Source organism: Acidimicrobiia bacterium, assembly GCA_040878325.1.
Lineage (GTDB): Bacteria > Actinomycetota > Acidimicrobiia > Spongiisociales > UBA11373 > JAUYIV01.
Genome location: JBBDMM010000012.1, coordinates 123153 through 180823 on the forward strand (window position 1 = coordinate 123153; position 57671 = coordinate 180823).

General features: G+C 67.0%; 49 protein-coding genes, 1 tRNA gene and 2 pseudogenes (1 of these 52 only partly in view). 13 read left to right on the top strand and 39 right to left on the bottom strand.

Going from position 1 to position 57671, the window contains the following annotated elements; all coding sequences use genetic code 11:
• Positions 1-147: 147 nt before the first annotated feature.
• The 8 genes and pseudogenes from uvrA to WD184_07455 all read right to left on the bottom strand — a co-directional run bounded on the left by uvrA (position 148) and on the right by WD184_07455 (position 12528).
• On the bottom strand, positions 148-2973 hold the full coding sequence (gene uvrA, locus WD184_07420; GenBank protein MEX0826559.1) for an excinuclease ABC subunit UvrA: 2826 nt from the start codon (positions 2971-2973) through the stop codon (positions 148-150).
• A 156-nt stretch (positions 2974-3129) separates the two neighbouring features.
• Positions 3130-3309, bottom strand: a pseudogene (locus WD184_07425) (twin-arginine translocase TatA/TatE family subunit).
• Positions 3310-3479: 170 nt separating this feature from the next.
• Positions 3480-5492 carry an excinuclease ABC subunit UvrB gene (gene uvrB, locus WD184_07430; protein ID MEX0826560.1) on the bottom strand — a complete coding sequence of 671 codons (2013 nt, stop codon included), beginning with the start codon at positions 5490-5492 and terminating at the stop codon, positions 3480-3482.
• A 32-nt stretch (positions 5493-5524) separates the two neighbouring features.
• Positions 5525-6097 (bottom strand): dephospho-CoA kinase, encoded by a 573-nt coding sequence (gene coaE / locus WD184_07435; GenBank protein ID MEX0826561.1) that lies wholly within the window; start codon positions 6095-6097, stop codon positions 5525-5527.
• Between the two features lie 17 nt (positions 6098-6114).
• Positions 6115-7851 (bottom strand): AAA family ATPase, encoded by a 1737-nt coding sequence (locus WD184_07440; protein ID MEX0826562.1) that lies wholly within the window; start codon positions 7849-7851, stop codon positions 6115-6117.
• Positions 7852-8165: 314 nt separating this feature from the next.
• Positions 8166-9239 (bottom strand): annotated as a pseudogene (rpsA, locus tag WD184_07445) (30S ribosomal protein S1).
• Positions 9240-9533: 294 nt separating this feature from the next.
• Positions 9534-12152 (bottom strand): DNA polymerase I, encoded by a 2619-nt coding sequence (gene polA, locus WD184_07450; GenBank protein ID MEX0826563.1) that lies wholly within the window; start codon positions 12150-12152, stop codon positions 9534-9536.
• 106 nt (positions 12153-12258) lie between these two features.
• The gene (locus tag WD184_07455) at positions 12259-12528 is read right to left on the bottom strand and encodes a hypothetical protein (protein ID MEX0826564.1); all 270 of its coding nucleotides are present in this window, start codon (positions 12526-12528) and stop codon (positions 12259-12261) included.
• A 55-nt stretch (positions 12529-12583) separates the two neighbouring features.
• Between WD184_07455 and WD184_07460 the strand changes: the two genes are divergently transcribed.
• A tRNA-Leu gene (locus tag WD184_07460) sits at positions 12584-12666 on the top strand.
• Between the two features lie 73 nt (positions 12667-12739).
• On the opposite strand, the gene WD184_07465 is transcribed toward WD184_07460, so the two are convergent.
• From WD184_07465 to WD184_07485, 5 genes are all read right to left on the bottom strand, one after another.
• Positions 12740-14443, bottom strand: coding sequence for an NAD+ synthase (locus tag WD184_07465; protein ID MEX0826565.1), 1704 nt, complete (start codon positions 14441-14443; stop codon positions 12740-12742).
• Positions 14444-14566: 123 nt separating this feature from the next.
• Positions 14567-15934 (bottom strand): HAMP domain-containing sensor histidine kinase, encoded by a 1368-nt coding sequence (locus WD184_07470; protein MEX0826566.1) that lies wholly within the window; start codon positions 15932-15934, stop codon positions 14567-14569.
• Positions 15935-16031: 97 nt separating this feature from the next.
• Entirely contained in the window at positions 16032-16712 is a 681-nt protein-coding gene (locus WD184_07475) for a response regulator transcription factor (GenBank protein MEX0826567.1), read from the bottom strand.
• A 45-nt stretch (positions 16713-16757) separates the two neighbouring features.
• Entirely contained in the window at positions 16758-17747 is a 990-nt protein-coding gene (locus WD184_07480; protein MEX0826568.1) for a glycine cleavage T C-terminal barrel domain-containing protein, read from the bottom strand.
• 43 nt (positions 17748-17790) lie between these two features.
• Positions 17791-18537 (bottom strand): cytochrome c biogenesis protein CcdA, encoded by a 747-nt coding sequence (locus WD184_07485; protein MEX0826569.1) that lies wholly within the window; start codon positions 18535-18537, stop codon positions 17791-17793.
• 66 nt (positions 18538-18603) lie between these two features.
• Here WD184_07485 and WD184_07490 point away from each other — a divergent pair, with 66 nt between their 5' ends.
• Both WD184_07490 and WD184_07495 read left to right on the top strand, forming a co-directional pair.
• Positions 18604-18930, top strand: coding sequence for a tRNA-binding protein (locus tag WD184_07490; GenBank protein MEX0826570.1), 327 nt, complete (start codon positions 18604-18606; stop codon positions 18928-18930).
• A 2-nt stretch (positions 18931-18932) separates the two neighbouring features.
• Positions 18933-20189, top strand: coding sequence for an MFS transporter (locus tag WD184_07495; GenBank protein MEX0826571.1), 1257 nt, complete (start codon positions 18933-18935; stop codon positions 20187-20189).
• On the opposite strand, the gene WD184_07500 is transcribed toward WD184_07495, so the two are convergent.
• Both WD184_07500 and nth read right to left on the bottom strand, forming a co-directional pair.
• Complete coding sequence (locus WD184_07500) at positions 20128-21450, bottom strand: MATE family efflux transporter (protein ID MEX0826572.1); 1323 nt, start codon at positions 21448-21450, stop codon at positions 20128-20130. The two genes, WD184_07495 and WD184_07500, sit on opposite strands and share 62 nt — an antisense overlap.
• Positions 21447-22121 (bottom strand): endonuclease III, encoded by a 675-nt coding sequence (gene nth / locus WD184_07505; GenBank protein ID MEX0826573.1) that lies wholly within the window; start codon positions 22119-22121, stop codon positions 21447-21449. The genes WD184_07500 and nth overlap by 4 nt, the downstream gene beginning before the upstream one ends.
• Before the next feature lie 106 nt (positions 22122-22227).
• Here nth and WD184_07510 point away from each other — a divergent pair, with 106 nt between their 5' ends.
• The 3 genes from WD184_07510 to WD184_07520 are packed head-to-tail and all read left to right on the top strand — an operon-like array spanning position 22228 to position 24299.
• On the top strand, positions 22228-22992 hold the full coding sequence (locus tag WD184_07510; GenBank protein ID MEX0826574.1) for a hypothetical protein: 765 nt from the start codon (positions 22228-22230) through the stop codon (positions 22990-22992).
• Between the two features lie 42 nt (positions 22993-23034).
• Positions 23035-23412: a hypothetical protein gene (locus WD184_07515; protein MEX0826575.1), complete on the top strand. Its 378-nt coding sequence runs from the start codon at positions 23035-23037 to the stop codon at positions 23410-23412.
• Positions 23413-23435: 23 nt separating this feature from the next.
• The gene (locus WD184_07520; protein ID MEX0826576.1) at positions 23436-24299 is read left to right on the top strand and encodes a DMT family transporter; all 864 of its coding nucleotides are present in this window, start codon (positions 23436-23438) and stop codon (positions 24297-24299) included.
• A gap of 6 nt (positions 24300-24305) precedes the next feature.
• On the opposite strand, the gene WD184_07525 is transcribed toward WD184_07520, so the two are convergent.
• Positions 24306-24611 carry a hypothetical protein gene (locus tag WD184_07525; protein MEX0826577.1) on the bottom strand — a complete coding sequence of 102 codons (306 nt, stop codon included), beginning with the start codon at positions 24609-24611 and terminating at the stop codon, positions 24306-24308.
• 114 nt (positions 24612-24725) lie between these two features.
• On the opposite strand from WD184_07525, the gene WD184_07530 reads away from it, so the two are divergent.
• The 4 genes from WD184_07530 (at position 24726) to WD184_07545 (ending at position 28612) form a co-directional block, all read left to right on the top strand.
• Positions 24726-26402: an FAD-dependent thymidylate synthase gene (locus WD184_07530; GenBank protein MEX0826578.1), complete on the top strand. Its 1677-nt coding sequence runs from the start codon at positions 24726-24728 to the stop codon at positions 26400-26402.
• Positions 26403-26459: 57 nt separating this feature from the next.
• Entirely contained in the window at positions 26460-26681 is a 222-nt protein-coding gene (locus tag WD184_07535) for a hypothetical protein (GenBank protein ID MEX0826579.1), read from the top strand.
• Between the two features lie 63 nt (positions 26682-26744).
• Entirely contained in the window at positions 26745-27593 is an 849-nt protein-coding gene (locus WD184_07540; GenBank protein ID MEX0826580.1) for an ArsA-related P-loop ATPase, read from the top strand.
• Positions 27590-28612, top strand: a complete 1023-nt coding sequence (locus tag WD184_07545) for an ArsA-related P-loop ATPase (protein MEX0826581.1) — start codon at positions 27590-27592, stop codon at positions 28610-28612. Before WD184_07540 ends, WD184_07545 begins: the two co-directional genes overlap by 4 nt.
• 8 nt (positions 28613-28620) lie before the next feature.
• On the opposite strand, the gene dnaE is transcribed toward WD184_07545, so the two are convergent.
• Positions 28621-32133, bottom strand: coding sequence for a DNA polymerase III subunit alpha (dnaE, locus tag WD184_07550; GenBank protein ID MEX0826582.1), 3513 nt, complete (start codon positions 32131-32133; stop codon positions 28621-28623).
• 235 nt (positions 32134-32368) lie between these two features.
• On the opposite strand from dnaE, the gene WD184_07555 reads away from it, so the two are divergent.
• A complete protein-coding gene (locus WD184_07555; protein ID MEX0826583.1) occupies positions 32369-33271 on the top strand; it encodes a DUF2090 domain-containing protein in 903 nt (300 codons plus the stop codon).
• 1 nt (position 33272) lies between these two features.
• Positions 33273-34289, top strand: a complete 1017-nt coding sequence (locus WD184_07560) for an ATP-dependent 6-phosphofructokinase (protein ID MEX0826584.1) — start codon at positions 33273-33275, stop codon at positions 34287-34289.
• Between the two features lie 128 nt (positions 34290-34417).
• On the opposite strand, the gene WD184_07565 is transcribed toward WD184_07560, so the two are convergent.
• The 4 genes from WD184_07565 to WD184_07580 form a co-directional block, all read right to left on the bottom strand.
• Positions 34418-35296, bottom strand: coding sequence for an RluA family pseudouridine synthase (locus WD184_07565; GenBank protein MEX0826585.1), 879 nt, complete (start codon positions 35294-35296; stop codon positions 34418-34420).
• Positions 35293-35772, bottom strand: a complete 480-nt coding sequence (gene lspA, locus WD184_07570) for a signal peptidase II (protein MEX0826586.1) — start codon at positions 35770-35772, stop codon at positions 35293-35295. Before lspA ends, WD184_07565 begins: the two co-directional genes overlap by 4 nt.
• Positions 35742-36116, bottom strand: a complete 375-nt coding sequence (locus tag WD184_07575; GenBank protein MEX0826587.1) for a TraR/DksA family transcriptional regulator — start codon at positions 36114-36116, stop codon at positions 35742-35744. The genes lspA and WD184_07575 overlap by 31 nt, the downstream gene beginning before the upstream one ends.
• A gap of 105 nt (positions 36117-36221) precedes the next feature.
• Positions 36222-36503, bottom strand: coding sequence for a DUF167 domain-containing protein (locus WD184_07580; GenBank protein MEX0826588.1), 282 nt, complete (start codon positions 36501-36503; stop codon positions 36222-36224).
• Positions 36504-36866: 363 nt separating this feature from the next.
• Here WD184_07580 and ileS point away from each other — a divergent pair, with 363 nt between their 5' ends.
• Positions 36867-40337 carry an isoleucine--tRNA ligase gene (gene ileS, locus WD184_07585; GenBank protein MEX0826589.1) on the top strand — a complete coding sequence of 1157 codons (3471 nt, stop codon included), beginning with the start codon at positions 36867-36869 and terminating at the stop codon, positions 40335-40337.
• 78 nt (positions 40338-40415) lie between these two features.
• On the opposite strand, the gene WD184_07590 is transcribed toward ileS, so the two are convergent.
• The 18 genes from WD184_07590 to mraZ form a co-directional block, all read right to left on the bottom strand.
• Positions 40416-40667 (bottom strand): YggT family protein, encoded by a 252-nt coding sequence (locus tag WD184_07590; GenBank protein ID MEX0826590.1) that lies wholly within the window; start codon positions 40665-40667, stop codon positions 40416-40418.
• Between the two features lie 3 nt (positions 40668-40670).
• Entirely contained in the window at positions 40671-41411 is a 741-nt protein-coding gene (locus tag WD184_07595; GenBank protein ID MEX0826591.1) for a cell division protein SepF, read from the bottom strand.
• Between the two features lie 2 nt (positions 41412-41413).
• The gene (locus WD184_07600; GenBank protein MEX0826592.1) at positions 41414-42091 is read right to left on the bottom strand and encodes a YggS family pyridoxal phosphate-dependent enzyme; all 678 of its coding nucleotides are present in this window, start codon (positions 42089-42091) and stop codon (positions 41414-41416) included.
• Positions 42076-42702, bottom strand: a complete 627-nt coding sequence (locus tag WD184_07605; GenBank protein MEX0826593.1) for a polyphenol oxidase family protein — start codon at positions 42700-42702, stop codon at positions 42076-42078. The genes WD184_07600 and WD184_07605 overlap by 16 nt, the downstream gene beginning before the upstream one ends.
• The gene (ftsZ, locus tag WD184_07610; GenBank protein ID MEX0826594.1) at positions 42699-43802 is read right to left on the bottom strand and encodes a cell division protein FtsZ; all 1104 of its coding nucleotides are present in this window, start codon (positions 43800-43802) and stop codon (positions 42699-42701) included. The genes WD184_07605 and ftsZ overlap by 4 nt, the downstream gene beginning before the upstream one ends.
• Positions 43803-43916: 114 nt before the next feature.
• Positions 43917-44663: an FtsQ-type POTRA domain-containing protein gene (locus WD184_07615; protein ID MEX0826595.1), complete on the bottom strand. Its 747-nt coding sequence runs from the start codon at positions 44661-44663 to the stop codon at positions 43917-43919.
• On the bottom strand, positions 44660-45565 hold the full coding sequence (gene murB / locus WD184_07620; GenBank protein MEX0826596.1) for a UDP-N-acetylmuramate dehydrogenase: 906 nt from the start codon (positions 45563-45565) through the stop codon (positions 44660-44662). The genes WD184_07615 and murB overlap by 4 nt, the downstream gene beginning before the upstream one ends.
• Positions 45562-46929, bottom strand: coding sequence for a UDP-N-acetylmuramate--L-alanine ligase (gene murC, locus WD184_07625; protein MEX0826597.1), 1368 nt, complete (start codon positions 46927-46929; stop codon positions 45562-45564). Before murC ends, murB begins: the two co-directional genes overlap by 4 nt.
• Positions 46922-47995, bottom strand: a complete 1074-nt coding sequence (locus WD184_07630) for a glycosyltransferase (protein ID MEX0826598.1) — start codon at positions 47993-47995, stop codon at positions 46922-46924. Before WD184_07630 ends, murC begins: the two co-directional genes overlap by 8 nt.
• Positions 47992-49161 carry a putative lipid II flippase FtsW gene (ftsW, locus tag WD184_07635; protein MEX0826599.1) on the bottom strand — a complete coding sequence of 390 codons (1170 nt, stop codon included), beginning with the start codon at positions 49159-49161 and terminating at the stop codon, positions 47992-47994. The genes WD184_07630 and ftsW overlap by 4 nt, the downstream gene beginning before the upstream one ends.
• Position 49162: 1 nt before the next feature.
• A complete protein-coding gene (gene murD, locus WD184_07640; protein ID MEX0826600.1) occupies positions 49163-50443 on the bottom strand; it encodes a UDP-N-acetylmuramoyl-L-alanine--D-glutamate ligase in 1281 nt (426 codons plus the stop codon).
• Positions 50440-51486 carry a phospho-N-acetylmuramoyl-pentapeptide-transferase gene (mraY, locus tag WD184_07645; GenBank protein ID MEX0826601.1) on the bottom strand — a complete coding sequence of 349 codons (1047 nt, stop codon included), beginning with the start codon at positions 51484-51486 and terminating at the stop codon, positions 50440-50442. Before mraY ends, murD begins: the two co-directional genes overlap by 4 nt.
• Complete coding sequence (gene murF / locus WD184_07650; GenBank protein MEX0826602.1) at positions 51483-52820, bottom strand: UDP-N-acetylmuramoyl-tripeptide--D-alanyl-D-alanine ligase; 1338 nt, start codon at positions 52818-52820, stop codon at positions 51483-51485. The genes mraY and murF overlap by 4 nt, the downstream gene beginning before the upstream one ends.
• Positions 52817-54298, bottom strand: a complete 1482-nt coding sequence (locus WD184_07655) for a UDP-N-acetylmuramoyl-L-alanyl-D-glutamate--2,6-diaminopimelate ligase (GenBank protein ID MEX0826603.1) — start codon at positions 54296-54298, stop codon at positions 52817-52819. Before WD184_07655 ends, murF begins: the two co-directional genes overlap by 4 nt.
• Positions 54291-55988: a penicillin-binding protein 2 gene (locus tag WD184_07660; protein ID MEX0826604.1), complete on the bottom strand. Its 1698-nt coding sequence runs from the start codon at positions 55986-55988 to the stop codon at positions 54291-54293. Before WD184_07660 ends, WD184_07655 begins: the two co-directional genes overlap by 8 nt.
• 88 nt (positions 55989-56076) lie before the next feature.
• Complete coding sequence (locus WD184_07665; protein MEX0826605.1) at positions 56077-56496, bottom strand: hypothetical protein; 420 nt, start codon at positions 56494-56496, stop codon at positions 56077-56079.
• Positions 56496-57401, bottom strand: coding sequence for a 16S rRNA (cytosine(1402)-N(4))-methyltransferase RsmH (gene rsmH / locus WD184_07670; protein ID MEX0826606.1), 906 nt, complete (start codon positions 57399-57401; stop codon positions 56496-56498). The genes WD184_07665 and rsmH overlap by 1 nt, the downstream gene beginning before the upstream one ends.
• A gap of 100 nt (positions 57402-57501) precedes the next feature.
• Positions 57502-57671 carry the final stretch of a division/cell wall cluster transcriptional repressor MraZ gene (mraZ, locus tag WD184_07675; protein MEX0826607.1) on the bottom strand. It continues 262 nt past the right edge of the window, so the window shows 170 of its 432 coding nt (coding positions 263-432); its start codon lies off the right edge, out of view; the stop codon is at positions 57502-57504.

Consider the following 57671-nt stretch of genomic DNA (forward strand, 5'->3'; position numbering starts at 1 on the left):
GACCGCCGCCATCGCATTCGGGGTCACGACCGGAGCACCTCCCGCAAGAACCTGCGGCCGCAGACCGCCGCCATCGCTTTCGGGGTCACGACCGGAGCACCTCCCGCAAGAACCTGCACTCGCAGACCGCCGCCATCGCTTTCGGGGTCACGACCGGAGCACCTCACGCAAGAACTTGCCCGTGTACGACTCGGACACCGCCGCCACCGCCTCCGGAGACCCTTCGGCGACGATGCGGCCGCCTTCTTCGCCGCCCTCCGGGCCGAGATCGATGATCCAGTCGGCCGACTTGACCACGTCGAGGTTGTGCTCGATCACCAGGACCGTATTCCCGCCATCGACCAGGCGCTGCAGCACCATCAACAACTTGCGGACATCCTCGAAGTGCAGGCCGGTTGTGGGCTCGTCGAGGATGTAAAAGGTCCTCCCGGTGGAGCGCTTGCCCAGTTCGCTGGCGAGCTTGACGCGCTGCGCTTCTCCCCCCGAAAGCGTCGGGGCAGGCTGCCCGAGGCGGATGTAGCCGAGGCCGACATCGAAGAAGGTCTGCAGCACGCGGGAGATACGGGGTTGATTCTCGAAGAAGTCGAGTGCCTCGCTGACGGACATCTCGAGCACATCGGAGATCGAGTGACCCTTCCAGAGGATCTCGAGCGTCTCCCGGTTATATCGCTTCCCCTTGCATTGCTCGCACGGGATATAGACGTCGGGCAGGAAGTGCATCTCTATCTTGATGGTGCCGTCGCCCTTGCAGGCCTCACAGCGCCCCCCGGACACGTTGAACGAGAACCGTCCCGGCTTGTAGCCGCGGGCGCGCGCCTCGGGCACCGATGAGTACAGCTCCCGAATCCGATCGAACACCTTCGTGTACGTCGCCGGGTTCGAACGAGGCGTGCGGCCGATCGGCGACTGATCGATGTCGATCGCCTTGTCGATCTTGTCGAGTCCTTCGACCCGCCGGTGGCGACCGGGGATGTCGCGAGCCCGGTATAGCTCGAAGTGCAGCGCCTTGGCGAGGATCTCCTCCACGAGCGTCGACTTGCCGCTGCCGGAGACTCCGGTGACCGCGATGAACATTCCGAGCGGAAACTCGACATCGAGGTCCTTGAGGTTGTTCTCGGTCGCTCCGATCACCTTGATCGACTCACCTGATGGCTCGCGGCGTGCCGCCGGCGTGACCACGGACCTCCGCCCGGCCAGGTAGTCGCCGGTGATCGAGGTCTCTTCGGCGAGGATCGCGTCAAGGGTTCCTTCGGCAACGATCCGACCACCGTGCTCGCCAGCACCAGGGCCGATGTCCACGATGTGGTCGGCGACCCTGATGGTCTCCTCGTCGTGCTCGACGACGATGACCGTGTTCCCCAGATCGCGCAGTCGGATCAGCGTCTCGATCAGTCGCTGGTTGTCGCGTTGATGGAGGCCGATCGACGGCTCGTCGAGGATGTACAGGACCCCCACCAGACCCGAGCCGATCTGGGTCGCCAGCCGGATGCGCTGCGCCTCACCGCCGGCGAGAGTGGCGGCCCCGCGGGCGAGGGTCAGGTAGTCGAGGCCGACGTCGAGGAGGAAGCGCAGACGGGCGCCGATCTCTTTCAGGATGGCTTCGGCGATCGACTGGTCTCGATCGTCGAGTTTCAAGGCATCGATCGCGGCAAACGCATCCCGCAAGGAGAGCGTCGAGAGCTGATGGAGGTTCATACCCCCCACGGTGACCGCGAGCGAGACGGGATTGAGGCGAGACCCCTCGCAGCCGTCGCACGGGACAAGGCGCATGAACTGTTCGTACATCTCGCGCGCCGACTCGGAGTCGGCCCCTTCGTGGCGCCTGGTCAGCCACGGGATGAGACCCTCGTAGGCCGTCTGGTAGCGGCGCTGGCGGCCGAACCGATTGACGTACGACACGGTCACCGGCGTGTCGCCCGTCCCGTTGAGGACCACATCGAGGGCCTTCTTGCTGAGTTTCCTGAACGGGGTGTCCATCGAGAAGTTGTGAGTCGCCGCGACTCCTTCGAGGACCCGCTGGTAATAGGAGGCGCGATGGCGGCCCATCCACGGGTTGATGGCGCCTCCGGCCAGCGATCGCTCGTCGTCGGGAACCGCCAACTGCCAGTCGACCTGGAACCTGGTGCCGAGCCCGTTGCATGCCGGGCAAGCGCCGTAGGGGCTGTTGAACGAGAAGTTGCGCGGCTGGAGCTCGTCGAAGGAGATGCCGCAGTGGTCGCAGGCGAGGTGCTGGCTGAAGGTGAGCACCGGACCGTCGGTCACGTCGACCACGGCGATGCCTTCGGCGAGGCGGAGGGCCGTTTCGAGCGAATCGGTGAGGCGCCGCTGGATGCCCTCCTTCTGAACGAGGCGGTCGACCACGACTTCGATCGTGTGCTGGAAGTAACGATCGAGTTTGATGTCCTCGGTGAGGTCGCGCACCTCGCCATCGATGCGCGCCCGGCTGAACCCCTCGTGGCTCAGTTCCTTGAGGAGGGACTCGTACTCCCCTTTTCGTCCCCGCACCACCGGGGCGAGCACCTGAAACTTGGTGCCCTCCTCGAGCTCGAGGATCTGATCGACGATCTGTTGCGGGGTCTGCCTGGCGACTTCACGCCCGCACTGGGGGCAATGCGGCACTCCGATGCGGGCGAAGAGGAGCCGGAGGTAGTCGTGGATCTCGGTCACGGTGCCGACGGTGGAACGCGGGTTACGGCTCGACGTCTTCTGATCGATCGAGATCGCCGGCGAGAGCCCCTCGATGAACTCGACGTTCGGCTTCTCCATCTGACCGAGGAACTGGCGGGCGTACGCCGACAGGCTCTCCACGTACCGGCGCTGGCCCTCGGCGTAGATGGTGTCGAACGCCAACGACGACTTGCCCGATCCCGACAGACCGGTGAAGACGATCAGCCGCCCGCGCGGGAGCTCGAGCGAGATGTTCTTCAGGTTGTGCTCGCGGGCTCCCCTGATGACGATCGAATCGGAAGACATGCCCATCCTGAAACGCCGGAAAAGAGATGATACCCGGGCCTCACGACGAGAATCTCAGGCATGGCATTCGAGGAGAGTCAAGAGTCGAGAATCAAGAGTCAAGACAGGAGGGTCTTGGTTCTTGGCTCTTGATTCTTGGTTCTTGGCTCAGTCCTTCGGCGGATCCGCCGCTTCCTGTGCCGTGTCTTCCTGCTCGCCCTCGCGGAGACCATCCTTGAGTTCCTTGGCTGAGCGTCCCAACGACCTGGCCAGTTCCGGGAGTTTCTTGGCACCGAACAGGAGCAAGAGCACGGCAAGGACCAGGATGATCTCGCCGGCACCGATCTGGCGGAACATGAGGCTCCCTCAGGTTGCGGACTCAAGGACAGTGTAGGGAGGGCCAGAGAATCAAGAATCAAGATTCAAGAATCAAGAAGGAGTCTGCTCTTGGCTCTTGACTCTTGGCTCTTGACTCTTGGCTCTTGACTCTTGGCTCTTGAATCTTGGCTCTTGACTCTTGGCTCTCCTCAGCCGGTCGCCCGCGCCATCTCCTTCAGTTCTCGCTTCAGCTCGTTGATCTCGTCGCGTAGCCGGGCGGCGTATTCGAAGCGCAGCTCTCTGGCGGACTCGCGCATCTCTTCCTCAAGGCTCAGGATGAGACGGGAGAGGTCCTCCGATGGCAGGTCGAGCACCGGTCGAGCAGCCACCTCGCGCCGGCGCCGGTCGACGGCGGGGGCATCTGCTCTCTGCAGCAGCTCGAGGATGTCGGTGACCTTCTTGCGAATCGTCTGTGGATCGATGCCCCACTCCGTGTTGTGGGCCACCTGCAGCGCCCGGCGCCGATTCGTCTCGTTGATCGCCCGTTGCATGGAAGCGGTGAAGGCGTCGGCGTACATCACCACCTGGCCGTCGACGTTGCGGGCGGCGCGCCCGATCGTCTGGACCAGCGAGGTTTCCGATCGCAAGAAACCCTCCTTGTCGGCGTCCAGGATCGCCACGAGCCCGACCTCTGGCAGGTCGAGACCCTCGCGGAGGAGGTTGATGCCGACCAGCACGTCGAACTCGCCGAGACGGAGGTCGCGCAAGATCTGGACCCGCTCCAGGGTGTCGATGTCCGAGTGGAGGTACCGACACCGGACTCCGACCTCGAGCAAGTAGTCGGTGAGATCCTCTGCCATCTTTTTGGTGAGGGTCGTCACCAGCACCCGCTGATCGCGCTCCACCCGGGCCCGGATCTCCCCGAGCAGGTCGTCGATCTGCCCCTTGGTGGGTCTCACCATCACCTCGGGATCGACCAACCCCGTGGGGCGGATGATCTGCTCGACGACGCGGCTCGAGTGCTCGATTTCCCACTTGGATGGCGTCGCCGAGAGGAACACTGTCTGTCCGGCCTTCTCCAGCCACTCGTCGAAGCGCAAGGGTCGGTTGTCGCGGGCGGATGGCAATCGGAAGCCGTGCTCCACCAGTACGTCCTTGCGGCTCCGATCGCCTTCGTACTGGCCATGGAGTTGGGGGATCGTGACGTGGCTCTCGTCGACCACCGTCAGGAAGTCCTTCGGGAAGTAGTCGAGCAGGGTGTAGGGAGCTTCCCCCGGCTCGCGGCCGTCGAGATGGCGCGAGTAGTTCTCGATGCCGTTGCAGTACCCCAGCTCGTTCATCATCTCCAGGTCATACGCGGTGCGCATCCGCAGGCGCTGGGCCTCGAGCAGCTTGCCGTGCTCCTCCAGGAAGCGAAGCCGGTCGGCCAACTCCTCTTCGATCCCGGCGATGGCGGCCCGCAGCCGCTCCCGGGTGGCGACATAGTGGGTGGCCGGGTAGATGAAGACCTCATCGAGTTCGCGGATCACTTCGCCGGTCACCGGGTTCATCTCGATGAGGCGGTCCACTTCGTCGCCGAAGTACTCCACCCGGATGACCGTCTCCTCGTAGGAGAGCATCACCTCGAGGGTGTCGCCCCGAACCCGAAAACGCCCGCGGATCAGGTTGACCTCGTTGCGCTCGTACTGGATGTCGACCAGCCGGCGCACCGCATCGTCCAGGGGAAACTGAACCCCCTTCACCAGCCGTAGCAGCTGTCCCTCGTACTGCTCGGGCGAGCCGAGCCCGTAGATCGCCGAGACGGACGCCACGATGATGACGTCGCGTCGGGTGAGCAGCGCGGCCGTCGCCGAATGACGCAGCCGGTCGATCTCGTCGTTGACCGTGGCGTCCTTCTCGATATAGGTGTCGCTTTGCGGGATGTACGCCTCGGGCTGGTAGTAGTCGTAGTAGGAGACGAAGTACTCCACCCGGTTGTCGGGGAAGAACTGCCGGAACTCGTTGGCGAGCTGGGCACCCAGGGCCTTGTTCGGGGCGAGCACCAGGGTGGGGCGCTGCACCTTCTCGATGAGCCAGGCGATGGTCGCCGACTTTCCCGACCCGGTGATGCCAAGGAGGGTCTGGAATCGTTCGCCGGCGCCTATCCCTTCGGCAAGGTTCGCCACCGCCTTGGGTTGATCGCCCGCCGGGGAGAAGTCGGATACGACGCGGAAGGGCTGCATGGCGAGAACCCTAATCCCCCCTGAAATCTGAATCACACGTTGGTGATACGCCTCCATACGGAGCGGCACTCGGTCTCGAGTTCCATCAGATCCCCGCGGTTGTCGACCACCAGGTCGGCCGACTCGAGCCACTCGCCCCGCGTCGGCTGGGCGGCCATCCTGGCCGCGGCATCGTGCCGTCCCATGCCCCGAGCCAGCAGGCGCTCGAGCCGCACCGCCTCGGGCGCATCGACCACGATTCGCTTCCATCCCGGCCCGAGGAAGTCACCAATGAGAGGCAACTCGACCATGACCACGCCAGCGACTCCATCGACGATGTCATGGATCTTCGCCCGGATGGCCGGGTGGGTGATCGCTTCGAGCGCCTGCAGCTCGCCCCGCTCGGTGAAGACATGGGCGGCGAGCCGGGAACGATCGACCGCCCCATCGACGACAAAGCTGGGGAATCGCTCAACCACGGCAGCGTGGGCGGCGCCACCCGGGGCGATCATCTCGTGACCGATGCGATCGGCCGACACGACAAGTGCCCCGAGGATCTCGAAGTAGGTGGCAGCCGTCGACTTGCCGCTGCCGATTCCGCCGGTGAGGAGATGGCGCCGGTCCATCCCGACGAGAGTACCGGTCAGCGTTTCCGGCGAGTGGGTTCGGGAAGATGAATCAGCGCGGCAAGCGTGTGGAAGGCTCGGGCCACCCGGGACCGCGGGCTGAGGGCGACCACTGGGATCCCTTCGTTGACCGACTGCGGAATCAATCGGTCCGACGGGATCGACCCGGCGACCCGAAGACCGAGGCTCCGCTCCAATTCGACCAGGTCGAGCCGGGCCTTGGCGTTGGCTCGATTCACCACGAGTCGCACCCGCTCCATGGGGAATCGGCCCGACCTGAGGGCCTCGAGCGCGATCTTGGCGTTCTTCACCGAAGGAAGGTCCATGTCGACGACCACGAGCACCTCGTCGGCTCCCTCGAGAACCGTCACCAGGTGGTCATCGAAGATCGGCGGCGTATCGATCACGACCACCTCGTACATCCCCCGGAGGCGCTCGACAACTTCGACGATCGCCTTAGCGGGGACGTCGGCCTCCGAGGCCGGATAGAGAGGCGCGGCAAGCACCCGAAGACCGCTCTCATGGCGAAGGAGCATGCCGTCGAGTCGGGCGTCGCTCAATTCATCCAGCCGGGTGACGGCGTCGACCAGGGTCCGGGCGGGCTCCAGTTGGAGCAACAGGGCGACGTCGCCGAACTGCAGGTCTGAGTCGACGAGCACTACCGAGTCCTCGCCGCGCTGCATCGTCAAAGCCATTGCCAGGTTGGTAGCGGTGATCGTCTTACCGGATCCGCCCTTGCCCGACATGACCGCGACAACGTGGCCGGCACCCGCGCGGCGGTCGGGGCGACGCCCGTCGGCAGGTAACAGACCCATCCCTTCCAGGTCGGCAGGCGGGCGTTTCTTCGCAGGAGCGGAGTCGGGCGGCGTCGGCGGAGGGTCGAACGGCGGAGGCGGAGGCGGCTCCGCCGCGGGTGGCGCCGCCGACTCGAGGCGGGGCGTCGGGGTGACCGGAGGTACGGCGGGTTCGGTCGGTCTGGCGAGATCCGGAATCGCTTCAGGTGGCGCCGAGAACGCCTCGAACTTCGGGACCGGCAATGGATCGGAGTACCCGAACTCGACCGGGACCACCGGGTCGACCTGAGCGGGAGCGGTTGGCTCCGACGGGATCTCGACCGCCGACGCCGGCTCAGGTTGCGCCGAGACGATCGGCACGGCCCAGGCGTCCGGAATCGGAGGAGCCGCCGGCTGGGGTACCACAGATCGCACTGGCTCGTCTTCCTGGACAAAGGTCACCGGCGTCGAAAGGCTGGACGAGCCCTCGAACGTGATCGTGACGGGTTCAAAGCCGGGCTGGGTGGTGTGGACCCGCTCGACACCGGATTCTGCTCCGCGCTCGTCGAGCAGCACGGTATCCCGCGCCTCTTGGCGCGCGGGCACCCGCTCGAGGATCCCCGAGAGTTTGCGGGCGGTCAGCGGCATGTCGATGACATCGGCTACGCCGGATCGGAGGGCGGCCAGCAGAATGCGATTGGTGACGATGTTGGCGGCGAGGACCACGGCCACACCCGGGTCGACCTCACGCAACAGAGCCGCGGAACCGACCCCAGCCTCGTTGCCGAAGGAGGGGCCGAGCAGAACAAGGTCGACCCGGCCGCCCACGACGATCTCGGCGGCATCCTCGATCGAGCGGGCCGTAAGGACGCGGTCACCGGCGATGAGTTGTCTGGTGTCTTCGCCGAAGCTCGGGTCGGTGTCTGCCACCAGCACGAGTCGGCGCGTGTGCGGAGCCGTCATCAGAGTGTCTTTCGACACCAGATCGGCGATACCTGAGGGGGATTGCAGGGCGAAAGCCGATCGGAGTCAATCGCCGCCGGGCATGACGCCCTGATCCAGGCGCACCGGCTACCGACTATCGGCTACTTCCGGCCGATGCCTCGCTGTTTGAGTTCTTCGAGGATGGCCTCGAGAGACGCATCCGCGTTGAACACCGGCTGGGCGGGCTCGTCGGCGGGCTCGTCTTCGCGCTCGAATTCCTGGGTCTTCTTGCGCTTGCCTCCGCCCGTCGGTGCCGCAGGCGCCTGCTGATCGTCCTGCCACTGGCTCCGATTCTCCCACTCGGGGAGTCCCTGCTTGATCGAAAGGCTGATGCGGCGCCGTTCGCCGTCGATCTCGGTGATCTTGACCTTGACAGGCTGATCAACCGACAGCTCGAGCTCCGGACTCTCGACGTGATGGATCGCGATCTCTGAGACGTGCACGAGGCCCTCGACGCCTTCAGACACCGCGACGAATGCTCCGAATGGGACGGTCTTCGTCACCTTGCCGTCGACGACGTCGCCGACGGCGTGCGCTCCACTGAAGGACTCCCACGGATCGTCGCGGGTCTGGCGGATGGACAGAGATATCCGCTCACGGTCGAGATCGACCTCGAGCACCTTCACCTTCACCTTGTCGCCGACCGACACCACCTCGCTCGGGTGGCTGACGTGTTGCCACGAGAGCTCCGAGACATGGACCAGTCCGTCCATGCCACCGAGATCGACGAAGGCGCCGAAGTTGACGACCGAGGACACGACGCCGTCACGATGTTCGCCCGAGGTGAGCTCGTCGAGGAAAGCCTGACGCTGTTCGGCCTGCTCCTCCTCGAGGTAGGCCCGCCTCGACAAAACCACGTTGTTGCGGTTCTTGTCCAGCTCGATGACTTTCGCTTCGAGCGTCTGACCGATGTATGGGTGGAGGTCGCGGACCCGGCGCAACTCGACGAGCGATGCCGGCAGGAAGCCACGCAGGCCGATGTCGACGATCAGGCCGCCCTTGACGACTTCGATCACCTGACCGCTGACGGTGCCCTTCTCTTCCATGACCGTCTCGATACGACCCCAGGCCCGCTCGTACTGCGCTCGCTTCTTGGAGAGGATAAGGCGCCCCTCGGCGTCTTCCATTTGCATGACCAGGGCCTCGACGGCATCTCCGACCTTGGCCACCTCGCTGGGGTTGACCGTGTTGCGGATCGATAACTCTTTGGCCGGGATCACACCCTCAGACTTGTATCCGATGTCGACCAGCACCTCGTCGGGGTCTACCCGCACGATCGTGCCGGTGACCAGGGTGCCTTCCTTCAGCTCGACGACCGTGCGCTCGACGGCCGCGGCGAAGTCCTCGGCCGAGAGATCGTCGGCCACCTCTCCGAGTCGCTGCATCGCAGCCGCGGGGTCCGCGACCTCGATGCCGTCAAAGGCGGGGGCATCGGCGGTTGCCTCGGCTGCGTCGGCATCGGCGCTCACGACGGCTGCGGTGGCTGGGGCGGTGTTGTTGGTCGGAGCCTCGCCCTCGGCGGCTTCGACTGCGCTTGCGGTTTCGTCCGCAGGCGCGTTCGCGGTCTCATCGGTCATGGATATTGGTCACCTCGAAGAATGGAACTCCCCAGACAGAACGCCTGGAGAGGCGGCAAGCGTAACACAAGGCGTAACGGGTTCCACCGAGAACGGTCGCCACTACGCCTTCGTCTCCGCCAGGGTCTTGCCAACCCCCACTTCGACCACCAGGGGAACGTCGAGTTTGACCACGCCCTCCATGATCTCGACGATCGTCGCCGAAACTCGATCCACTTCGGCGTCAGGCGCCTCGATCACCAATTCGTCGTGCACCTGAAGCAGCATTGCGGCGCCTCCGCCCTCCAGGGCAGCGTCGAGATCGATCATCGCCTTCTTGATGATGTCGGCGGCCGAGCCCTGGATGGGAGCGTTGAGCGCCATCCGCTCGCCGCTCTGGCGTTCGCGGAAGTTCCCCGACACCAGCTCCGGCAGGTACCTGCGCCGGCCGAGCAGGGTTTCGGTGTAGCCGTTGTTTCGAGCCTCGGCGACGATCCCCGCCATGAATGCCTTGACCCCGGGGAATTGGGCGAAGTAGGCCTCCATGTGGTCTTTGGCTGCCTCGGCCGAAATCTCGAGCCGCTGGCCCAAACCGTAGGCCTCCATCCCGAAAAGGAGGCCGAAGTTGATGACCTTCGCCATACGGCGCATGTCGGCATCGACCGCACCGGGTTCTACTCCGAACACGCGGGCGGCCGTGGCGGTGTGGACGTCCTGCCCGGAGGCAAACGCCTCGACCAACGCCGGCTCCCCGCTCAGGTGGGCAAGAATCCGCAATTCGATTTGGCTGTAGTCCGCAACCACGAAGGTATGGCCCTCGGCAGCGACGAAGGCCCGCCGAATGGTCCGTCCCTCCTCTGACCGGATCGGGATGTTCTGCATGTTCGGCTGCTCCGACGAGATCCGCCCGGTCGAGGCGCCGGTCTGGTTGAAGAGGCAGTGGATGCGCCCATCGGTTCCGATCAATGGCAGCAGGCCGTCGACATAGGTGGAACGGAGCTTTTCTAGTTCCCGGAACCGCAAGAGCTGATCGACGATGGGGTGATCGTCGGCCATCTTCTGGAGAGTGGCGGCGTCGGTTGAGGGCTGACCCTTAGGCGTCTTCTTGAGAACGGGCAGACCGAGACGGTCGAAGAGGATCTCGCGCAATTGCAGCGTCGAGTTGACGTTGAATGCCTCACCGGCATGCTCGTAGATCTTCGTCTCGAGGGTCGCCAATCGGTCGCGGAGGCTCTCCCCCAACTCCTCGAGATAGGCGCGATCCACCCCGATCCCCGCCTCCTCCATCCGGGCGAGAACTCGCACCAGGGGGAGCTCCACCTCTTCGAACAGCGCCAGCCCCCCGCGGGCCTCCATCTGCTCGGTGAGCGGGCCAACCAGCAGCCCCACCGCGGCGGCCCGGCGGCCGGATGCCTCGATGTCGAGACCCGATCCGTCGAAGTCGAGGGTTCCTTGCGCCTTAGCCGCTCCCGACCCGACCTCCGGGTCGATCTCCAGACCGAGCACGGTCCCTGCCAGGTCGGCGAGAGTCGGCGACCCCGAGGCCGGGTTGATCACATAGGCCGCCAGGGCGGTGTCGAACGCCAGCCCCCGGAGATCCAGGTCGGCCTCGAGCAGAGCGCGGGTGAGCCGCTTGGCGTCATGGAGCGCCTTCGGTCGCGCCGGGTCGGCGAGGGCGGGGCCAAGTGCTCCCAGCCGGTCGAAGGGCACGAACGTGGCGTCGTCGTCGGTGGCCGCCACCGCCACCCCGACGAGATCGGACCCGTCCCAAACGGCCTCGATCGCCATGAGATCGCCGGCCGCGGCGAGGGCCTCCGCCCCCGATCCGGTGACCACCTCCACTTCGAGCATCTCGTCGGGCTCCGGCTGACCACCGCCCCCCACCTCCTGGAGGCGCTGCCAGAGCGACCGGAAGGCCAACCCGTCGAAGACCCGGCGCACCTCCTGGGGATCCCAGGGGGCGAGTGCCATGGCACTCGGATCGAACTCGATGGGGACGTCGTCGACCAGTCGGGTGAGGTCGCGGTTCAAGTACACCTGCTCGCGCGACGCCTCGAGGTTCTCCCGGAGTTTCGGGGTCTGCTCGGCCAGGTGCTCGTAGATGCCCTCAAGCCCCCCGAACGCCGCCACCAGCTTCCCTGCGGTCTTCTCGCCCACCCCCGGCACCCCTGGCAGGTTGTCCGACGTGTCGCCCCGCAGCGCGGCGTAGTCGGCGTACTGGTCGGGGCGCACCCCGTAGCGCTCCTCTACATACGCCGCGTCGGCCATGATCGTGTCGGTGATCCCCCGGCGGGTGTAGTAGACCCGGATCGTCCCCTCGATCAGTTGGAAGGCGTCGCGGTCCCCGGTGACGATCAGCACGTCCCAGCCATCGGCAGCCGCCTTGCGGGCGATGGTGGCGATGATGTCGTCTGCCTCCCAGCCGGGCGCCTCGAATTGCTTGAGGTTGAGCACATCGGCCACCTCGCGAATCAGCGGCAGCTGGCTGCGGAACAGGTCGGGCGCAGCAGCGCGTTGCGCCTTGTACTCGACGTATCGCTCGGAACGAAAGGTCGCCGTCGGGGTGTCCCACGCCACCGCCAGCGCCTCGGGATGCTCGTCACCAAGCAGCTTGATGATCATCGAGGTGAAGCCGTAGACCGCGTTGGTCACCTGCCCGCTCGGGGTCGCCAGATCCGATGGGAGTGCAAAGAAGGCGCGATACGCCAGCGAGTGACCGTCGATCAAGGCGAGGGTGGGCATTGAGGCGATGGTAGGTGGCCCATGCAGTGGAGCGATGGGCGGCGAAGGAAGGGAGCCAAGAATCAAGAATCAAGAAACTCCGTCTTGGCTCTTGACTCTTGGCTCTCTACATCCGGCCCAGCAGCCGTCGGCGCTGTTCTTCGAGACGGGACTCCTGGGATCGCAGGTCGACGAGCAGGCGTTCGAATCGGTTGACGTCGCCAGAGGTGATGCGGGCGTCTTCCCGCTCGAGCGGGCCTCCGACCGCCGCATCGCGGCGGGCGTCGTCGTCGAGGTGCTGGTGGATGCGCAACTCCTCCTCGGTCAGGCGAACCTGCTCGCGCAAGTGCCCCAGTTCGTCGGAGATGCGGAGAATCCGACGCTCGATGCGTCTCATCGCCGGCAACCTAACAGTGGCAAGGATGTGCCCGACCCGTATCATCGTGCCTCGCGCCGGGGTGGCGGAATGGCAGACGCGGCGGACTCAAAATCCGTTGGGCGCAAGCCCGTGGGGGTTCGACTCCCCCTCCCGGCACAAAGAGATTCAGGAGTCAAGAATCAAGATTCGAAATTCAATCTCTTGGCTCTTGACTCTTGATTCTTGGCTCTCAGCTGTACTTGTTGGTGATCGGCAACCTGCGGTCCCGGCCCAAAGCCTTCGTCGTGATCTTGACACCTGGAGCGGCCTGGCGGCGCTTGTACTCGTTGCGGTCGACCATTCGGGTGATCTGCCTCACCAACGAACGATCGAACCCCGAGGCGACGATCTCGTCCGCGGTCTGGTCGCCCTCGATGTAGCGCATGAGGATCGGGTCGAGCACCTCGTAGGGCGGGAGCGAGTCGGTGTCGACCTGACTCGGTCGGAGCTCGGCCGACGGCGGCTTCTCGAGCACCGCCTCGGGAATGACCAACCCCTCGCGGTTCCGCCACCGGGCGATCCGATACAAGTGGGTCTTGTAGATGTCCTTCAACACCGCGTATCCGCCCACCATGTCTCCGTATAGGGTGGCGTAGCCGACCGACATCTCCGACTTGTTCCCCGTCGCCACGACCATGCCCCCGAACTTGTTCGAGAGCGCCATGAGGATCGCCCCGCGTGCCCGGGCCTGAAGGTTCTCCTCGGTCACGTCTTCGCCGGTTTCCTGGAAGACCCCCGACAGGGCCTCGAGAAAGCCTTCGAACGGCGGCTCGATCGAGATCTCGTCGAACCGGATGCCCAGGTTCCCGGCGAGTTCACTGGAGTCGGCCACCGAGCCTTCCGACGAGTAGCGCGATGGCATGGTCACGCCCCACACCGCCTCCGGCCCCAGCGCGTCGGTAGCGATGACGGCGGTCAGCGAGGAGTCGATCCCGCCGGAGAGGCCGATGACGACGGAATCGAACCCGTTCTTTCGCACATAGCCCCGCAGCCCCGCCACCAGTGCCCGATACACCTCGGCATCCTCTTCGAGGGGTGCGTGCGAGGGCGGCGGCCGCTCGGGGTCGCCTTCGAGCAGGTCGCCAGACGATACGGGCAACGCGTCCACATCGGCCCGACCCGACTCGGGAAGCGGCACATCCACCCAGAAGAGATCCTCCTCGAACTGGGGCGCCCGGTAGAGGAGGTCGCCCCCGGCGCCGAACACCATGCTCTGGCCGTCGAAGACCAGTTCATCCTGCCCGCCGACGGAGTTGAGGTAAACCACGGGCACGCCGTAGGCCCGGGCTCGATCGGCGATCATCCGCTCGCGCTCGACCCCCTTCCCCTGGTGGTAGGGCGAGCCATTGATGTTGAGCAGGATGTCGGCACCGCCCTTGGCTTGGAGCGAAGGGGGGCCATCGGGCACCCAAATATCCTCGCACACCGACACGCCGACGACGGCGCCGTTGATCTCCCACAACGACCCTGGTCGCTGGCCGGCCGAGAAGTAACGGTCTTCGTCGAACACCCCGTAATTGGGGAGTAGACATTTGTGATAGATGCCGCGCACCCGGCCTCCGCTGACCAGCGCTGCCGCGTTGTGCACCCGCCGATGGCCGGCATCGTCGCGGTTCGACCCGCCCGTCCGATCGACGAAGCCGATAACCGACGTCGTCGACCCGGAGCGCTCGGCGATGGTGCGAAGTTCGGCGACATTGGCCGACACGAAGCCGTCCCGGAGTACGAGATCCTCGGGGGGATACCCCGTGAGGGCCAGTTCGGGCAAGAGCAGTACGTCCGCCTGGCAGTCCTCGGCCCACGCCATTGCCTCGACGATGCGGGAAGCGTTGCCGCCGAGGTCGCCGACCACCAGGTCGATCTGCGCACAGGCAACGCGGAGGAAGTCGGTCATGCGCGGCGGAGAGTAACCACAGAGTCAAGAGCCGAGAGTCAAGAGCCAAGAGTCAAGAGCCAAGAGTCGAGAGTGGGGTCGAGAAACGAGATTCGGCGTCAATCGGATCGTGAGTCTCGACTCTCATCCCAACAGGACCCGGATCGTGGTCCCTTCACCAGGTGCGCTCACCACTTCGGTGGTGCCGCCCATCGCCTCGACCAGCTCGCGAACGATGGACAGACCGAGGCCACTGCCTTCGGGTCGCACCGGTCGATACCGGGTCGCCACGTAGAGGCGCTCGAAGATGTGCGGGACGTCCGATTGGTCCATCCCGGGCCCCGAGTCCGCCACTTCGATCTTCAGGCCGGAGGGTCGCCGCTCGAGTCGCAGCGTCACGCTTCCCGCCTCGGGGGTGTAGCGCAGCGCGTTCTCCAGCAGGTTGCCCACCACCTGGGCGATGCGATCGGGGTCGATCTCCACCGCGCCAACATCCGCCAGATCGAACTCGAGGCGAACCCTCGCCGAGTCGGCACGCTCACGAAAGCCCTCGAGCACGCCCTTGAGATGCCCGGCGAGGTCCACGGGCTCGGGACGAAGGCTGAACTCCCGCGCCTCGATCCGCGCCAGCAGCATCAGGTCTTCGACCAGTCGGCTGAGCCGAGATGCCTCGATCCGCAGCACCGAGGCGACTCGCGTCATCTCCTCCGGGGTGACCCGCCCTTCCTGGATCGCCTCGGAATACCCGGTGATCGTCGTCAGCGGGGTGCGGAGATCGTGGCCCACGGAGACCAGGAACTCTCGCTCCCGGCGACGGGAGGCCTCGAGCTGCCTGGCCATCTCGTTGAACGCCACCGCCACCTGGGCGACCTCGTCATCACCGTCCACTTCGACCCTGGCACCGAGATCCCCGCCGGCGATGTCGCCCGAGGCGTCCCGCAACGCCTCGAGGCGCCGCCCGGCGACTCGAGCGAACGAGCCCGCGAGCACCGCAGCCAGCAGTACCGCCAGCACCATTGCCCAGCCGAGCCGAAACAGCACCTCGCGCCACGGCACCAACTCGAGGGTGGTGCCGATCACGACCACCACCGTGCCCCGGTTCCCCGTGGCGAAGGGCTGGGCCACCACGGCCACCTTCGTCCCGTCCACCGTCGCGTCGAAATGAAGGGGGGCGCTGAGATTCCCAAGATCGGGAACGAGGTCGAGGAGGGCGGTGCCATCGCCGAGGATGGTGACCGTCCCCCGCGGCCCTACGAGCGCCGCCTCGACGTAGTCGTGCCCTCCGATCGACGCGACCACTGCCAGCACCCCGGCGAGGCTCCGGGCCCCAAGACCAGGAGTCCGAGCCAGTTCGGCCTCGATGATGCGAGCGGTGGCGTTGGCCTGGCGCGCGAACTCGGACCTCACCGACGACTCGACCGACCGATTGATCAAGATGGCGCCGGTCAGCCCCCCGATGGTCAGAGTCACCAGGGCCACCCCCACCATCCCCCAGAAGAACCGGCGCTTCATCCCAGTTCCCAGTCTCCAGTCCCGAGTCCCCCGGCAGTACGGACCGACGGAAAGCCAAGGGTTCTGCTGGAGACCGGGGACTGGTGACTGGCGACTCTCACGTGTCCCCCATCCGGTAGCCGACCCCCCATGCCGTCTCGATCGGGAGACCCTCGAGCTTCTTGCGGAGCTGGCGGACATGCACGTCGACCGTTCGGGTCTCGCCGACGTAGTCGTAACCCCATACTGCCTCGAGGATTTGGGCGCGTGACAGCACCAGCCCTCGATTCTCTGCGAGGTACCAGAGCAGGTCGAACTCGCGCGCCGTTGGACGGACGGCTCCCCCGCCGGGCAGGCGGATTTCGCGCCGTCCCGAGTCGATCTCGAACCCGGCCACCTCGAGGATCGCCGGTGCTCGCGGAGGCTCCTCCGAGCGGCGGAGCACCGCCCGGACGCGGGCAACGAGCTCCCGGGGCGAAAAGGGTTTGGTGAGATAATCGTCGGCACCGATCTCCAACCCGACGATCTTGTCCACCTCCCCATCTCGGGCCGTCAGCATGATCACCGGGACGTCCGACCAGGTCCGGATCCGACGGCACACCTCGATGCCGTCGATCCCGGGGAGTCCGATGTCGAGTAGCACCACCCGGGGATCACGATCGCGGACCGCGTCGAGCCCACGCTCACCATCCGGCGCGTGGACCAGCTTGAACCCCTCCTGTTCGAAATACATCCGGACGAGGTCGGCGATTGGCTCCTCGTCTTCGATGAGCACCACCGTGCCCCGATTTGTCGTCATCGCGCCAACTCCATGGGAGGATCTTCGGGAACGATTGTTAGAGATCTATGAAACATCGAAGTCGTCCAGTGGGAGTGCCCGCACCTCTGCCGAGGCGGCACCACCAGGCCATCGAATCTCTACCTCGGTTCCAGGTTCGACCTCCCGCCGGATCGTGCCGAGGGCGATGGGGGCCCGCAGGGTCAGTGACTCACCGACGGATGAGAGCGCCCCGACCACCTCGCCGCCGTGGACGACGTCTGCTCCCACCGGCGGCACGACCGTCTCGCGCAGCACGATGCCGCGGAGGAGGCGATTCACATGGCCCCGCGAATCGATCCGGGCAACTAGTTCCTGGCCGACATAACAACCCTTGGTGAACGAGACTGCGGCTGGAACCAGTCCCGTCTCTTGGGGAATGGTCGCTTCGGTCGCATCCTGGCCCATCACCGGCTCGCCGGCCTCGATCCGAACGGTGGTCGCCGCGATCGAGCCGATGGGGCGGGCGCCCGCCAGGTCGGCACCGCCCACGACGAGAAACCGAGGAACTCCTACCGGAATCGAGGCGACGACCGAGCCGTCGGCTGCCACCGCCCATCCCTCCGGGACCGGCAAACCTGCGTGCACCAACACCGCCGGGGCCTCTGGCCCCCACAGAGCCGCGATCGGCCGATCGTCGAGCGAGATGGTCGCGTCGACTCGAAAGCGAAACCGTTCGAGGAGTGTCGCCGCCGTCGGGCCCACGCCGCGGTCTGTCACCAGGCCGACCCGGTCCGCACCCCTCAGCACCCAAAGGATCGCCCGCAATTTCCCGCGGGGTTCGAGCAGGAACGATCGCGCCACTTCGCCGGGCTTCATCACGCCGAGATCCTGACTCAGTTGGCCGTCGAGGAACCGGACTGCGTCGGGTCCGTCGACCCAGATCAGATCGTGTGATCCCTGGACCACCGCCGCCCCCCGGCGCGCCGCAAAGTACTCGCCGGTGGTGTCGCCATAAGAGAGAGGTGTCGTGGTCATCGGGGACGCGGGGGGCACTGTGCCGCGGGTGGCAGGCATCGGTTGACCGGGAGCGGGTGACAGTTCCCCGGAGCCACGGGCTTCATACGTTCCACAACCACTCTGGGAGAATCCGCTGGAACCAGATGTTGAGGTCGATCAGCCGGCCAGAGATCATCAGCAGGCCGAACACGGCAAGGAGCAGGCCCGAAGCCACGGTGATCGGTGTGAAGTGGCGCTTGAACCAGCCGAACGCCCCATACGCCTTGTTGATGCCAAGCCCGGCGAGCACAAAGGGGACACCGAGCCCCATGGAGTAGACAAAGAGCAGGAACATGCCCTCCCCCACGGTGTCCTCGGTGGCGGCCACGGTGAGGATCGCCCCCAAGGTCGGTCCGATGCATGGGGTCCATCCAAAGCCGAACGCCGCCCCCATCACCGGCGCGGCCCACGGGCCGAGGCGGGAGGGCCTGACGTCGACCCGGCGCTCGCGCATGAACGGGGCGAGCAGCCGGGGATTGATGAGCGCGGACAGGGCGATGAACAAACCCATCCCCAGAACGATCCACCCGGCGATGGCGAGGATCGTGCTCTCGTTGCGAACCAGCAGCCCGCGCAGCGACGTGGCCGTCGCCCCGAGGGCGACAAATACGGCGGTGAACCCGGCGACGAACAACAGCGTCACCCGCAGCATCCGCCGGGTCGACACCTTCCCGTCCGCCATGTCGGCCGCCGAGTACCCGGACATCATCGACAAGTAGCCCGGGAGCAACGGGAGGACGCACGGCGACAAGAACGAGAGCGCTCCGAAGAGAAAGGCCGCGATCACATTGACGTTGCCGATGTCCACGATGTCTCCGCGCTCTGCTCGCCAACGCTAACGGACGCCCCCCTTGTTCCCTGTAACCTCCCGGCGGTGCCCACCATCAGTGACTGGCACGAACTCAGAGTCCGCGCGGGGACGATCAAGCGTGCCGAGACGAACGACGGAGCATGGATGCCGTCGTATCGTCTCTGGATCGACTTCGGCGACCTGGGAGAACTGCAGTCGTCGGCGAAGATCACCGACCTCTACAGGGTCGACGCGCTGCCCGGAATGCAAGTGATCGCGGTGACCGGTTTCGAACCGATCAGGGTCGCCGGCTTCCGCTCGGACGTGCTGGTGCTTGGCGTTCTCACCGACGATGGGGTCGTGCTGCTCCGCCCCGATCGGCCCGTGGCGCCAGGCAGCGAGATCGCCTGACGGTGGGGCTGCTCCGGGCGCTCCGACCCGCCGTTCGGATCGAGCATCGCGAAGCCGTCATTCTCACCCTGTTCTCGGTGGTGGCCCTCACTCAGGGCTGGGCGGGGACCGTGGTCACCCATGCCCTGTCGTTCGTTCAGACCGACCTGGCCCTATCCGACGCGGAAGTCTTCGACCTGATGGCCACCATCCGCGCCGCGTCGCTGCTTGCCCTGGGGCTGTCGTGGTGGAGCGATCATCGCGGTCGTCGCCTTCCGTTGCTGGTGGCGTTCGCCATCCTCACCTCGGCGAATCTGGTGACGGCGCTGCTACCGGGTACCGGCTCTTTCACCATCAGCCAGGCCATTGCCCGCATCGGCACAGTTGCCGTCGGCTCGCTGGCCCTGGTCGTCCTCGCCGAGGAGATCGGACCCCGGATTCGGGGATACGCCATCGGCCTGTATGCGCTGTTCACCTCGCTTGGGACTGGGGTGGGCCTGTTGCTCCGCCCACTCGGTGCCGGCGGCGACGAGTGGCGCCTCCTCTTCGGGCTGAGCGCAGTGCCACTGGCGGCACTCCCCTTTCTGGCACGCCGGGTCCGAGAGTCGCGCGCATTCCAGATCCCGGCCGCTCGTCCCCCGCTGGCGGCCGTGTTTCGTCGCGGCCATGCCGCCCGCTTCTGGCCGATGGCGCTGCTGTCGTTCGCCATCTCCGCATTCACCGCCCCGACCGCGAACCTCTTGCTGGTTCGCCTCGAGAACGTCCTGGGCTGGTCGCCCGGCTCGGCCTCATTGCTGCTCGCCGCCACGAGCGCGCCCGGGGTGGCGATCGGCCTCCTCGCCGGCGGAAGGATCGCCGATGTCGCCGGCAGACGGCCAACCGAGGCGGTGGCGATTCTCATCGGCGTCACCGGAGGCGTCGGCGTCTACTTCGCCGAGACAGGTCCGCTGCTTGCCGTTGGCATCTTTCTGTCGACCCTGGGTGGATCGGCCTTCGGACCGGCATTCGCGTCGCAGCGGTCAGAGCTCTTCCCGACCGACCTTCGAGCGACCGCGGGGGCCTGGATCGTCAACGCCAGTGTCCTCGGCGGCATCACCGGATTCGCCGCGGGTCGGTTCGCCGTCGACGCTTGGGGCGTCCCGCAGACGATCGCCATCCTCGGGGGCTTTCTGCTGCTGTCGAGCGGCGTGATCGCACTGCTCCCGGAGACGAAGGGAATCAGCCTCGTGCCGGACTCGCCAACGGGCCCTGCCGAGCCGCCCGTCTCCATGCCAGGGTGAGGCCCCGTATCACCAGGAGAGCGCCAAGCGACCACCACACGCCATCGAGTCCCCAATCGAGTGGCAGCACCAGTCCGAGCAACCCGACCGCGATGGCCGACGACACCACCATGGCGACCGCGAGGAATCCGAAGTCACCGGCGCCGATGAACACGCCGTCCCAGACGAACACGACTGCCGCGACCGGTTGCATCAGCACGAGAATGGTGAAGGCGCTTTCGATCGCCTCGCGGGTCTCCGGGTCCGAGGTGAACCATCCGGCAATGAACGGGGCGAGCGCCCATAGGACCACGGTGGCCACTACCCCCACCGCCACCCCGATCACCAGCAGGCGGTCTGCGACCTGTCGGGCCGCCACCCGGTCACCCGACCCGAGCACCCGCGCCACCAACGCCTGGGCAGCGATGGCCAACGCGTCGAGCCCGAGCGCCAGGAAGAGGAACAGCTGGAACACCACTTGATGGGCCGCTACGGCAACGTCCGACACTCGGGTGGCGATCGCCGTTGCGATCGTGAAAGTGGCCAGCAGCGCCCCGGTACGGATCGCCAGATCCCGTCCCACCCGTAGGAAACGGCGAACCTCCCCCGCGACCGGTCGTGCCCCGACGAGGCCGAAACGTGCCCGCCCCCGCGCGAACAGGCCGACGAACCAGATAGCCCCGATCCACTGAGCGGTCACGGTTGCCCACGCCGCCCCGGCCACCCCCCAGTCGAACCCGAAGATGAGTATCGGGTCGAGAACGAGGTTGACCGCGTTGACCCCAAGCGCGACGACAAACGGCATGCGGGTGTCCTGGTAACCGCGGTACGCGCCGTGGGCGGCCCGGCTGAGCAACACCGCCGGCGCTGCCAGGGCACGGATACCGATATATACCATCGCACCCGACTTCACCCCGCCGGTGGCACCAAGCATCTCGACGATCGGAGTCCGCAGCAGCACCAGCGTGATGGCGACCGCCGAACCACACACGACGCCGAGCACCCCGGCAGTGATGGTGGCTCGCCCGGCCGCCGCCAGATCTCCCCTTCCTACCGCCCGGGCCACTTCCGTCGTCGTCCCGTACTCGAGGAAGTTGAAGAGAAAGAACGCAAGGCCGAATACGGCAGACGCCACCCCCAGCGCACCGAGGGCATCGGTGCCCACCCGGCCGATGAAGGCCGTGTCCACGAGGCTGAGAACCGGCTCGGCAATGAGGGATCCCAACGCCGGCACCGCCAGCGCGGCGATTGCCCGGTCATGGGGCGACCGCCACCGGGTCACGGGGGAGGCGTCTTGTCCGGATAGGGGCACAGGTCCCGCAACGGACACTCCCAACAGCGGGGCTTGCGCGCCGAGCAGACATCCCGACCGAACTGGATCACCCGCATCGAGATGCCCGCCCACCGGGCGCGTGGATAGAGGCCCCGGAGATCTCCCTCGACCTTCACCGGATCGGTTGCCGCGGTCAACCCCAAGCGGCGCGCCACCCGCTTCACGTGAGTGTCGACGGCGATGGCGGGTTTGCTCCATGCCTCGGCGAGCACCACGCTCGCCGTCTTTCGGCCGACACCTTTGAGTGTGACCAGGCGGCCGAGGTCGTCGGGCACTTCCCCATCGAACCGATCGATGAGATCCGCGCTCAGTGCGATGATCGCCCTGGTCTTTTGGCGATAGAAGCCGGCCGAGTAAACCACCTGCTCGACTTCATCAGGGTCGGCGTTGGCCAGGTCGACCGCCGTCGGCCAACGGGCGAACACCGAGGGGGTCACCCGATTGACGTTCTCGTCGGTCGTCTGGGCACTCAGCACAGTGGCGACGAGCAACTGCCACGGGTTGTCGTACTCGAGCGCCGTGCCGATATCGGGATAGCGACGCTGGAGTCGATTCAAGATCGTGCGTGCCCGGCGTCGCTCCGCGGCCTCGGCGACGGAGGAGGGAGAAGCGGGTGCCATCGGCGGCGATGGTACCGACGCCGCCCTCTCTCCCTCGGGGACCGTGCGGGTGCCCGAAACCCTCTAACCTCGGCGACCAGTTCCCTTGCCGTCCCCGGAGCCCAATTTGCAGCCGCAGCATCGCCCACCCTCCACGACCCTGGCGTTTCACGCCTCGCGAATCGTGATCGACGTCGGAGTGCTCCTTGCGATGGCCTCGCTGAGTTTCGAGTTCGTCACTTCTCCGAGCGGGAACCGAACCGCGCTGCAGGCTGATGCACTGCCCGCGGTCGCCCTTCTTCTCCCCATCTTCCTCATCACCCTGCTCCCCGACCACACCCGGCCGCTCCCCCGCCCGCTGTCGTGGGCCTCGCTCGTCCTCGGCCTGGCGGCCTTCCCCTACGCAATCGTCAAGCATCTCGATGCCTCCGTTCTCGCTGACACCCTGGGAGGCTCGGTCGGCATCGGTGCCCGCCTCTTGGTGTTCGGAACTTTCGTCACCCTGGTTGGTATCGGCATCGGACTCACCCGCACCTTTCTCGGCCTGCCAACCGGGGCGCATCCGTCCCGGCCGCGCACGCCGCAGGCGGCCAGGTCCCGGCCGGCCCCCGCGGAGGACGTGGCCGCGGCGCGGCCTGCACAGACCGAGCGGCGCCCTGAACCGGCGCGGCCAGCCCCGGCGGATCCAAAGCCCACCACACCGAGCCCCAGCCGGACACCGCAGAGGGGCGATCCCGAAACCAGCCCGTTCGGGGAACCGCTGTTCGACTCTCTCGAGATCCCCGCATTTCTCGAATCCGTCGACACGGACGGCGACGCGACGCTGACTTTCGATGCTGAACCCGCCAGCGACCGGTCCGCCGACGACGGCGACCGGCGACGCGAGGACTGACCGGTTGATTCCCCAGACGAAGCCGATCCGGGCCGGCTGAACATGCACCCCCACCGCCCGCTAGTGCTCGCAGGTGCAGTGTTCGGGGTGCTCGCCCTCTTTCTCCCCTTCGCCAGGCTGCCGGTGCTCGGCGCCATCGACGGCATCGCCGGTGACGGATGGCCTGCGGTGGTGATTGCCGCCCCGGTGGTGGTCAAGGCGGCCTGGGGTGACTGGAGCCGCGGCAACTCCCCGGTGATCGGGATCACGCTGACGCTGGTCGGTTGCCTCGCCACGGTGTTCGCCGCGGTGAAGTTGACGGACGCCATTCACGCCGTAACGGGTCTCGAGGGTGCGGCGCTGGGCCCGGGGGCCCCCCTGCTGGTGGGGGCAATGGCACTCGTGGCGGCGGGCGCGGCGATTTCGCTCTGGCGGCCCTGACGGCCAATACTCGACGGCCCGTCATGGCGTATGCCGCCCTGGCGGTGGCATCCCTTCTGTTCGGAGTCACCTTCGTGGTGGTCAAGGATGCGGTCGAGATCGTCCCGCCGCTGAGCTTTGTAGGGTGGCGGTTCCTTCTTGGAGCGAGTCTGCTCTTCGCGATCCGACTCCCCACGGGGCGGCGGGTCTGGCGCGACGGCTCGATCGCCGGCGTGCTGCTATTCGCCGGATACGCCCTGCAGACGCAGGGATTGACCGCCACATCGGCTTCCAACTCCGGGCTGGTGACCGGCCTCTACGTCGTCCTGACGCCGCTGCTAGCAGCGGCCGTCGGTCGGCGTACCCCCCGCGGCATAGTTCTCGCGGGCGCGGCGCTCGCCGTCTCCGGGTTCGGCGTGCTGACCATCGGCGATGGCTTTCGACTCGAGGCAGGGGACGCCTACACGGCGGGGTGCGCCGTGGCTTTCGCCGCTCATATCGTCTTCCTGGCACGCAGGGCCCACCAACACCCGGTCCTCTCGTTCACCGGCGTGCAGTTGGCTGTCACTGCCGTGCTCGGCCTCGCCGCCTCCGGGCTGGTGGAGGGCGTCGGAACACCGCCACGAGCGTCGTGGGCGGCGATCGCGATCACCGGCATCCTCGTCAGCGCCGGAGCCTTCTACCTGCAGGTGTGGAGTCAGACGGTGGTGGGGCCCTCGAGGACCGCGATCGTGCTGGCGCTCGAACCGGCGTTCGCGGCACTATCTGGCGCCGTGCTGCTCGGCGAACGCCTCGGCAGTCGCGGCCTGGTGGGGGCCGCGCTCATCCTCGGGGGGATCTATGTCGTCCTCGCCGGCACCGGTCCTGAGGACGACCTGGAGACCATTGCAGTCGGCGCACCCCGCTGACGGGCATCAGGGGCGATGCGGTTTCCGCCCGAATTCTGCCGCCGCACCCTCGGCCTCGCGTCGTTGCTCTATGAGAGACCGAATGTGAAAGGCTGCGCGGAGCAGCATCAGCAGGAGAAGGAGCACCACGACGAGCAACCCGACCAGCTCCGGGCCATCGAAGTACGAGGTGCGGCACGATCCGAGACCGTCGGTGCACAGCCCCAGGCCGTCCCCGCCACCGGCAAGGTCCAACAGGGCGAACATCGGCACCAGGGCGATCAGCACGATTGCCCCGATGACGATCCCGATCACGATCCGAATGCCGGTCACTCCGGGGACGGTATCAGCCTGCGGCTCCAAGCTTCTTGTTCGTCGGCGGCTCACTTGCCCCACCATCGGCCGCGGTGATACCGTCGCAACGGTGGCGAATTACATGGGTGTGAGATGACTGCGACGACCAGGCATCTGGTCGGGGCTCTGCCCCCGGTCGGGTACCACACAGAGGCGTTCACGCCCGACGAGACCGCGGTGCTCCAACGTTTCTTCACCAACACCACCGAGCCGGTGGTCGGGCTCGTCAATCTCCCCGAAGTCGTCAAAGGCGCGCTGTTCGCCCGCTACAGCCGCTCTCCCAAGTCGGTGAGGCGACTGTTTCTCGATGAGTTCTACGACGCCCCGGAGGTGGGGATCGCGGCGATAGCCGCGGGACTCGAGGGCGACGACGAGCGGATCAAGCTGGGTCGGGCCGAGGACCTCTACAACCGGGTCTTCACGCAGTACGGCGACGATTCCGTGGCGCAGCTCGGCGGGGTGCACCTCGCCTGCGAGCAGGCCTCCAACATTCTCACCAAGGTCCTCGAACGGGGACGGCTGGCGGCGTATCTGGAGCAGAGCACGCGGTACATGTTCTACGACCAACGCCTCGGTGGGCGCTATCGATTTCTCATCCCCCCCGAGGTCGCCATCTCTCCGCTGGCAGCGGAGTACTCGTCGACGATGGAGCGCCTGTTCGACACCTACGCCGGGCTGACCGGGCGACTTACCGCGTACTATGAGTCGTTGTTCCCCAAGTCATCAGATGATTCCGACTTCGTCTACCGGTCGACGATCAGGGCGAGGGTCTGTGACGATCTGCGCGGCTTGCTACCCGCGGCCACGCTGTCGAACGTCGGAATCTACGGCACGGGACAGGCGTACGAGATGCTGCTGCTTCGCATGCGGGCCAACCCCACCGCCGAGGTGCGCCAGGTGGCCGACCGAATGCTGACGGAGCTCCGGAAGCTGATTCCCGCCTTCCTCGTCCGGGTGGACAATCCGGAACGGGGCGGGGCGTGGAGTCGATACCTAGAGGACACCGCAGCCCGGATGCGCGAGGTGGCCGGAGAGATGTCCGAGCCGGTGCCGGCGCGCCCCGAGGTGACCCTGGTCGAGTGGGATACCGATGCCGAGACCAAGATCGCCGCGGCCGCGCTCTATTCCTACACCGATCTGCCGGACGACCGTCTCCTCGAGATGGCGCGGCAGATGGCGGCGGAGGATCGGTCGAGGGTCATCGCCGCCTACGTTGGCGACCGCGAGAACCGCCGCCACAAACCCGGTAGAGGGATGGAGCGGGTCGCCTACCGGTTCGACATCCTGTGTGACTACGGAATCTTCCGAGATCTCCAACGCCATCGCATGCTCACCCTCGACTGGCAGCGGCTCGGAACTCTCCACGGGTACGTGGTGCCTGAGTCCATCATCGACGTCGAGGCGGAAGGGGCGTGGCATGAGGCAATGGCCCGTGCCGAGGCGCTCCACGGGGAGATGACGTCATCCCTCGGAGCCGAACTCGCCCAATTCGCGGTGCCGTTCGCGTACCGCATCCGGTTCTTCATGCACCTCAACGCCCGCGAGGCATTCCACCTGCTCGAATTGCGAACCGCCGAGGGCGGGCACCCCGACTACCGGCGGGTCTGCCAGGAGATGCACCGGTTGATACGTGATCAGGCGGGGCATCGGGCCATCGCCGATGCCATGCGCTTTGTCGATCATGGCGACCACGGCCTGGGCCGGCTCGCCACCGAGCGCCGGGCCGCAGCCAAGCGAGCCGCGGCTGGAGTCGCCGATCCCGACGACTGACGAGGATGGGCCGATCGGCCTTCTAGGCTTGAGTCCCTGCCGACCGGAGTTGGAGCGATGGCGACATTCGACGTAGATGCCTTCAAGGAGCGCTTTCGGCGACGAGCCGAGGCGGTCAAAGAGCGCGGCGTTCCCCCCCTCGAAGGTGAAGCGCGTCGCAAGTTCCTCGCCGGGGCGCAACAGGACTTTGTCGACTATTCGCTCGTTGCCGACGCCGCCGTCTCGGTCGAGGACGACGCGCTGGTGCTGCGAGTCCCCCTCGGCGACCAAGCGGGGTGAGGTGGGGAGCGAATAGCTCGCCCCCCACCGAAACGACGACGGGCCTTCTCTAACCTCTTTCGCATGCTTGAACGGCGCCTCCTCATCGTCACCGGCAAGGGTGGGGCGGGCCGGAGCGCGCTGAGCGCCGCCGCCGCCATCCATGCGGCGAAGCACGGCAGGCAAGTGCTCGCCATCGGCATGACCGACGCCACCGGGCTCGGTTCCCACCTCCGGGTCCCGATCCTGGGCACGCAGCCCGCGTTGGTACGACCCGGACTTCACGCGCTGGCGGTCGATCCTGCGGCCGCCCTCGACGAGTATCTGCGGCTCCGCCTCAAGGTCCCTCGCTTTGGCCCGGCCACCAGGGCGTTTCGAGTGCTCGCGGAAACGGTGCCCGGAATCCGGGACACCGTGGTCATGGGCAAGATTCTTTTCGAGGCGACTCGCGATCGGTGGGATCTCGTGGTGGCCGACGCTCCTCCCACCGGGCAGGTCATGTCCTACCTGCGCGCCCCGGCGACGATCGAGTCGCTGGTCCCGAGAGGAAGGGTCAAGGAACAGGCCAGTTGGATGCGGATGACCCTGCATGACCCCGGCGTGACCGGCCTGATGATCACAGCCACGCCTGAGGAACTGCCTGTGGCTGAGACGAAAGAGACGCTGGCCGCCCTCGCCGCCGAGGGCTTGATCGAAGGCACCGCGGTGGTTGCGAACCGCGTCCTGCCACCCCTCAATATCCCTGAGGAACGCATCGGTCGGGAACCTGCCGGGTCCCGGCGCGACGCCGCCACGCTCCACCTCGAGCTGGAGGCGGCACAGCGAGTTCATCTCGACCGACTCAAACCCGACATGAGGTTTCCGCTGCTCTTCGGGCTGCGCACTCCCGGCGAGGTGGCAAGTCGGCTCTCGGAGCTCTGGGGAAACCAATGACCACGATCGTGCTGGTGGTGGGGGCAGGCGGAGTCGGCAAGACGACGATGGCCGCGGCGATCGCCGCCGCCGCGGCGCGCGACGGGGCGAAGACCCTCGTGCTCACGGTGGATCCCGCCCGGCGCCTGGCGGATGCCCTGGGGTTGGAACTGGGAAACCACCCCACGCCGGTCCCCGGCATCGATGGCCTGGAGGCGGCGATGCTCGACGCCGCGGCCTCCTGGGAGGCGATCGTCCGAACCCACGCCAGCGGCCCCGTCGCCGACCGACTGGTAGCCAACCCGCTGTTTCGCGCCGTAGCCGACCGGTTCCCGTCGGGTCAGGCATACGCCGCGGCCGAGGAGATGACGACCCATGCCGACTCGGGGGTCTGGGACCTGGTGGTGGTGGACACCCCGCCGTCGTCCGGTGGAATCGACTTCCTGGCCTCGCCGCAACGGATGAGAGCGCTGGTGGCGGGCCGGGCCCTTCGTTGGCTCACCGGGCCCAAGCTCCCAGGCAGACGAGCCGTCTACTCCTTCACCGCCCGGCCCGCGCTTCGCCTCGCCGATGCCGTGCTGGGGGGTCCTCTGCTGGAAGATGTGGCCGAATTTCTGCTCGATCTGCGCGAAACCTATGACGGCATCTCCAAGCGGTCGCGGCAGGTGGAAACCGCGTTGCGACGGGCAAAGACCGTGATCGTGACCACTGTAGATCCAACCCCGATTCGGGAGATGGTCCGGTTCTTCGACGAGTTGCCGTCGTGGGCCGGGCGACCCCAGGCAGTCGTGTTCAACCGGGCGCTGCCCGCCGCCTGGGCTCACGCCATCACCGACCCCGATGACGCCCTCGATGCCAATTTGGCGCGCTGGGGATTCGAGGCCGCCCGGCAGGAGGACATTCGTACGGAGATCTCGCTACGCCATGGGCTCATCCCCATCGTGGTCCCCTGGCTTGCGGAGATGCCGGCCGACCCCGTGGCTCTGGCAGCCGTCGCCGAGCAGGCAGGGGGTCTCGATCCGGAGAGCCTCACCCGCTAGGGGGTGCCCTAGGTGAGCACGGAGTCGGCGCCCAAGAGGGCCCGCAGCTCTGCGTATAGAGAACTCCTCGCCTCCACCGTGTGCTCCGGGCCGAGCCGGACCACCTTCTCGGCGGGCTTGCCTTCGAGGTGCAAGTAGACGGGCGTCGGACCCGGATGGTTCGACAGCACATCCTTGAGTCGATTCACCAGGGTCACCGACATCCGATGGGCGGCGACCCGGAGGCGGACGACGCGCTCGGCGTCGATGTCGGGCTCGTGAATCTTCTGGGCAATGAACTTGAGGCTGTCGCCCCGCTGGTCGACCCGGCCGGCCACCACCAGTACCGCGTCGTCACGTACCAAAGGCCCGGTCTCGGCGACCGTCCGGGGAAACGCCAGCACCTCGACGCTCCCCTCCAGATCCTCGAGCGTGAAATAGAGCATCAACTCACCGGCGCGGGTGTAGCGGCGGGTGACCGCGCTGACGATTCCGGCGATGCTGGCGACAGTGCCGTCGCGGTGGTCCTCGAGCCCGGCGATCGAAGTGGTCGCCAGCGCCTTGAGTGCGGTCTCGATTCCGAACAACGGATGATCCGACACGTAGAGGCCGAGCATCTCCTTCTCGAACTGAAGCTTCACCTTCTTGTCCCACTCCATGTCGGGGATGTCGATGACCCCGGAGTGGGTCGACGGCTCCTCTGCGCCGAACAACGAGAACTGGCCCATGTCTTCGGCCCGCCGCCGGGTAACCACCGCTTCGATCATCTGCTCGTGCACCGCCATCAGCCCCTTGCGGGGAGCGCCGGTGGAATCGAACGCGCCCGCTTTGATGAGTGATTCGATGGTGCGCTTGTTCAAAACCGACAAGTCGACGCGGTCGATGAAGTCCTGGAAGGACTCATAGACACCGTTCTTGCGGCGCTCTTCGGTGATCAGCTCGACCACACCCTCACCGACGTTGCGAATCGCCGACAGGCCGAAGGGCACTGCCCCGTCCCGGGCCACGAAGTCCGACTCCGACGCGTTCACGTCGGGTACGAGCACTCGCACGCCCATCACCCGGCACTCGTTGAGGTACACGGCGGTCCGGTCTTTGTCGCGCTTGGCCGAGGTGAGCAACGCAGCCATGTACTCGGCGGGATAGTGAGCCTTGAGCCACGCGGTCTGATAGGCGATCAGCCCGTAGCCGACCGCATGGGGCTTGTTGAAGCCGTATCCGGAGAAATGGGCGATCAGGTCGAAGAGCTCCTTGCCCAGCTCTCGTGGATGTCCCTGCGCGATGCAGCCCTCGATAAACTGCTGCTCCTGCTCGGTCATCACCGACGCGATCTTCTTGCCCATCGACTTGCGCAGGCTGTCCGCCTCCTCCATCGAGTAACCGGCGATCAGCGCGGCCACCTGCATCACCTGCTCCTGATACACGATGATCCCGTAAGTGTCGCCGAGCACCTCCTCCAACGCAGGGTGGAGATGGCCGATGGCGACCCTGCCGTTCTTTCGATCTGCATAGAGGTTGTGAGTTCCTGCACCCATAGGCCCGGGCCGGTAGAGCGACAGCAGGGCGACGATGTCGTTGAACCGGTCCGGCTGGAGGTTGCGCATGAGCGACCGCATCCCGGACCCCTCCAACTGAAAGACGCCCATCGAGTCGCCACGGGAGAGCATCTCGTAGACACGCGGGTCGTCGAGGGGCACGCCGTCGATGTCGGGCCGTTCGCCTCGCGTCTCCTGAATCAGCTCGAGGCATCGCTCGATCGTCGAGAGGTTGCGTAGCCCGAGGAAGTCCATCTTCAGCAACCCGAGACGCTCGATTGCATGCATTTCGAACTGGGTGACGACCTCGGCGTCCTCCCCCTTCTGCTGGATGGGCACGATGTCCGTGAGCGGGTCCGGGGTGATCACCACCGCAGCAGCGTGGATCGAGTCCTGACGGCGCAACCCCTCGAGCCCCAGGGCCGTATCGATCACCCGACGGGCATCAGGGTCGGAGGCGTACATCTCGCGCAGCCCCGAGGCGTTGGCATGCGAGTCCCGCAGACCAGAGTCGGCGTCGTCGGGCAGGTCATCGAGGCACTGCGCCAGGCTCGCCTCCCGGCCGAGGATGGGGGGCGGCATCGCCTTGGCGGTGCGGTCGCCCACGGCGTAGGGATAGCCGAGAACCCGGGCGGCATCACGCACGGCCTGGCGGCCCTTGATGGTCGAAAAGGTGATGATCTGGGCGACATGGTCGCTGCCGTATCGCTCCGACGCGTAGCGGATCATTTCGGCGCGGTAACGCTCGTCGAAATCCATGTCGATGTCGGGCATCTCCCGCCGACCGGGGTTGAGGAATCGTTCGAAGATGAGCCCGTACGCGATCGGGTCGAGATCGGTGATGCGCAGGCAATAGGAGACGATCGACCCGCCCGCCGATCCTCGACCCGGACCCACCCTGATCCCCTGCTCGCGGGCATGCCGGATCAGGTCCCAGACGATCAGGAAGTAGGCGGGGAAGCCCATCTCGTCGATCACCCGCAGCTCGTACTCGATCCGATCACGGATCTCGGTCGTCAGCGAATCCCCGTACCGGAACCGGGCGCCCTCCTCGACCAGGTCGCGCAGGTAGGCGTTCTCGGTACGCCCGGCCGGCACCGGGAAATTCGGCAGGAGGATGTTGCCGAAGTCCATCGTGACGTCGGCCCGCTCGACCACGAGAAGGGTGTTGTCGCAGGCTCCGGGGAAATCCTCGTCGGGGAACAGGCCGCGCATCTGGGCGGCGGTCTTCACGTAGTACCCCTCGCCCTGGAACGCGAACCGGCCTTCATCACCCATCTGCGCTCCGGTTTGGATGCACAACAGGGCGTCATGCGCCTCGGCCTCGTCGACCCGGCTGTAGTGGCAGTCGTTGGTGGCAAGCAGTGGCGCCCCCAGTTCCTTGGCGATCGACAGGAGGTCGGGCAGCACCTTCCGCTGCGCCGCCACCCCATGGTCCATCACCTCGACGAAGAAGTTGTCCTTGCCGAAGATGTCCTGGTACATCGCGGCGGCCGACACCGCGGCCGTGTAGTCGCGTTGGCCACCGACATTCCCCTCCTCGGCCGAGGCATCCGGGGCAAGCAGTTGCGGAACGTGTCCCCCGAGACATCCGGTGGTGGCGATCAAACCCTCCGAGTATTCGCTGAGCAGTTCCCGATCCATCCGGGGCTTGTAATAGAAGCCCTCGAGATACGCCCGGCTCGCCAGCTTGACCAGGTTGCGGTAGCCCTGCTGGGTCACCGCGAGGAGAGTGATGTGGTACCGGATGTCATCGCGGCGAGCGGGACGATCGAACCGCGAACCTGGGGTCAGGTAGGCCTCCATCCCGATCACGGGGGTGACGCCGGCGGCGGTCGCCTGCTGGTAGAAGTCGACGGCGCCGTACAAGACGCCGTGGTCGGTAAGGCCTACGCCCGGTTGGCCATCCGCCACGACCGCCCGCATCACATCGGCGACCCGGGCCGCCCCATCGAGCATCGAGTATTCAGTGTGCAGATGCAGATGGGCGAAACCGCGTCCTGACACCGATGCTCCTCAGAGAATTACAGGCGTGTGAGCAGAGGTTAGTCAGGGTCAGGCAGGGCCCGCCCCTGACCAACCAGCCACCAGTCTCCAGACTCCAGCCAGCCACGCTCTGTCGGTGGTGGTGAGCGTTCGGCCACTCGAACGGACCGTAACCCGTAGATCCGTCTGGCTGTCGGCTGTGGGCTGTGGGCCTTCTTACAATGTCGCTCGGACCACACCACGGAGTCAACCCATCATGGACCTCGGCTATGACGGCGACCTGTTCCTGCTCGCGTTCGATCATCGGGGCAGCTTCAAGTCGAAGATGTTCGGGATCGAAGAGGAGAACGCAGCCGACACCGCCCGGTTGAGTTCAGCCAAACGGCTCGTTTGGGAGGGTTTCGAGTCGGCGATGGCCACCGGGCTGCCTGCAGGCGCCGGCGTGCTGGTCGACGAGGAGATGGGCGCCGACGTGGCGAGGGCGGCCCGCCGGGCGGGAGTCCCTTTGGCGATGCCCGTCGAGAAGTCGGGCCAGGACGTGTTCGACTTCGAGTACGGCGACGACTTCGGCGACCATATCGAGGAGTTCGATCCCACCTTTGCAAAGGTCCTCGTCCGATGGAACCCCGAGGACCACCCCGCGACGAAAGCGATCCAGGCCGAGCGCCTCGCCGCGCTCGGCACCTGGCTCCACGATCGAGGGAGAAAGTTCTTGTTCGAACTGCTCGTCCCGGCGTCGCCCCGCCAGAAGGAGCTCGTCGCCGGCGACATCGACGCTTACGACCGGCAGATCCGCCCCGCGCTGATGCTGGCGACAATCGAGGAGCTTCGCGCCGCAGGGATCGAGCCGGATATCTGGAAGATCGAAGGTATCGACGCTACCGACGACTGCCGCTTCATAGCCGACCTGGTTCGTGCGGGCGGCCGGAACCGGGTTGCTTGCGTGGTGCTGGGCCGCGGCGCCGACGAGGCGAGGGTCGACCATTGGCTATCCGCCGCAGCACCCGTGCCCGGCTACTCGGGTTTCGCAATCGGCCGTTCGATCTGGTGGGAGGCCGTAGCCGGATGGCGGGATGAGCGGATCCCCACCGCCGGCGCCGCGGCCCGGATCGGCGAGACCTACCGGCGCTTCATCGACGTCTATCAGACCTCCCGTTGAGATGCCCACGGTCGGACTTCTCACCGCCGGAGGGGACTGCCCGGGACTCAACGCAGCAATCCGGGCAGTCGTCGCGGCGGCGATCGCGGATGGGAATCGTGTAGTCGGCTTCCGTAACGGATGGGCGGGGACGATGGACGATGACACCATCGACCTCGACCGCGACAGGGTGCGCGGAGTCCTCGGACGCGGCGGCACGATTCTGGGCACCTCACGCCGGGACCCATTCGTTCATGGGAATGGCGCCGCTTCAATCAGTCCCGTCCTCGACAAGCACGGCGTCGGCACTCTCATCGTGATCGGTGGCGACGGCACCCTCCGTACCGCTGCCCGCGTGGAGGCCGAGGGGATTCCGGTGATTGGAATCCCCAAGACGATCGACAACGACGTGCCCGCCACTGACGTGTCCTTTGGATTCGACACGGCAGTCGAGATCGCAACGGAAGCGATCGACCGGCTCACCACTACCGCCGAAGCGCACAACCGGGTGCAGCTCGTCGAGGTGATGGGCCGCACCCAGGGATGGATCGCGGTTCACGCCGGCATCGCCGCCGGCGCGGACGTGATCCTGATTCCGGAGTTTCCGATGCCACTCGAGGAAGCCGCCAAAATCATCCGCGGGCGCCACGAGCGCGGGCGCAACTACTCGGTGGTCGTGGTCGCCGAGGGCATCGACAACCCCCGCGTCGCTCCGCTGCCAAAGGACGCGTACGGCTTCGAGAGACTCGGCGGCGTGGCATACGAGGTGGCTCCAATCCTCGAAGCGCTCACCGGATTCGAGACCCGGGTGACCGTCCTCGGCCACCTCCTGCGCGGCGGGAGGCCGACTGCCCGCGATCGGGTACTGGCAAGCCGGCTCGGGGCCGCGGCGATCGAGGCGGCGGCGCGGGGCGACCGCGGCGTGATGATGGCGGTGCGCGGCACCGCGATCGTCCCCGTGCCACTGGCGGAGCTCGGTGACGAGCCCCGCGGGGTGCCGCGTGAGTTGTACGAGGTCGCCCGCACCTTCTTCGGGTGAACCGGAAGGCGCTATGCGCTATGCGCTATGCGCGAACGGTCAGAATCAACGCGACGAGCCAAGGCGCGCCGCGCATTGCTCATTGCTCGCAGTATTCATTGCGTGTCGCTCACCGACCATCCCCATCGTCATAGAGCGTCGATCACTGCCTGGAGGTCGTCGGGCAACGGGCTTTCCACCTCCACCCGGGCTCCCGTGACGGGATGGTCGAAGGTCAGTCCGGCGGCGTGGAGAAACACCCGGGGAGCTCCCCGCCCGACCCCATACACCGCGTCTCCCACGACCGGCAGGCCGATCGCCCCTAGGTGGACCCGGATCTGGTGGGTCCGGCCCGTCTCGAGCCGAAGTTCGAGCAGCGTGTGCTCTGCCCAAGTGCCGAGTGTGCGGTAGTGGGTGCGAGCCGGACGCCCTTCGGGATCGACCTTCATCTCCATCGGTCTTGCCCGATCGCGGCCGAGCGGAGCATCGATGGTCCCCGTGGGAATGGCGGGACGGCCCGCCACCAGCGCCAGATAGCGCCGTTCAATCGCGTGGGTGCGGATTGCCGTCCGCAGGCCTTCATATGCCGGCCAGTCGAGAGCAACGACGAGTAGGCCCGATGTCCCCCGATCGAGTCGGTGCACCAACCCCCATCGATCTTCTGCTCCGACTCCCCGAACCCGCGGCCAGCGATGGAGGATCCCCGCGGCGAGCGTTCCCGTTCGGTTGCCGGCACCCGGATGCGTGACTACCCCGCTCGGCTTGTCGACGACCGCCAGATGTGGATCCTCGTACCGCACCGCGAAGTCGACGATTTCCGGTTCCAGACTCGGGGCGGGCGCAGGCGGCTGGAATTCGACGACGCTGCCGGCCGCCAGCCGGCGTTTCGAGGTGGTGGACGCCCCATCCACCACTACTTCCCCGAGGTCGACGAGTGCCCTCGCCTGTGCCCGGCTCAGCCTCCCCAGCCGGGCAACTATCAAGTCAGCCCGCTCACCGTCCAGCGCGGCCGGCACCTCGAACCTCATTCGCGCTTGAACGCGAGGAAGAGCGCCAGAAACGCACCGATCGTGATTGCTGAGTCGGCGACATTGAAGGATGGGAAGAAGGAGAACGAGATGAAGTCCACGACGCCACCGTCGAGAAGGCCGTCGCCCCGAAACACTCGATCGAGCAGGTTCCCCATGGCCCCGCCCAGCACCAGGCCGAGCGCAGCCGCCTCCGGGCGGTGAGGCACCTTGCGAACCACAATCACAATGAAGACGACGATCGCAATCGCCAACAGTGCGATGATCGATCCCGCCCCCTGGAGCAGGCTGAAGGCCGCGCCCGTGTTCGTCACGTACTTCAACTGCAGGAAGTCGTCGATCAGGACGATTGGGTTTCCCGGCAGCACCGCGGACGCCCACCACTTGGTGAGTTGGTCGAGGGCGACCACTGCCCCGGCGGCGACCAGCGCCGTGATTCTGGGGGTCAGCGCCGGCTGGCCGAGCAGTCGACGCACAGTTTGGTGTAGGGGAGGGCGTCGAGCCTTGCCACCGGGATCGCAGAGCCGCACTCGGCGCAGCGGCCGTAGGTGCCGTCCTCGATGCGAGTCACGGCCTCTTCGATTTTCGAGAGGATGTCCTGGGCGTTTTGCCACAGCGACAGCTCTTTCTCCATCTCGAAGGCCAAAGAGCCGCCTTCCGCAGTGTTTGGATCGGGGCTGCGATCCGACGAGGTCTCGGTGAGCCTCACCTCTTCCCGCTCGGCCTCGATGTCACGCACCATCTCACCGAGGCGCGTTTGCTCAACCTCGAGCCGTTTGCGGAAACGTTCCAGTGTGGATGGGGCGAGATCGCGTGCCATGAGCCCTCCCTGCGAGCGAGCGACGATACCACGGGCGGCCAACACCGGGCGCTGCCCGCAACAGGGCGCTACCCGCTACCAGCTGCCGGCAAGAAGGGCGACCGGTCAGGCGATACCCAGCGACGATCGAGCGCTGGCTGGTGAAACGCCCTCGATCAACACTCGTTTGCGCCTGGTGGTGGCGCCGCTCAGCAGTACGGCCCGATGTCCGGGAAATTGGGTTTCCAACAACCGGATCACGGCCTGGTTGGCCCGCCCCCCTTCGGGCGGCGCCGCCACCCGGATACGAAGGGCATCGGCGTGCTCGCCGACGATCTCGCCCCGGCTAGCCCCCGGCACCACCCAAACGGTCACCACCGTCCCCTCCGGATGATCAGATACGACCACATCTCACCTCCTGACCCATTCTGGCGAGTACTGGTGATCGCGCAGAGATCAGCGATCCCCCGGTCTGGCCGGGGCTGGAGCCGGAGCAGGGGCCGTCTCGACTGCTATCTTTTCAGCCGCAAGGCGTCGAAGAGGACGCCATCGGGTCGGGACGGGCTCAGCGAGCCGGCGAATGGTGTGAGGCCGGCGCCCCGGATCCGATGGGCATCACCTCTGAGCCGTGGGAAGAACGGGCCACCCCGATTAGAACCCACCGACCTCCCCGCGAGAAGGGGCCATGAGCGGCCGTCTCCAGGCGGCAAGCCGGGTGGTACCGCGGGCCTCGAGCTCGTCCCGGCGGCACGACCGCCGACCGAGGACGACATGGCCGACTCATCGTTCGACCGGGCACCTTCGGATGTCTCGTTCCCCGCGCTCGAGGAGCAGATCCTCGACCTGTGGGATCGGATCGACGCGTTCCACGAATCGGTGCGGATGCGGCCCGAGGACAACGAGTACACCTTCTACGACGGCCCGCCCTTCCCCACCGGGAGCCCCCACTTCGGGAACCTCCTCGCCGGTGTCCTCAAAGACATCGTTCCCCGCTACTGGACGATGCGGGGACACCGCGTGGTGAGGCGCTTCGGCTGGGACACCCACGGACTCCCAATCGAGCTCGAGGTGCAGGACGAATTGGACCTTTCCGGCCCATCGGATATCCGCGATTACGGAATCGCCCGATTCAACGAAGCGTGCCGCGAGCGCGTCATGGCAAACACCGAGGTATGGGAGTCGGTCACACGCCGTATCGGTCGCTGGGTCGACTTCGAGGATGACTACAAGACGATGGACACCGACTTCATGGAGTCGGTGTGGTGGGTCTTCAAGCGGCTGTGGGATGAGGGCTTGGTCTACAAAGCCTTCAAAGTGCTCCCGTACTCATGGGGCGCGGCGACGCCACTCTCCAACTTCGAGGTCAACCTCGGGGAGTACCGCGACGTCGAAGACCCGTCCATCACGGTGCGACTCGCCGTGACCGAGGGCACCGGGCTGGTGGAACCCGGCGACCTGCTCCTGGTATGGACCACCACGCCATGGACGATGCCGTCGAACCTCGGAGTGGCCGTCGGCCGCGACATCACCTACATGCGGATCGATGAGCCCCTCGACGGCGAACCGGGGCGCCATTGGATCGCCGCTGATCGGGTATCGGCGTACTGGCCGGAGGGCACCACGGGAACCGTGACGGCATCGGGTGAAGAGCTTCTGGGGACGCGCTACCGGCCCGCCTTCGATTACTTCGCCTCCCTCGCCGGTGACGGCGCCTTCGTGGTCATTCCCAGCTCCGAGGTGTCCGTCGAGGAGGGGACCGGCCTGGTCCATATGGCACCCGCCTTCGGCGAGGCCGACCTGGCGGCCTTTACCGACGTCGGCCTCGACCACCTGCTCGTCGACCCGGTCGACGCCGAGGGACGATTCACCGCGGAGATCCCCGAGGTGGCAGGGGTGAGGGTCAAGGACGCCGACCCGACCTTGATAAAGCTGCTCCGGGAACGCGGTGCACTGGCCCGCAGCGAACGGATCGTGCACTCGTACCCGTTCTGCTGGCGAACCGACACCCCGCTCATCTACAAGGCGATCCCCACCTGGTTCGTCGCCGTCGAGACGATCCGCGACCGCATGGTGGAGCTCAACGAGACCATCCACTGGGTGCCCGATCATGTGGGCTCCCGGCGGTTCGGCAACTGGCTCGAACAGGCGCGAGATTGGGCTGTCTCCCGCAACCGGTTCTGGGGCTCGTGCATCCCCGTGTGGGAGTGCGACGGATGCGACGAAATCGTGTGCCTCGGCAGCATCGAAGAGTTGCACGAGCGAAGCGGTGTCCGCGTCGACGACCTTCACAAGCACATCGTCGACGAGGTGACCTTTGGATGCAGTGCCTGCTCCGGCACGATGCGCCGCGTCCCCGAGGTGCTCGACGTCTGGTTCGAGTCCGGGGCGATGCCATACGGGCAGAACCATTACCCCTTCGAGAACAAGGAGCGATTCGAGCGCGGGTTCCCGGCCCAATACATCGCCGAAGGCCTCGATCAGACCCGGGGATGGTTCTACACCCTCGTCGTCCATGCGACCGCGCTCTTCGATTCGGTGCCGTTCCGCAACGGTGTGGTCAACGGCTTGATCCTCGCGGAGGACGGTCGCAAGATGTCCAAGAGCCTCAAGAACTACCCGGACCCGATGGTCCTGATCGATTCGACCGGGGCCGACGCGTTGCGGGCGTATCTGATCAACTCCCCGCTGGTTCGGGCCGAACCCATGCGATTCTCCGAGCGGGGCGTTCGCGAGGTGGTTCGTACCGTGATGCTCCCCTATTGGAATGCGTACTCGTTCTTCACCACCTACGCCGCCGCCGAGCGGCTCACCGTCGAAGACCTTGCCTCCGCCCCAGCCCCCGCCGCCCGGCCCGAGATCGACCGGTGGATCCTCTCCGTGCTGCAGAGCCTGGTGAATCGGGTCAACACGGAGATGGAGGGCTATTACCTGTACAACGTCATTCCCCCGCTGATCGACTTCGTGGACGACCTGACCAATTGGTACATCCGCCGCTCGCGCCGGCGCTTCTGGACCGTGCGGGGCACCGACGCCGCTGACAGCCCGGCTGCCTTCGCCACCCTCTATGAAGTGCTCGTGACCTTTTCAAAGCTGATGGCCCCGGTGTTGCCCTTCGTGACCGAAGCGATGTACCAGGAGCTCGTCGTCGCCCGGAGGCCGCGGCCGAAGGGCGGCCCCGCGAGCGTCCACCATGAGGACTATCCGGCGTCGGACGCCACGCTGATCGACCGGCGCCTCGAGGCAGACATGGCCGCGGTGCGCGAGACGGTCGGCCTCGGGAGGGGGCTTCGGGTGACGGAGGGGATCAGGATTCGCCAGCCCCTCGCCACCCTGACCGTCGTCAGCCACGACAGTGAGGTCCGCCACGCAGTCGACCGGCACCGCGAGCTGGTTGCCGACGAGCTCAACGTCAAGTCGGTGGTCACCTCGTCCGACGAGGGAAGCCTGGCGGTGGTCACCGCCAAGCCGAACTACCGCACCCTCGGACCGCGCTTTGGGGCACGGATGGCCGAAGCAGCCGCCGCCATCGAGCAGCTAGATCCTGCGGCCGTTGTCCGGGTCCTGGCCGGCGAGACGATCGAGTTGCTGGGCGAGGCTCTCGGCGTAGCCGACCTGGTCGTGTCCAGGGAGCCGCATCCGGGAGTAGCGGTGGCCAGCGGCGAGCGCTTGTCGGTGGCCCTCGACACCACCATCACCGCCGAACTGGCCCGGGAGGCGCTCGCCCGCGAGATCGTCAAGCTGGTGCAGGGCGAACGCAAGGATGCCGGCCTCGACGTCTCCGACCGCATCGATCTCACATGGGACTCCGCCTCGTCGGCCGTCGCGGCGGCATTCGAGCACCACACCGAGTGGATCGCATCAGAAGTACTGGCCGAAAAAGTCACCAGGGGCGAAGCCGGCGCGAACCAAGACGCCGCCGGAGAGCCAGTAGCGCTACGAGTCAAGAAGTTCATCGCCAAGAAGGCACCAGAACCTCCAAAAGAGGCTGCCGCCAAGAAGGTCACTCCCAAGACAAAGGCCAAAAAGGGAAGCGCGGTTCACACCCTCCCCCACGACAAGGGCTGGGCCAACAAACGCGCCGGCGCTTCCAAGGTGAGCAAGGTCTTCTCGACGAAGACCGCCGCCCAGAAGGCGGGCCGCGAGACGGCCATTCGGGAGAAGGTGGAGCACGTAATCCACACCGCCGACGGGAAGATCGGCGTGCGGAAGTCTTACGCAATCGACCCGAGCGGCAGGCGCTAGGCCCGCTACCGCCGCGCTCTCGCCAATCGCCAATCGCCAATCGCTGCCCGGAACTGGCGACTGGAGACTGGAGACTGGTCAGCAAATCACCGCTGACAAAATCCCCAAGCCGATCAGCAGGATCAACGGCGAGAGGTCGAGACCCATCCCCCCGAGCCGGACCGGCGGCAGCAGGGCGCGAAGCGGGCGAAGCACAGGCTCGGTGACGGCGCGGAAGATGGCTCGCACCCGGGCCACCGGGTGGTCATACGAGACGGGGATCCACTCGAGCACGATCCGGGCGAAAACGACGATGCTGTACGCCTGGATGAGGAAGCAGAGGATCCCCACCGGTCAGGGTTCTTCCGGCGCCTGGTAGTAGCCGAGTTCCTTCAAGCGACGCTTTTCGTCCCGAGAGATGTTCACATTGGCCGGGTTGACGAGCACCACCCCTTGCCCGATCTTTCGCATCGAGCCGCCGAGGGCGTAGGTGAGCCCGCTCGAGAAGTCGACCAGCCGACGCACCATGGCCGGTTCGACCTTACGCAGGTCGAGGACCACCGGGATGTTCGATCGAATGTGGTCTGCCAGCACTTGCGCGTCGGTGTACGACCGGGCGACTATCACCTCGCATTCGAGGTCGGCGTCCGACATGGTTCTGACCATTGGGCGATCGGCCGGCGTGAGGGTCACGCCTGCTTCCGACATCGATGGATCCGCCCCGACCCTGCGACGCCGGGTTGTCATCGGGGGCTCTACCCGGCGACCCTGTACACCGCTCGGGGCAGGGACCACTCGAGGCTCACCGCGACGATTGGCGGCAATGCGCTCGCCGGTGGTGAGGGTGGGGTCGAGGTTGGGCTCGTCGAGCTCGCTGCGGTTGCCGAGCGACACGCGGGGGCGTTGCGGCTGACGCGCCTGGGGCTGGCGGCCCTGGGGCTGCCGAGCAGTCGGAGGGCGTCCCACCGTCTGCCGGGAGGGCTCGCGGCCCTGCGGGGCGACGGGTTCTTGCTCCCAGCCCTGCTCACCGGATTGCTGCTCTTCGACGGCATCCTCGTCGACGAGCCCCAAATAGAAGAGTGTCTTTTGCCACATGCTCACTGATTCAGCCCCTTTGGGGGAACGGGATCAAAGATAGCCCGTCCGATTCGCAACACGGTGGCACCCTCCTCCACCGCCACCTCGAAGTCATCGGTCATGCCCATCGACAATTGGGCGATCGCGGGATGATCTTGGCGAATCCGGTCACGCAGCTCCCGCAGCCGCCGGAACCAGGGTCGGGAGTCTTCGGGACGCTCCCCCAGGGGCGGGACGGTCATCAGCCCGATCACGTCCAGGCCGAGCGATGTCGCCATCTGGATCAACTGGCCTGCTTGGTCCGGCGCGACGCCGCCCTTCTGCACCTCCCCGGCGAGGTCCACCTGAACCAGCACGGGCGGCGGCATCCCCGGGCCCTTGACCCAGTGCTCGGCGAGGGCGGAGCGGTCGAGCGAATGAAGCATGGAAACAATCGGTCGAACCTGTCGAACCTTGTTCCCCTGGAGGCGCCCGACGAAGTGCCACCGGACCCCGGCCGGGAGGAGGACCGAGCGAGCCGCCAGCTCCTGGGCCCGGTTCTCTCCGAAGTCGGTGAGGCCCTCGGCATGGGCAGCGACGACCGCGGCGTCGTCGGCATACTTGCTCACCCCGACCACTGTGATGCCTCCAGGATCGCGTCCGGCCCGTTCAGCAGCCGCGACGATCCTGCGCCGAACTTCGGTCAGCCCGGTAGCCATGCCACTGCCACCTGCCGCTCGACGGCGCGGTCGCGCCGATATGAGTGGTAACCGTCGTCCGACATTGTGCATACGCCCGCGTCCCAGACATCGAGGCCGTCGAGGGCGGCGAGGATGGCGTCGCGCAGGTCCACCGAGAGGGTGCCCCACGAGGTCTGGCGTCGATGGTCGGGAAGCTGCGCAGCCACCTCCGCTCCGACCTCGAAGCAACACGCGCCGATGCCGGGGCCGATCGCGGCGCGTACCGGGTTGAACCCGGCGGCTGCCATCGCCTGGCGGAGTGCAGCGACCACGCCCGCGGCCGTGCCTCGCCAGCCCGAGTGGGCGATCCCGACCGCGCCGTCAGCCTCGAGGATCACCGGGTAACAGTCGGCGGTGGACACGGCGAGGGGAAGCCCTGCCTGCGCCGTGAACGCCGCGTCGGCATCGCCCTGAGGGCCCGGGCGAGACACTCTGACGACTTCACGACCGTGGACCTGGTGGAGCCACGCCCAGTCGGCGGTAATGCCGAGCGATGTCGAGATCGCGGCTCGGGACGCTGGGTCGGACCGACCGTCGCCGTCGAACTCGTCACCGAACGCGGCGCCGCGAAAGCCCGGCGGCCGGATCATCCCTTGAGGAAGTCGGGAATATCCAGATCGTCGAGCGAGCCGGTGCCGTCGTCGAACCCTGCCGGTGCGGGCTCGTCGCGTCGGGTCGGCTTCGGAATCGACGGGGACTGAACCGACGGCGACTGCATCCGCGGGCGCTCCGGCGGCCCGCCACCGAATCCGGCGGCGATCACCGTCACCCGCATCTCGTCCCCCATCGAGTCGTCAATGGTTGCGCCGAAGATGATGTTGGCATCGGGGGTGCAGTGCTCGGCGATAGTGGTCGCCGCCTGGTTCACTTCGTGGAGGCTCATCGATTTCGACCCGGCAACGGAGAGCAGCACTCCGCTGGCGCCTTCCACCGACGACTCGAGCATCGGGCTTGCGATCGCCTTGGTCGCCGCCTGCACCGCCCGATTTTCACCGGAGGCCCTGCCGATGCCCATGACCGCGGTGCCGGCGCCCCACATCACCGACTTCACGTCGGCGAAGTCGACGTTGATGAGACCGGGCGTGGTGATCAGATCGGTGATGCCGCCCACGCCATGGAGGAGCACCTCGTCGGCCAGGCGAAACGCGTCGACGATGGGAAGGCTCTGGTCGGCATGCTCGAGCAGCCGTTGGTTGGGGATCACGATCAGCGTGTCCACCGCATTCCGTAGGGCGGTTATCCCCTGTTCCGCCTGCACGGAGCGGCGGCGGCCCTCGAAGCCAAAAGGCCGGGTCACCACTGCGACCGTCAGCGCTCCGAGGCTGCGGGCGATTTCGGCCACCACGGGGGCGCCTCCGGTGCCGGTGCCGCCGCCCTCGCCGGCGGTGATGAACACCATGTCGGCGCCGCGCAGCGAATCCTCGATGTCGTCGCGGTGAGCCTCAGCGGCGCTGCGGCCGACTTCGGGATCCGCCCCGGCGCCGAGACCCCGGGTGAGTTCGCGCCCCACGTCGAGCTTCACGTCGGCGTCCGACATGAGCAATGCCTGCGCATCGGTGTTGATGGCGATGAACTCGACGCCGCGCAACCCGGCATCGATCATCCGGTTCACGGCGTTCACGCCGCCGCCGCCGACACCTATTACTTTGATGACGGCCAGATAGCTCTGGAGACCGTCGTTGCTCACCATGGGTTCTCCTCGGTCTGCAGCCCACTGTGGGGCCGGCGACCGACCTCGGGGGACGGGAGGCAGGATACTCCACCCTCGACCCGAGGATCACGATTCATCTTCAGTACCCTCGACCTAGCCTTGAGGGTCGGCGACGACGATGGCGGGACGCGACGCCGAGGTGAGGTCGATCACCGCACCCGGCGGAAGCTCCTGGCCCAGGAGGACGAGCAGGGTCCGCGCCTTGTCGGCTAGGTCGATCGGGTGGCCGAGACGGACCGGATGGCCCAGGGCCTCGGTCCACATCTCGGCGCCCTGCATTTCGAGGACGATGGTGCCCCCGATGAACTCGTCGAGAACCAGCGCCATTTCGACGATCTCGTGCCAGGCAGGATCGACCGGACGTACCCCGGGATCCACATCGGGGAAGGCAACCGAGGCCCGGAGCCGCCCCGCCTCGGGGTCGGGGGCACGTGCGACGACCGTGCCATCCTCGGCCACCAGCATCCATCCGAGAACCCCCTCGATCCATGCGACCGGCCGGTGTTCGAGCACCTCCACCACAAGCCGGTTGGGAAACACCTTGTCGACCCGGACATCGCTCACCCACGGGTCGGCAAGCACCGCCCGTTCGATCGCTCCCGAATCGATCCAGACCAGCAGCGCTCCCTCCCCCACCCCCGCCCCGGCGATGCGGGCACGAGTCTCGGACCGCACCTGACCGAGCACCTCGACCTCGCCGATGGAGAGCCAGGGGCTATGGGCGATCAGGGTTGCGGCGGCAAGGACCAAAACAAGGACGAGCCATCCGATCCATCGACGGCGGCGGGGAGCGACCGGGCGGTTGCGGTCGGCAGAGATCTGATCGCGGATCGCGGTCATCGAGGAAAATTCCCGACGAACCTGATCTCCGGCTCGAGATCGACGCCGGTCGACTCGAAAATGCGCCGGCGCACTTCCTCCACGAGCCGACGCAGGTCGTCGGCGCTGACCCCGGCATCGGCTACGAAGAAGTTGGCGTGGCGCTCGCTCACTGCCGCCCCCCCGATGCGGAGGCCCTTCAAGCCGGCGTGATCGATGATGCGGCCTGCCGAATCACCCGGCGGGTTCTTGAACACACTGCCCGCGTTGAGGGTTCCTCCTGGCTGGTTGTCGCGACGCCAGCGGGTGATCTCGCGAATCGTCGTCTCGCCCTCGCCCGGGTCTCGGTCGACGGTTCGGAAGGCGGCACTGACCACGAACTGCCGATCCGTCAGGTTGGTGTGCCGGTAACCCATGTCCAGTTCGAGCGGGGTCGGCGACGACACCGCGCCATCGACGAGGTCGAATACCCGGGCGCTGACCAGCCAGCCGGCCGTGTCGCTCCCATGGCAGCCGGCGTTCATCCGAACCGCTCCACCCACGCTTCCGGGTATCCCGGTGAAGAACTCGAGCCCGCCCCGGCCTGCTCGCACCGTCTCGCGGGCGAGCAGCGGGAGCGGAGTGCCCGCACCCGCAGACACGACGCCACCCTTACCGAGGGACCATCCCGAAAGACCAGGCCCGGGCCGGATCACCACCCCGGGAAACCCGGAGTCGGCGACGATGAGATTGCTACCCCGGCCGAGTGCAATCAGGGGCAACCGTTCTTCGGCGGCCAGCGAGGCGGCGAGTCGGAGGTCGTCCTCGTCGTCGACCACCACCAGGAACTTCGCCGGTCCCCCGACCTTGTAGGTGGTCAGTGGAGCCAACGGGGCGCCGCCGGTCACCTTGCCGCGGTCGACGAGGGTGGCGAGTGATGTCATCCGGCACCCGCCAGCAGGGGTGCGATCTCGTCGGCCACGAGCGTGATGTCGCCGGCTCCCATGATGAGGATCAGGTCGCCTTCCACCGCCTCGGCGGCGATCGCCTTCGCCAGGTCGGCGCGGCGGGGCACATATGACACGTTGGCACCGGCGCCGGCAGCAGCATCGGCCACCACCCTGCCCGTCACCCCCGGGACCGGGGTCTCGCTGGCCGCGTACACGTCGGTGACGAACACTCGTGCCGCCCCGGCGAGGGCGGTTCCCAGCTCCACCCCCAGTTCAGCGGTTCTGCTGAATCGGTGAGGCTGGAACACCGCGATGATCCGACCCTGGCGCGCCTGGCTGGCGGCGTCGATCGTGGCGGCGATTTCCGTCGGGTGGATGGCGTAGTCGTCGATCACGGTGACCCCGCGGATCCGGGCCCTGGTCTCGAACCGTCGGCGGACTCCGGCGAAGCGCTCGAGGCCGGCAGCCGCCGCCACGACATCGAGGCCCAACTCACCGATGAGCGCCAGCACCCCTGCCGCGTTGCGAGCGACGTGGGTTCCCGGTTTGGGAACCCGCACCGGCAGGTCCGCGTGAGGGCCGCGGAGCCGGAACCACACTGAATCCGCTGCGTGCCCGATGTCGCTGATGTGCCAAGCGGCTTCGTCGGAGGTTCCGTACCCGACGACCCCATCGACCCTGGCTGCAACTGCCGCAGCGCCCCGGTCGTCGATGCCGGCTACCACCGGGCCGTCCACCGCCCCGGCCACTTCGGTGAAGGCATCCTCGAGGTCGGCCAGCGACCCGTAGTGGTCGAGGTGGTCGGGCTCGACATTGGTGATCACCAGGCCCTTCAGCTGGAGTGAGAGAAACGTTCCGAAGGCCTCGTCGGCCTCCAGGACGAACAGGTCCTCCTCGCCCAGGTGAGAGTTGGTGGCGAGGTCGACGAGCACACCCCCCACCATGAAGGACGGATCGTGACCAAGCGCCCGGAACGCGGCGATGGTCATGGCGGTGCCGGTGGTCTTGCCGTGGGTGCCGGTGACGCCAATGGTTCGTAGCCGCCGGGTGATCGCCTGGAGCAGGCGGGGACGATCCCACACCTCGACCCCCCGCTGGCGAGCCGCGGTGATTTCGGGGTCGCGATCCGGCACCGCGCTCGACGCCACCACCAGGTCCCATTCGGTGGCAGCCTCCGGCCGATGGCCCACCCATACGGCGACCCCGGTGCCGGCGAGGGCATTCAGGTGGGCGCCCGGCTTCAAGTCCGACCCGGTGACCTGATGGCCCCATTGCGAGAGGATCTTGGCAAGACCCGACATTCCCGCTCCCCCCACACCGACCACATGGATCCGCCGATGAGGCACCAGATCAGCCATCGGCCGCCTCCATGAGATGGCGGGCGATCACGGCTCCGGCGTCGGGACGCCCCACCCCGCGTGCCCGGGCTCCCATCCGATCCAGCTCCCCGGCATCGAAGAGCAGGGATCGAACGATGCCGGGAAGCGCCGCGGCGGTGGCTTGCGGTACCACCCGGGCTCCGCCAGCCCCGGCGAGCATCCGAGCATTTTCTCCCTGCCCCACCCGGTCGAGCGGCACCAGGAGCGAGGGGGTGCCGGTGGCTGCCAGTTCACTCACCGTCATCGCTCCGGAACGGCAGACGACGAGATCCACCGCAGCGTAGAAATATTGCATCTCGGCCTCGAAGGGTCGGCAAGTCCACGGTACCCCGGCCTCGGATGCCAGCCGCGCCATGGCCGGGTAGGCGTCGGGTCCGGTGAGATGCACCGTCCCTGCCGCCCCCGACCCGTCCACCATGGCCGCGGCGGCATCGTTGAGCACCCGGGCCCCCAGTGACCCTCCAAGGATTCCGAGCACGGGTCCCGAGGCCTCGAGCCCGTAACGATGGCGGGCCTCGGGTCGGAGTGCGAAGCGATCGACCCCGGCAATCTCCCCACGGAGCGGATTCCCCACCACGGTGCTCCGGGGGAGCCGCTCCGACTCGCCGGGGAGGCCGAGGAAGGTCGCCCTGGCCCGCCGGGCTGCAAACCGCGATGCTCGGCCGGGGCTGGCATTCTGCTCCTGGAGGAAGAACGGGACACCGACCCGGTTGGCCGCGATCGAAGCGGGGACCGAGACGTATCCCCCCATGCCCACGACGACCCTGGTGCCGCTCTCCCGAAGGTGGTCGGCGATCGCCGCGGCGCTGCGGCGGACCACGAACGGAATCGTGAGATTGGCCGGGCTCGACCAGTCGCGCAGGCGGGCCAGCCCGAACGACCTGAACGAATATCCCGCCTCAGGCACGGCCCGAGCCTCGAACCGGTCGCCGCCGAGGAAGCCGATCTCGTGCTGGGGCACTCCCAGGTCCTCCAGTGCCCGCGCCAGCGAGAGGGCGGGATAGACATGGCCGCCCGTCCCGGCGGCGACGATGGCGAATATCACCGCTCGGGCACCGGGGAGGTCGGTGCCTGCCGTGCCACCGACACGAGCACCCCGACGCCGACGAGGGAGACCACGAGTGCGCTCCCTCCGGACGAAACGAACGGCAGCGGGACGCCGGTGATGGGGAGGAGGCCGACCACGCCGCCGATGTTGACGATCGCCTGCGCCGAGAGCCAGGAGGTGATGCCGACCGCCAGAAGGCGACCGAATCGATCGGCGCACCGTAGGGCGATGAGCGTGCCAGCGACGGTGAACACGCCGAACATCGCCACGATGGCGAGCGAGCCTGCCAGCCCGGTCTCCTCACCAAGAATTGCGAAGACGAAATCGGTATGGGCATTGGGCAGGAACGACCATCGCGCCCGGCTCGCCCCCAGGCCGACTCCCCACAAGCCCCCGGTTCCCAGGGCCACCAGCCCCTGTACCGCCTGATACGAGGTGCCAAGAGGGTCACTCTGGAGATCGAGGAATGCGGTCACCCTCGCCCACCGATAGGGCGAACTTATCGCCAGGACGAAGGCGGCGCCGCCCGCGCCGATGCCCGTGCCGATCACATGCCGCAGGGGGACGGCACTGGCCCAAAGCACCGCGAACGCCCCGGCGGCGACGAGCAGGGTGGTCCCGAGGTCGGGCTGGAGCATCACCAGCCCGCCGACCAGACCGACGGTGGCGGCCACGGGTCCGAAGAAATCGCGGTATCGCCTCATCGACAGCTCACGACGGCTGACGACCGTGGCGAGCATCACGACGGTGGCCAGCTTGGCGATCTCGGAGGGCTGTATCGATACCGGTCCGACTATCAGCCAGCGGGTCGCCCCGTTCACCCGGGTGCCCACGAACAAGACCGTGACGAGCAAGCCGAGGGTCGTCACGAACATCGGGAGTGCAAGCTTCTTCCACCACCGCAACGGGATGAATGCGGCCACGACCATGGCCACCACCCCGACCACCAGCCAGACGATCTGACGCTTGAAGTAGAAGAGCCCGTCGCCTGTCTCGCGCAGACCGACGACCGATGACGCCGACAGGATCGCGCCGAGGCCGATGATCACGAGCAATACCACCGGCACCAGCAGGAACATCATCGTGCGCGACACCCCCCGCTCGACGGCGCGAATGGTCCGCAAGGCGGCCCGGGCGCTCGGCATCGAAACGACGTTCGCCATGTCAGGCCCGCTTTCTCGCCAGGACGGCTGCGGCAAAGCGCTCGCCGCGGTCGGCGTAGGAACGGAACATGTCGAATGAGGCGCATCCGGGGGCGAGCAGCACGGTGTCCCCAGGCCGGCTGGCGTGATCTGCCGCAGCCACCGCCTCCTCCAGGGTGGCGACGATGGTCACCGGGCCCCCGGTGGCGGCCAACTCGGCGGCGGCCTCGCCGATGGCAAACACCTGGCGGACATTCGGTTCGAGCGGAAGTCCTCCCACGTCGAGGCCCTTGTTGCGGCCACCGGCGATCAAGACGACCGGGCCGTGATCCCGGATCGCGGCGAGGGCTGCATGGGGGTTGGTCGCCTTCGAGTCGTCGACCCAGGCGACGCCGTTCCAGGTGCCGATGAACTGGCGGCGGTGGGGCCCGGAAGTGAACTCGGTGACTGCCGAGAGGACCCCGCCGGGTGTGGCCCCCACGTGAAGGGCAGCCTGCGCCGCCGCTGCAACATCGACCAGCATCACTGGATCCCGCCGGGGGATCTGCTCCAGCGGAATCTCGAGGCCGGCGATGACCAGCGCGCCGCCCTCGGGTCCCCAGCCCCCATCGGGACGGGCGCGCCCGCTCACCGGCACCCGTTGCGACCGGGCGCCGGCGACCAGGGTCGATGCGCCTTCGTCGTCGGCGTCGTAGATGACCACGTCGTCGGGGGTCTGCCGCTCGAGAATCCTCGCCTTGGCAGCGGCGTAGGCGTCGAAGGACCCGTGCCAATCGAGATGGTCGGGGGCGACATTGAGCAGCACCGCCGCATCCGCGTGAAAGGTATCGACGAACCTGAGCTGGAAGGAAGACGCCTCGACGACCACGACGTCCCAGTCATGGCCCACGGCACCGCAGAGCGGGTCGCCGATGTTGCCGGCGGCGGCAGCATCGAGGCCCGACGACCGCAGCATCCGGGCCGCGAGCTCGGTCACCGTGGTCTTGCCGTTCGTGGCCGTCACGGCCACCACCGGGCAGCGGAGGTGCCGGAACCCGAGTTCAAGCTCGCTCCAGATCGGCAGGCCGGACGCCAGTGAATCCCGCACCGGTGGCGCATGTTCGGGAACGCCCGGGCTGGTGATCACGAGGTCGATGCCGTCGAGCAGCGAAGGTTTCCACGGACCCCCGTGCACTTCGTCGGCGTCGACTCCCTCGATCGCAGCAGGGTCGGCGTCGTACACGATCACTTTGTCGCCGAGGGAACGGAGCAACGAGGCGGCGGCCCTGCCGCTCACTGCCGTTCCAATCACGAGCGCGGTCATCCGATACCCCCGGAAGCGATGAAATCCCCGTAGAAGAGGCCGAGCCCGAGGCCCACGAACAGCGCGGCGAGGATCCAGAATCGGATGATGATCATGGTTTCCGGCCACCCCTTCAGCTCGAAGTGGTGATGCAGGGGTGCCATCTTGAAGATCCGCCTCTTGAAGCCGCGGAAGGCCATCACCTGGAGGATCACCGACATCGTCTCCATCACATAGAGGCCGCCGAGAACGACGAGCAGCAGGTGGGTGTTGGTGAGCAATGCCATCGCCGCCATCGCTCCGCCCAGAGCCTGCGAGCCGGTATCACCCATGATGATTTTGGCCGGCGCGGCGTTCCACCACAGGAACCCGAGCACCGCCCCGGTGAGGGCGGCCGCGAGCAGCGCCAGCTCGAGTGTTCCCACGATCTCGTAGAACTCCGGGTGCCGAAACTGCCAGAACGAGATGATCACGAAGGCCCCGAAGACGAGCGCGCTGGAACCCGAGGCGAGACCGTCGAGGCCGTCGGTGATGTTCACTGCGTTGGCAGCCGCCGTCAGCATGACCAGCACCCAGAGCACGTACCACCACCCGAGGTCCACCCCGAACGGCCGCGTGAACGACATCTGCGTGGCGACTCCATAGTTGATCGCGCCCCAGGCGAACAGACTGGCGATGGTCAGCTGGCCGACGAACTTCCAGCGCTTGTTCAGGCCGAGGTTGCGCGCCCGGGTGACCTTCGACAAGTCGTCGAGGAACCCGATCAGACCCATGCCGAGGAAGGCCACCAGCACGAGCAGGCCGGGGACCTGGAACTCGCGCCAGGAGAGGCTCCAGTCCCCTTCCGGTGTCCGGGCGTCGAGGTGTCCCACCAGCCATCCGACGACCACCGCCAGGATCATGACCAGACCGCCCATGGTCGGAGTCCCCTGCTTGTGCTCGTGGGCGACTTCGACCTGGATGAACTGCCCGATGCCCCGGGTGCGGAAGAACCGGATTGCGACCGGGGTGAGCAGGATGGTCACCAGGAACGCCACAGCCGCGGAAGCGAGCATGGCGATCATGCCGCCGCACCCTCGATCGCCTCTGCCACCGCTTCGAGGCCGGCGGCGCGCGAACCTTTGACCAGCACGACATCCCCAGGGCGAACGATCTCCGCCAGGGCGGAGACGGCCTCGGCGGCGTCGCTGACGACCACAGAGGCGGACCCTGCGCCGACGGCGATCCCGGGATCGTCTCCGACCACGATCACGATCGCGAACCCCGCCGCGATCGCCGATCGGCCGATGGCTCGGTGCAACTCGCCCTCCGCGGTTCCCAACTCGTGCATCTTGCCGAGAACGGCAATCCGCCGACCTGACATCGCCGCAACGGTGGCGAATGCCGCCCGCATCGAGTCGGGATTGGCGTTGTAGGCGTCGTTGACGAGCAGGATCGCGCCATCCGCGACCGCGACTTCCCGTACCTCCATGCGCCACGGAGCGGTCCTGGCGAGCGCCACGCGGTCGGCCGCCTCGGCAAAATCTCGGCCAAGCGCCAGGGCGGCTGCGATCGCGGCAGCGGCGTTGACCGGCTGGTGGCGGCCCGGCTGTACCAGGGAAATCGTGCTGGCGGATCCCAGGTGGGCGATGCGGAACGAGGCGCAGCCCCGCCCGTCGAGCGAGACGTCGGACACCTCGACGTCGGCACCGGACTCATCTTCGCCGAAGGTGATCATCGCGCCGGTCCGCCGGCTGGTCAGCCGCGGGTCGGCGGCGGGCAGGACGGCTACCCCTTCCGGTCCCAACGCATCGACCAACTCCCACTTTGCCTCCAGCACCGAGGCGACGTCGCCGAACATCTCGAGGTGAGCCGGCCCGATGTTGGTCACCACCGCCACATCAGGTCGCACCACCGCAGCCAGGGCGGAAATGTGCCCCGCACCCCGGCTTCCGACTTCCACCACGACCGCCGATGCGTCGTCGGGAGCGCCAAGCACCGTGAGCGGCACCCCCACCTCGTTGTTGAAAGAGCGCGGCGCGGAGTGGGTGCCCACGCCGAGCGCTGCCGCGGTCATGTCCTTGGTGGTCGTCTTGCCTGAGCTCCCGGTGATGGCAACGAAGGGGGCGATGATCTCCGATCGGCGCCGCTCGCCGAGACGGGCGAGTGCGCCCCGCGTGTCGTCGACTTCGACCCCGAGCGCGCCCGCCGGCAGTCGCGACCGCTCGACCAGGACCGCGGCGCCGCGCGCGGCGGCATCGGCGGCGAAGTCGTTCCCGTCGAAGCGTTCGCCGCGCACCGCCACGAAGAGGGAGCCAGGTCCGGCCTCGCGCGAATCCACCACCACTCGGTCGACGGTGGCGGCCCCGGTGGCGTGCCCGCCGGTGGCGGAGGCGATAGCGGCGAGATCCCACTTCATCGGGAAATCGCCTCCTCCCTGACAACCAGCCGGTCGTCGAAGGGAACGACCGTCGTTCCGAAGTCTTGCCCGGACTCGTGACCCTTGCCGAGAATCAACACCGCATCACCGGCCCTCGCCTCGCCGAGGGCCACCCGGATCGCCTGCCGCCGGTCGATCTCTTCGATCACCCGACCAGGTCCATCGGCGCCCGCGGCAACCGCCGCCAGGATGGCCGCCGGATCCTCTCGCCGCGGGTTGTCGGAAGTGAGCACCGCGATGTCGGCGTTCGAAGCGGCCCTGCCCATCAGCGGTCGCTTCTCCTTGTCACGATCCCCACCGGCACCGACGACCGCGATCACGCGACCGCGATCGCCGACGATGTCGCGGGCGGCCGCAACCGCCGCGGCGATGCCATCGGGAGTGTGGGCGTAATCCACCACGACGGTGTAGTCGGTCCCGGTGGGAACCAGTTCGAACCTGCCCGGCACCTGCGCAACGGCGGCGATGCCTGCGACGATGTCGGTCCAGCCGATCCCGAGGTCCTCGGCGCACCCCATGGCGACAAGGGCGTTGGCGACATTGAAGCGACCGGCGAGCGGCAGGGTCACCGCGGCATCCCCCGCCCGTCCCTGAGCCACAAAACGCGAGCCCTCGAACCCGAGCACGACATCGTGGGCCGTGACGTCTGCAGGCTGGTCCACCCCGACCCGCGTCATGGGAATCGACAGGGTGCGAGCGAGACGCTGCCCCCAGGGATCGTCCACCCACACCACGGCGGAATCGGCCTGCTCGAATATCGAGGCCTTGGCGAGAAAGTAGGACTCCATGTCACCGTGGAAGTCGAGGTGGTCTCGTGACAGGTTGGTAAAGGCGGCGACGGCGAACCTCGATCCGGACACCCGTCCCAGGGTGAGGGCATGCGAGGACACTTCGACCGCGGCGAGATCGACTCCTGCCTCCACCATGCGAGCGAGAAGCCTCTGGAAATCGGTGGCCTCGGGCGTGGTCCTCGACACCTGCACCCCTTCTCCGAGGATTCGGGCGCCGACGGTCCCGACGATGGCCGCGGGGATACCCGCCGCAGCCGCGATCGATTCGAGCAGGTGGGTGACCGTGGTTTTGCCGTTGGTGCCCGTGACGCCAACAAGCCTGAGCCGGGTCGACGGCATCTCGTGGACCTGGGCAGCGAGAAGACCAAGGACCGCCCTGGTATCGGGCACCACGACCGCCGAGACCCCGACCGCATATCGTTCGTCCTCGACGCACACGGCCGGCGAGCCCGCGGCGGTAGCGGCGTGGACAAAATCGTGCCCGTCCGCAGAGAATCCTCTGACCGCCACGAACAGGACGCCGGGTCCGGCCTGGTGCGAATCGTGGGTTGCGTCCGTGACGACGACCGAGCCATCGCCGACCACCGAGCCTCCGACCGCATCGGCCAGCTGGCGCAGTGTCCTCGGCGCTCGAGGCGAGGTTGGCTTCCGCTTCGGCTCACGCATCGGGGGGCACCCCGAGCTGGTTCAGGGCGGCGAGCATCACTTCGGAGAAGATCGGGGCTGCGCCCTGGCCGCCGCTGGCATATTCGACCGGGCCGTCGAGCACGACCACGACGACGACGCGGGGAGAGTCGATGGGTGCCATTCCGATGAAGCTCGCCACGACCTCTTCCTCGCTGTACGACTGTGTCTCCGAGAGGTACTTCTCGGTCGTGCCGGTCTTCCCGCCCACACGGTATCCCGGTACCACGGCGAGCGAACCGGTCCCCTGCTCGACAACGGCATGGAGCATCGCCCGCACCTGGCGCGCAGTGCGGGGGGAGATGACCTGACGCTCCGTTGCTTCGACGGCCTGTCGGATTCCGGAACCGTCGAGGATCTCGCGGACGAGGTGTGGCTGCACCCACACTCCGTCGTTGGCGATGGTGGCGTAGACCATGGCCATCTGCAGCGGAGTCACCGACACGTGATAGCCGATCGAGGTGCCGGCGAGACAGGTGGTGAGACACCACTCCTCCGACGGGCGGAGCACTCCGGACGCCTCTCCGGGAAAGTCGATGCCGGTGCGGGCGCCCTGGCCGAACTGATGCATGATCGCGTGCAGTTGGCTGGCCCCGATCAGGTCGCCGAGGAGGATCGTGCCCAGGTTCGACGAGTACGTGACGATCTCGGTGACGGAGAGCCGCGAGGGATGCTCGGTGAAATCTTCGAAGACCGTGTCCTGGATCTCGATTTGCTCCGGTATGTCGAAGCGAGTCCCCGGGTTCACCAGGCCCGACTCGAGCGCTCCCGACACGGTGACAGCCTTCTGGGTCGACCCCGGCTCGAAGACATCGGTGACCGCCCGGTTGCGGATCGCATCCCCCGGCACCTCGGCACGCGCATTCGGGTCGTAGCTCGGCAGATTCACCATGGCGATCACCTCGCCGTTCGTCGGATCGATCACCACGATCGAGCCCGAGGTGGCACCGGTGCGCTCCAGCCCACGAGCGAGTGCCCGTTCGGCCGCGTACTGGATCTCGACTTTGATCGTGGTCACCAGGTCGCTCCCCTGCACCGCCGGCTTCACCTGGTACTCGCCCTGGGGGATCACCAGCCCGGCGGGATCGCGCTCGACCAGCAGCTCTCCGGGGATGCCGGAGAGTGCCTCGTCGTATTGGAGTTCGAGGCCCTCGAGCCCAACATTGTCGGCCGAACGCACGAATCCCACCACGTGGACCGCGAGCCCATCGGTCGGGTAGACCCGCTTCGGTTCCGTGAGGAAGTAGACACCGGGAATGTCAGCCTCCCGAATCGGCTCGACGTCCTCGGGATCCATCTGCCGGGCGAGATAGACAAAGGCAGTACCGCTGGTGAGATCCCTCGCGACCTCTCGGACCTTGCGGTCGAGGAGCGGGGCCAGTTGGAGGGCGGCGGCTTCGGGATCGGCCATCTCACGCGGGTTGGCGTACACGCTCACCGAGTCGATCGTGACCGCGAGTTCCCGCCCGTCGCGGTCGAAAATGGTGCCACGGTCGGCCGGGAGTGTCTTCAGTTGGAGGCGTTGGTCGAGTCCGCGGGCGGCGAACTCGTCGGCCCGGGCGCCCTGGACCACTGTGAGCCGATAGCCGACGATCGTCCACGCCAGCACGAGCAAGAATCCGACCGTGGCCAGTCGGCGGTTGCTGGTGGCGCGGCGCGGCCGCTGGTCCATTGGTCCTCCTCGTTTCCCCGGCCTTGCGGCCGCCCGCCTCTCCGGCAGAACGGGGTCTTCGCCCTGCCGCTCCGAGCCGAACCCGTACTCAGGGCTCGGCGCTGGCGCTCAGCAGCGCCTTCAAGTCGATCCACCGATCCTCGATGCCCGGCCCGGGACCGCCCAGGCCGGGCACCTCAATCGTGAGGATCCGATCGGGGTACACCATCCCCATCTCCGCGGCGATCGTCGCGATCCGCGCTGCCGACTGCAGCTCGGTCACCTGAAGCCGAAGCTCCCAGTAGCGCGCTTCCTCGGCTGCGATACGGACCTCGTAGTCCTCCAGGACGAACGCCGCGCGGTCGAGCGCGATCCGCGACGACACCAGCAGCAGGAACATCGCCGACAGCGCAATCGCCAGCCCGATCCAGCCCCCGATCCGCCGACGGCGGGTCGTCGGCCCGATGACCACGTGAAAGCCGCGGGGGCGAGGGAGGGGAAATCCGGTGGGAGCCGAGCGGGAGACCATCAGATCCGCTCCGCGACCCGCAGCCGCGCGCTGCGCGCCCGGGGATTGGCGGTGATCTCGGTGTCGGTCGGAAGTTCGGGGCGGCGGGTCAAGATCCGCAGCTCGGCGATCTGGTCGCACACGCACACCGGAAACTCCGGAGGGCAGACACAGTCACGCGCGCCGGCGACGAAACGCTGCTTGACGATGCGATCCTCGAGCGATTGGTAGGAGATCACGACGATCCGACCTCCAGGTCGCAACAGCCGCAGGGCGAGGTCGAGGCCATCGGCAAGTGCCTCCAGCTCGTCATTGACTGCGATGCGGATCGCCTGAAAAGTTCGGCGGGCAGGATGCGGCCGGTCGCGGGGCCCAGGCGGCACGGCCCCGGCGACCGCGTCGGCGAGATGCGCCGTGTCGCGGATCGGTCGATTGCGGACGATCGCCCTGACGATGCGTTTGGCGAAGCGCTCTTCGCCGAACTGGCGGAGGATCCGGACCAGTTCGGCTTCATCCCAGCGGTTGACGACATCGTCGGCGCTCCATGGGGCGTGCGGGCCCATCCGCATGTCGAGAGGGCCAGGCCGTTGATAGGAGAACCCTCGCTCCCCCACGTCGAGCTGATGCGAGGAGACCCCGAGGTCGAAGACGGCTGCAGCGAGATCATCGATGCCCTCCAGGTCCAGCGGCCGATCCAGCGAACGGAAGTCGGCGAGATGGAACGAAAGGCGGGGATGAGGCTGGGTCGGGCGCGCTGCCGGGTCGCGATCGAGCGCGACCACTCGTGACCCCGGTAGCGCCTCGAGGATTGCCGCCGAGTGCCCTCCGCCGCCGTAGGTCGCGTCGAGGATCACTCCCCCGTCGAGCGGTCGCAGCCAATGGACCACCCGATCGACCATTACCGGAATGTGATAGGCACGGTCCACGGTCAGCCCTCCAGAGCGCTGGCGTCAATATGGAAGCGGGCGGAGTAAGGGGCTTTCCACGTGACATCCGGAGGGCTGACCCTGAGCCGTACCTCATCATTCAGATTCCTTCCTCGCTGAGAGACTCCTCGATTCCCGAGTAGAGGTCGTCGGCCTCGTGCGAGACAGACTCCCACTGCGCCGTGTCCCAGATCTCCACGCGATCCGCCACCCCGAGGACGACGACGTCCTTGTCGAGAGCGGCGTAGGTGCGGAGGGGCTGGGGGATCT

Excerpts from the sequence above, each read along its gene's own strand:
- uvrA (MEX0826559.1), bottom strand. The coding sequence starts at position 2,973 with ATGTCTTCCGATTCGATCGTCATCAGGGGAGCCCGCGAGCACAACCTG.
- uvrB (MEX0826560.1), bottom strand. The coding sequence starts at position 5,492 with ATGCAGCCCTTCCGCGTCGTATCCGACTTCTCCCCGGCGGGCGATCAA.
- coaE (MEX0826561.1), bottom strand. The coding sequence starts at position 6,097 with ATGGACCGGCGCCATCTCCTCACCGGCGGAATCGGCAGCGGCAAGTCG.
- polA (MEX0826563.1), bottom strand. The coding sequence starts at position 12,152 with ATGCCCACCCTCGCCTTGATCGACGGTCACTCGCTGGCGTATCGCGCC.
- WD184_07455 (MEX0826564.1), bottom strand. The coding sequence starts at position 12,528 with ATGAGACGCATCGAGCGTCGGATTCTCCGCATCTCCGACGAACTGGGG.
- WD184_07465 (MEX0826565.1), bottom strand. The coding sequence starts at position 14,443 with ATGACCGACTTCCTCCGCGTTGCCTGTGCGCAGATCGACCTGGTGGTC.
- WD184_07470 (MEX0826566.1), bottom strand. The coding sequence starts at position 15,934 with ATGAAGCGCCGGTTCTTCTGGGGGATGGTGGGGGTGGCCCTGGTGACT.
- WD184_07475 (MEX0826567.1), bottom strand. The coding sequence starts at position 16,712 with ATGACGACAAATCGGGGCACGGTGGTGCTCATCGAAGACGAGGAGCCA.
- WD184_07480 (MEX0826568.1), bottom strand. The coding sequence starts at position 17,747 with ATGCCTGCCACCCGCGGCACAGTGCCCCCCGCGTCCCCGATGACCACG.
- nth (MEX0826573.1), bottom strand. The coding sequence starts at position 22,121 with ATGGCACCCGCTTCTCCCTCCTCCGTCGCCGAGGCCGCGGAGCGACGC.
- WD184_07515 (MEX0826575.1), top strand. The coding sequence starts at position 23,035 with ATGCACCCCCACCGCCCGCTAGTGCTCGCAGGTGCAGTGTTCGGGGTG.
- WD184_07520 (MEX0826576.1), top strand. The coding sequence starts at position 23,436 with ATGGCGTATGCCGCCCTGGCGGTGGCATCCCTTCTGTTCGGAGTCACC.
- WD184_07530 (MEX0826578.1), top strand. The coding sequence starts at position 24,726 with ATGACTGCGACGACCAGGCATCTGGTCGGGGCTCTGCCCCCGGTCGGG.
- WD184_07535 (MEX0826579.1), top strand. The coding sequence starts at position 26,460 with ATGGCGACATTCGACGTAGATGCCTTCAAGGAGCGCTTTCGGCGACGA.
- WD184_07540 (MEX0826580.1), top strand. The coding sequence starts at position 26,745 with ATGCTTGAACGGCGCCTCCTCATCGTCACCGGCAAGGGTGGGGCGGGC.
- WD184_07545 (MEX0826581.1), top strand. The coding sequence starts at position 27,590 with ATGACCACGATCGTGCTGGTGGTGGGGGCAGGCGGAGTCGGCAAGACG.
- WD184_07555 (MEX0826583.1), top strand. The coding sequence starts at position 32,369 with ATGGACCTCGGCTATGACGGCGACCTGTTCCTGCTCGCGTTCGATCAT.
- WD184_07560 (MEX0826584.1), top strand. The coding sequence starts at position 33,273 with ATGCCCACGGTCGGACTTCTCACCGCCGGAGGGGACTGCCCGGGACTC.
- WD184_07565 (MEX0826585.1), bottom strand. The coding sequence starts at position 35,296 with ATGAGGTTCGAGGTGCCGGCCGCGCTGGACGGTGAGCGGGCTGACTTG.
- WD184_07575 (MEX0826587.1), bottom strand. The coding sequence starts at position 36,116 with ATGGCACGCGATCTCGCCCCATCCACACTGGAACGTTTCCGCAAACGG.
- ileS (MEX0826589.1), top strand. The coding sequence starts at position 36,867 with ATGGCCGACTCATCGTTCGACCGGGCACCTTCGGATGTCTCGTTCCCC.
- WD184_07595 (MEX0826591.1), bottom strand. The coding sequence starts at position 41,411 with ATGTGGCAAAAGACACTCTTCTATTTGGGGCTCGTCGACGAGGATGCC.
- WD184_07600 (MEX0826592.1), bottom strand. The coding sequence starts at position 42,091 with ATGGCTACCGGGCTGACCGAAGTTCGGCGCAGGATCGTCGCGGCTGCT.
- WD184_07605 (MEX0826593.1), bottom strand. The coding sequence starts at position 42,702 with ATGATCCGGCCGCCGGGCTTTCGCGGCGCCGCGTTCGGTGACGAGTTC.
- ftsZ (MEX0826594.1), bottom strand. The coding sequence starts at position 43,802 with ATGGTGAGCAACGACGGTCTCCAGAGCTATCTGGCCGTCATCAAAGTA.
- WD184_07615 (MEX0826595.1), bottom strand. The coding sequence starts at position 44,663 with ATGACCGCGATCCGCGATCAGATCTCTGCCGACCGCAACCGCCCGGTC.
- murB (MEX0826596.1), bottom strand. The coding sequence starts at position 45,565 with ATGACATCACTCGCCACCCTCGTCGACCGCGGCAAGGTGACCGGCGGC.
- murC (MEX0826597.1), bottom strand. The coding sequence starts at position 46,929 with ATGGCTGATCTGGTGCCTCATCGGCGGATCCATGTGGTCGGTGTGGGG.
- ftsW (MEX0826599.1), bottom strand. The coding sequence starts at position 49,161 with ATGGCGAACGTCGTTTCGATGCCGAGCGCCCGGGCCGCCTTGCGGACC.
- murD (MEX0826600.1), bottom strand. The coding sequence starts at position 50,443 with ATGACCGCGCTCGTGATTGGAACGGCAGTGAGCGGCAGGGCCGCCGCC.
- mraY (MEX0826601.1), bottom strand. The coding sequence starts at position 51,486 with ATGATCGCCATGCTCGCTTCCGCGGCTGTGGCGTTCCTGGTGACCATC.
- murF (MEX0826602.1), bottom strand. The coding sequence starts at position 52,820 with ATGAAGTGGGATCTCGCCGCTATCGCCTCCGCCACCGGCGGGCACGCC.
- WD184_07655 (MEX0826603.1), bottom strand. The coding sequence starts at position 54,298 with ATGCGTGAGCCGAAGCGGAAGCCAACCTCGCCTCGAGCGCCGAGGACA.
- WD184_07660 (MEX0826604.1), bottom strand. The coding sequence starts at position 55,988 with ATGGACCAGCGGCCGCGCCGCGCCACCAGCAACCGCCGACTGGCCACG.
- WD184_07665 (MEX0826605.1), bottom strand. The coding sequence starts at position 56,496 with ATGGTCTCCCGCTCGGCTCCCACCGGATTTCCCCTCCCTCGCCCCCGC.